This is a genomic window from Micromonospora sp. NPDC049359, assembly GCF_044466585.1.
Classification (GTDB): domain Bacteria; phylum Actinomycetota; class Actinomycetes; order Mycobacteriales; family Micromonosporaceae; genus Micromonospora.
Genome location: NZ_JBITMW010000004.1, coordinates 280,448 through 335,935, shown reverse-complemented (window position 1 = coordinate 335,935; position 55,488 = coordinate 280,448). Strand labels below are relative to the sequence as shown.

Below are 55,488 nucleotides of genomic sequence, written 5' to 3'. Positions count from 1 at the left end.
GTTCCGTAGTTGAGGATCGGGCTCACTCGTGGGTGGTGCCACCCTCGTTGCCCTCGTAGCCGCCCTCGCGCTCGATGATCGGCGAGGCGGGGGCCGCCGGGGTGAGCGGCACCGCGATCGGCGCGGGGCCGGTGACCGTGTTGCCGTTGCCGAAGTCGAAGGTCACGACGACGTTCTGGCCGGAGCGCAGCGCCTCGGTCAGACCGACCAGCCGCAGCTGCGAGGTGGACTCCGAGTTGAGCTGGAGGTAGCTCAGCGGGGCCAGTTCGATGCGGGCGGGCTGGCCCGGCGCGGCAGCGCTGGCCGAACCCGACGCCCGCGCCGACTCCGGTGCGGACGGGGTCGCCGACGACGAACCGGTCTCGGACGGGGTCGCGGACGGGCTGGCCGAGCCGGACTCGGTGGTCGACGGGCTGGCCGAGCCCGACGGGGTGGCCGAGCCCGACGGGGTGGCCGAGGCCGACTCCGAGGCGGACGGCGTCGGGCTGGCCGAGCCACCCGAGATCAGCACCTCGCGGGCGCTTTGCGTGGTGACGGTGACCGTCACGGTGCTCTTCGAGTCGTTGTAGATCACCGCGTTGAGCGGGGCGTCCTGGCCGGCCCGGTAACCCTCGGTGCCGGGGTAGGTGACCAGCAGGCCACGCACCGAGTAGGCGCCGTTGGGGGTCGTGAGGTTGACGCCCTGGACGGACGGCTCCTTCAAAGCCGTCTCGGCGATCTGGCCAGCGCCGCATCCGGACGCGAGCAGGCTGGTGGCCGCCGCGACTCCGGACAGCAGCAGGGCCGCCCGCCGGGATCGGTTGATCGAGCGCGTCACGTCGGTCCTCCTCGTTACGATCCCCACCCGGGCGCACGCCGGGGGAGGTGGCCATACCCGCGCAGACCGCGCTCCAGGGTAGTTGGAGCTGATCGAGGCCCGCACGGGGACCCGGCAATGCCACCCCGCCGGGTGCCGTCACACCACCCGACCGCTCGCCACCAGCAGCGCGACGTCGATGAGGGCCACCAGCATCACGGCCCGGAAGGCAGCCACCGGCCGCCGGCCCGCGCGGGCCGCCGAGCGCCCGGCGTACCAACTCAGTGGCGGCACGACGGCGGCCGTGCCGACCGCCGCGAGCCCGAGGACCGACGGCGGTCCGGGTGGTCCCAGGACCAGGACGGCGGTCGCGGCGAGGAGCAGTCCGGCCGCGGCCGCCCGACTGCCCGCCGCGCCGAGGCGGTGCGGCAGGCCGCGTACACCCGTGCGGGCGTCGTCGGCGAGGTCGGGCAGCACGTTGGCGAAGTGCGCGCCGGCGCCGAGGCAGGCCGCCGCCGTCAGCAGCCAGAGCGGTGGGGTCGGTTCGCCGGGCAGCGCCAGCACCACGAAGCCGGGCAGCGCGCCGAAGGAGACGGCGTACGGCAGGACCGAGAAGACGGTGGCCTTGAGCGGCCAGTCGTAGAGCAGCGCGGAGACCAGGGCGACCGTGAGCCAGAGCGCCGCCCGGGGGTTCGTGGTCAGCGCCAGCAGCGGGCAGGCCACCGCGGCCACCGCGGCGGCCCAGGCCGTGACGCGCCGGCCCACCGCGCCGGCGGCGACCGGCTTGTCGGTACGCCCCACCGTGGCATCCCGCTCGGCGTCCAACGCGTCGTTGGTCCAGCCGACCGCGAGTTGGCTGGCGAGTACGGCGAGCACCACGGAGACGATTCCCCAGGGCCGGTGGCCCACTCCCCAGGCCAGCAGACCGGACACTGTGGTCACCGCAGCGGCCGGTTCCGGATGGCTCGCCCTGACCAGCCCTAACACCCTCGACGACATAAGGGAAGTCTGGTCGTTACCGAGCAGTCGTGCCACGCTCGGAGCCATGCGAGACGTGGCGTCGACCGCCCAGCGGGTGCTGCCGCGCAACGATCCGCGCCAGTACGACGACCTGGCCGGTGAGTGGTGGCGGCCGGATGGCGCGTTCGCGATGCTGCACTGGCTGGCCGAGGCCCGTGCGGCGCTCGTACCGCCGACGAGGAGTCCGGGCGCGGTCCTGGTCGATCTGGGCTGCGGCGCCGGTCTGCTCGCGCCGCACCTGGCCGGCAAGGGCTACCGGCACGTCGGGGTGGACCTGACCCGTTCGGCGCTGGTCCAGGCCGCCGGGCACGGCGTACGGGTGGTGCAGGGTGACGCCACGGCGGTGCCGCTGCCCGACGGGTGCGCCGACGTGGTCTCCGCCGGCGAGCTGCTGGAACACGTGCCGGACTGGCCGCGGGCGGTGGCCGAGGCGTGCCGCCTGCTGCGCCCGGGCGGCCTGCTCGTGCTGGACACGCTCAACGACACGGCGCTGGCCCGGCTGGTCGCGGTGCGGATCGCCGAGCGGCTGCCGACGGTGCCGCGTGGCATCCACGATCCACGGTTGTTCGTGGACGCGCGGGCGCTCGTGGCCGAGTGCGCCCGGCACGGCGTCGAGCTGCGCCTACGTGGGATCCGACCGCAGGTCGGGGGGCTGCTCGCCTGGCTGGTGCGGCGGGCCCGCGCGGCACGGACGCCGGGTGTGCCGTTGACCGGTCGTGCCCCGCGCATCGTGCCGACCCGGTCCACCGCCGTGCTCTACCAGGGCCAGGGGGTCCGCAGAGGATAGTCGGCTCGTGGCGGGGTATGGGACGCCGAGGAGGGAGCGATATGACGGTGCACGCGCTTGAGGCGGCCCGCCGATTGACGCCGCGGTTCGCCGCGCGGGCGGCGGAGCACGACCGGGACGGCTCCTTCCCGGCCGAGGACTTCCGTGACCTGCGGGAGGCCGGCCTCTTCGGGTTGATGGTGCCGCGCGCTCTCGGTGGCCTGGGCGCGAGCTTCGCGGAGTACACCGCGGTCGCCACCGAGCTGGCCCGGGGCAACGGCGCGACGGCGCTGGTGTTCAACATGCACGCGTCGGTGACCGGCGCGCTGGGCGCGGTCACCGAGGAGTTGGCCGAGGCTCTGGGCGTGTCGGACGAGGCGCTGGCCGCCCGGGACCGGCTGCTCACCGCCGCTGCCCAGGGCGCCTGGTACGGCGTCGCGATGAGCGAGCGGGGCACCGGCGCGCGCCTCTCGCAGTTGAGCACGGTCTACGAGCCGACCGACGGCGGTTGGCACCTCAAGGGCAGCAAGACCTTCTGTTCCGGGGCCGGGCACGCCGACGGCTACCTGGTGGCCGCGCGCAGCGCCACCGACCAGTCGACGGTGTCGCAGTTCCTGGTGCCGGCCGGCGACGGTTTGAGCGTCGAGCCGACCTGGGACGCCCTCGGCATGCGGGCCACCTCGTCGCACGACCTGCATCTGGACGTCACCGTGCCGGGCGACCGGCTGCTCGGTGGGGTGGAGGGGTTGGCCCTCGTGATCGCCCAGCTCATGCCGCACTGGCTGGTGGCCAGCTACGCGGCCGTCTACGTGGGCGTGGCGCGGGCCGCCATCGACGCGGCGGCCGAGCACCTCAACGCCCGCAACCTGGCCGGTCTGCCGGCGGTGCGCTCGCGGCTGGGCCGGGCGGACGCGGCGACGGCTGCCGCCGAGCTGGCGGTGGCCGAGGCGGCCCGCCGGGTGGACGACGCGCCGGGTGACGCGGAGACCAACCGCTGGGTGTGGCGGGCGAAGCTGCTGGCCGGGACGACGGCCGCCGAGGTGGCGGCGTCGATGCTGGAGGCGGCCGGCACGTCGGCGACCCGACGCGGCCACCCGTTGGAACGGCTCTACCGGGATGCCCGTTGCGGCTCACTGCACCCGGCCACGTCGGACGTCTGCGCCGACTGGCTGGGCATCGCCGCGCTGGGCGGGGACCCGGACCGCGACGGATCGGCACCGCGTTGGTGAGCGGGTGTCGCGGGAAACGTACGAGGGTGCGGCCGGCCGAGGTGGCCGGAGGGACGGCCAGGGGGAGGACAGCGTTTGACGAGAGGTGGGGATCGTGTCCGTACCAGTGATCGCGGGGCTCGGGACAGCGCAGCCGCCGTCCGCTTCGCAGGACGAGCTGTGGGAGGGCTTCTTCTCCCGGCACTTCTCCGGCAGCACCCGGGCGTTGGCCGAACGGATCTTCGCGAACTCGGGGGTGACCCGACGGCAGGCCGCGGTCAACCCGTTGCTCGAGGACGTCTCGGACTGGCCGACCGAGCGCCGGATGCGTCGCTACCAGGTGGAGGCGCTGCCGCTGGGCAAGGAGGCGGTGGGGCGCGCGTTGACCGCCGCCGGTCTGGACGCCGGCGACGTCGGGATGTTCATCGTCTGCTCCTGCACCGGGTACGCCACCCCGGGGCTGGACATCCTGCTCGCCCGTGACCTGGGCATGGCGGCGGACACCCAGCGCATGTTCGTCGGCCACATGGGCTGCTACGCGGCGCTTCCGGGGTTGGGCGCGGCGAGTGACTTCGTCACCGCCCGGGGCCGGCCGGCGTTGCTGCTCTGCGCGGAGCTAACCAGCCTGCACATCCAGCCGTCCACGGCCCGGGTCGACACCCAGCAGATCATCTCGCACGCGCTCTTCTCGGACGCCGCCGTCGCCGCCGTGGTGGTGCCCGGCGGCCGGGGGTACGCGTTGCGCGAGGTCGCCTCGGTCACCGACACCTCGACGGCCGACCACATGACCTGGGACGTCACGGACGCGGGCTTTCGGATGGGGCTGTCGTCGAAGGTGCCGCAGGTCCTCTCCCGGCACGTGCGCGGCCTGGTCGACGACCTGCTGGCCCGGCACGGCGGCACCATCTCCGACGTGGACGGTTGGGCCGTGCACCCGGGCGGGCCGCGGATCCTCAACGTGGTCGAGCGGGAGTTGGCCCTGCCGCCGGAGGCGTTGGCGGCGTCCCGGGCGACGCTGGACGAGCACGGCAACTGCTCCTCGCCGACGGTGCTGCTGATCCTGGACCGGTTGGGTCGGTCCACGCCGCCGCCTCGGCAGGTGGTCATGCTGGCGTTCGGTCCGGGCCTCACCCTGTACGCCGTCCTGCTCGATCGACAGGAGTGAACGCCAGCGACCCGACCGGTACGCTCGTTCCATGGATGCGGGGGCGGACGACCGGTTGCGGTCGGCGGTGCTGGTCGGTGCGGCCCTGGCCGCGCTCGCGGTGGGCGGCTGGTGGTGGCATGCCGCCGCGCCCGCCCCGGTGGCCGGGCCGGTGAGCTCACCGGTGGTCGCGCCCAGCGTCAGCACCGAACTGGAGCGCATCCTGACCCGCATCGAACCCGGGGAACGGGGCGTGACGGTTCGGATCGACCCGGAGACCGGCGAGGCCGTCCGGGTGGGCGGCAACTCGCGAATCGCGATCGACGCGGAGGCGGGCGCGATCGCCGACGTCGACGGCGATGTGGGGATTCTCGTCCCCGGGAGTGACCTGCCCTCGTTCCGCAGCACGATCTGGCGGGAGCAGCGGGAGTTGGCGCCCGGCGAGGAGCGGACCCGGCAGGCGTCCGACGACGGTTCCCGCTTCCTGCTCCAGTACCGGTGCACCCGACCGGGCACGCTGGCGGTGACGAGCACCGGGGCCGAGATCGCCGGCCCGCCGCGCATCGACTGCGACGGCACGCTCGCGTCCGCCCGGCTGCTGCCCGGCGGCGGGCCGTTCCGGGTGTCGCTGTCGGCCGTCGGCGACCAGCCCATCGACGTCGAGGCGCAGCTCGTCGCGCTGCCCCCGTCGTAGGCCGTTCAGCGGGCCAGGGCGGTCAGGTCGTCCTGGTACGCGTCGACGGGCCCGACGCCGGGCAGCACCCGGGTCACCACGCCGGTGCGGCCGACCAGCAGCGCGTTGGCGGCACCGGGGCCCAGGAATGAGCGCAGACCGCCGGCGGGGTCGGCCAGCGCGCGGACGCCGTCGACGGGTGGTGCGGTGGCGACAGCCCGGCCCTCGGTCACGGTGACCACCGTGACGCCGGTGGGCGCCGCCGCCACGGCCTCGGTGACGACGTCGGGGCAGCCACAGTCGTCCACGAGGATGATCATGGCGGGTAACAGGCCGCGGAGCGGAACGGGCGCCTGCCCGGCGTCGACCAGGTCCAGCGCGGGCAGCGCCTGACCGGTGAGCGAAACGGGTGGTGGGGAGGGCGCCGGAGTGGGCCGGTCGGTGCTCCGGCCGGCGCGGGGCCAGGTCACGGCGAGCAGGCCGGTCAGAGTGGTGAGCACCGCCACCACCAGGACGAGCAGCGGCAGGGCGAGTGCCCGGCGTCCGGCGTACCGGCCGGTGGCCCGGCGCAGCTCACGACGTACCTGGGCGGCCTCGCTGGCGAGGGCGGAGGCGTCGTCGGGGACGACGATGCGGCCCCACTCGGGTGGTAGGTCGGGCAGGCCGTCGGATGGCCCGTGGCCCTCTGCGTCCGGCTTGCCCATCGGACCCCCCAGGAAGCGTCTCGAGAGCGGAGTGTGGCTCGGACTCCAGGGTCCCGCACCGGGGGCACGTCCCGCTACATCTGGGCGCGGTCCCGCACGCCGGGATACCATGGGAGGAGCGCATAGCCCTTGATCTCGACGTTCTGTTCACTCGTATCGGGAAGTCATCCGATCGTCACGGAGCGTGTTTGAACCATCGGTTTGACCGCCTGTCAAGCTGAAGAAAGACCTCTCACAGGGCCCCTGAGCTGCGCCAACGGTCAGGACATCGGTGAGACATCGTTGCCTGAGCGTGTTACCCTAGACACAGCGAAAGGGGTTTCGAACCTATGGTTTTCAGTGTCGGCGAGACCGTTGTTTACCCCCACCACGGGGCCGCACTCATCGAGGCAATCGAGACTCGGGTCATCAAGGGCGAGCCCAAGCAATATCTCGTCCTGAGGGTCGCGCAGGGTGACCTGACGGTCCGGGTGCCGGCTGAGAACGCCGAGATCGTGGGCGTTCGCGAGGTGGTCGGCGAAGAGGGCCTCGGTAAGGTCTTCGACGTTCTCCGGGCTCCGCACACCGAGGAGCCGACCAACTGGTCGCGGCGTTACAAGGCCAACCTGGAAAAGCTGGCCTCCGGCAACCCGCTGAAGGTCGCCGAGGTCGTGCGTGACCTGTGGCGTCGGGAGCGGGAGCGGGGCCTCTCCGCAGGCGAGAAGCGGATGCTGGCCAAGGCCCGCGACATTCTCGTCGGCGAGGTCGCGCTGGCTGAGAAGAGCACCAAGGACGAGGCGGAGACGCTGCTCGACAAGGTCCTCACCGAGGCCTAGTCCGCACAGCATCGTCGTACCCACTTCGTAGCGAAGAAACCACCGAGGACCGCGACGTGACCGCGCAGCTCAACCCGCGCGGTGACGTCGCGGTCCTCGTGCCTGCGGCCGGTGCCGGCGTACGCCTCGGTCCCGGTCGACCCAAGGCGTTGCGCCTGCTCGCCGGAGAACCGCTGCTGGTGCACGCCGTGCGCCGGCTCGCCGCCGCACCGTCGGTCCACACGATCGTGGTGGCCGCACCGGCGGCCGAGGTGGCGGGTGTCCGTGAGTTGCTGGCCTCGGTGGCGCCGGTGACCGTGGTGGCCGGTGGCGCCGAACGACAGGCCTCCGTCGCCGCCGCGCTCGCGGCCGTGCCGGCCGGCCCGACAATCGTCCTGGTGCACGACGCCGCCCGCGCGTTGACCCCACCCGAGCTGGTCGAATCGGTCGCCGCCGCGGTCCGGGGCGGCCAGCCGGCGGTGATCCCGGTCCTGCCGGTCGTCGACACCATCAAGGAGGTCGGCCCCGACGAGGTGGTGCTGGGCACCGTCGACCGGTCCGCCCTGCGCGCCGTGCAGACCCCGCAGGGCTTCCGCCGGTCCGTGCTGGCCGCCGCGCACGCCGCCGCGGGTGATCCGCTCACCGACGACGCCGGCCTGGTCGAGAAGCAGGGTGTGGCGGTGGCCTGCGTGCCCGGCTCGGAGTACGCGCTGAAGATCACCCGTCCGTTCGACCTGGCACTGGCGGAGCACCTGCTCGCCGCCAGCGACTGACGCCTCGCGACCGCACGGCGGGACCGCACCTTCGTTCTACGCGTAGTCTCGGATCATGATCGTTCCTCGGGTGGCCATCGGCACCGATGTGCACGCGTTCGAGCCCGGCCGACCCTGCTGGGTTGCCGGCCTGCTCTGGCCCGACCAGGACGGTCTCGCCGGGCACTCGGACGCGGACGTCGCCGCCCACGCCGCCTGCAACGCGCTGCTCTCCGCCGCCGGGCTCGGTGATCTCGGCTCGGCCTTCGGGGTGGACCAGCCCGAGTGGGCGGGGGCGTCCGGCGTGGCGCTGCTGGCCGAGACGGCCCGCCGGGTGCGGTCCGCCGGCCTGGCGATCGGCAACGTGTCCGTGCAGGTCATCGGCAACCGGCCCAAGATCGGCCGTCGGCGGGATGAGGCTCAGCGGGTGCTCTCCGAGGCCGTCGGCGCACCCGTGACCGTCTCCGCCGCGACCACCGACGGGCTCGGCTTCGCCGGCCGTGAGGAAGGTCTGGCGGGCGTCGCCGTCGCGCTGGTGTACGACGCCCCGGCCGCCTAGGCTCGCCGCGATGTCCACCGATCCCGCCCCCGACCGGTTCGCCGCCGACGGCTACCTCGAACGCGCCCAGCTCCTCGCCGAGTTGGGCCGGCACGACGAGGCGGCCGGCGAGTTGACCGAGGGGCTCGCGCTGAAGCCCGCCGACCCGGACGCCCTCACCATGCTGGCCCGGGTGCATCTCGCCGCCGACCGGCCGGCCGACGCGCTCGCCGCCGCCGACTCGGCCGTTGCCGCCGCACCGGACGCCCCGCCGACGCTCGTCGTGCGGGCGATGGCGCTGGCCGATCTGGGGCGGTACGCCGACGCGGCCGCCACCGCCGACCGGCTGCTGGCGCTCGGGCCGGCCGACGCGTACGCCCAGCGCAGCGCCGCGGCGATCCTGGCCGACGCGCGCAACGGCCAGCCGGCGCTGAACGCGGCCTGGCGTGGGGTCGAGCTGGCCCCCCAGGAGCCGCCGGCGCACCTGGTGCTCAGCCTGGTCGCGGCCCGGCTGGAGCTGTTCGACCTGGCCGAGCGGGCCTACCGGGAGGCGCTGCGGCTCGACCCCCGCCTCGCCGAGGTCGGGCACGACGTCGGCGTCCTGCGTCTGGAGCAGCGCCGCTGGTCGGCGGCGCTGGAGCAGATGGCCGAGATGGTGACGTTCGGCCCGAGCCGGATCGACTCCCCACGGACCCTCGCGTACGGCCTGCACCGCCTGGTGTTCTACGGCGCGGGCTGGTCACTGGTCGCCGCGGTGGTGGTCGCGTTCGCGGCGTCGGCGAACGACGGGTTCTCCCGGGTCCTGGCGGTGCTCGCCGCCCTGACCGGCGGCGTCGTGGTGTGGCAGCTCGCGGCCCGGCTTCCGGGGTTCACCCGGAGCGTCCTGCCGGCCATGCTGCACGCCGACCGGACGATGGCCCTGGCGATCTACGCGGTGGCGGCCGCGCCGCTGCTGCTACTCGTGTACGCCATGGTCGGCTCGCCGTGGCCGCTGGTGCTCGCCATCGTCGCCACGGTGATAGCCGAGTTCGCCGCCTTCACCAGAACAACCGTCCGCTAGGGGCGGCGCGCCCACGTCCAGGCGTATCCCTCGTCTTCGCAGGCGCGTGCCGCGTCGCAGAGGTCGAGGGGGCGGAAGGTGTCGACCATGACGGCCAGCTCGTCGAAGTAGTCCGCGCCGATGGAGCGTTCGGCGGCGCCCGGCTGGGGCCCGTGGGTGAACCCGGAGGGGTGCAGCGAGATCGAGCCCTGCTCGATGCCGGAGCCGCGCCGGGCCTCGTAGTTGCCGCCGGTGTAGAAGAGCATCTCGTCGGAGTCGACGTTGTGGTGGTTGTACGGCACCGGGATCGACTGCGGGTGGTAGTCGACCTTGCGGGGCACGAAGGAGCAGATGACGAAGTTCGGGCCCTGGAAGGTCTGGTGCACCGGCGGGGGCTGGTGGATGCGGCCGGTGATCGGCTCGAAGTCGTGGATGGAGAACGCCCACGGGTAGAGGTGCCCGTCCCAGCCGACCACGTCGAACGGGTGGTTGGCGTAGACGTGGCGGGTCCAGCCGCGACGGTGCCGGACCAGAACCTCGACCTCCTCGCCGTCCACGAGTAGGGGCATGTCGGGGCCGCGGACGTCTCGTTCGCAGTACGGCGAGTGCTCCAGGAACTGCCCGCGTACGGAGAGGTAGCGCTTGGGCGGACCGATGTGCCCGGACGCCTCGACGGCGAGCAGCCGGACGGGCACGTCACCGGTGGGGACCAGCCGGTGGATGGTCGAGGTGGGGATGACGACGTAGTCGCCGGCGACCGCGTCCAGGGCCCCGAACGGCGACTCGACCCGCATCGTGCCGGCCTCGACGTACAGGCAGTGGTCGCCGGTGGCGTCGCGGAACAGCGGGGAGGGCCGGTCGGCGAGGACGTACCCGATGCGGACGTCGTCGTTGGCGAGCAGGTACTGCCGGCCGAGGATCGGGTCGGCATCACCGGCGTCGAGCTTGTGGGTGCGCAGGTGGCGGGGCTTGAGCGGCAGGTTCGCCGTCCGGGTGAACGCGGGCGGGGTGAACACGTCGGCGGCCAGGATCGCGGTGGGCGCGTGCCGGTGGTAGAGCAGGGACGAGTCGGAGGAGAAGCCCTCCTGCCCCATCAGCTCTTCGGCGTAGAGGCTGCCGTCGGGCTGGCGGAACTGGGTGTGGCGCTTGCGCGGCACCTCGCCGACGCTGCGGTAGTACGGCATCTCGCCTCCCGATATATCCCGTTCACCGGCCGAAGGCGTCCGATAATCGGACGCTGTTGTCCGTTCCTTGTAGCGTCCCGTAGATTCTTGTTCCGTGTCAACGCAGGTGCCCGCGCTCCTCGACGGCCTGGTGGACGACGCCGCCGTCTTCCCTCCGGGCAGCGCCACGCTGCCCGACGCTCTGAAGGCGCACCGCCAGCACCGCGCCGCCTGGTACGCGGATCTGGTCGGCCCGCTGCTCGTCCCCGCCTCGACCGTCGTGACCGGCGACCTGAGCGGTCTCGTCGATCAGCGTGAGGGCCTGGTGATCGGGCTGATCGGTGACACCGGGATCGCCCGCCTGCCCTTCGCGCTCTCGTTCCTGCCACCCGACGGCGTCACGGCCCGCCAGGTGGAGGTGGCCGTCGCCAAGCGGGGCGAGGACCCGCTGCCCGGCGTCGCCGAACTGCTGCGGCTGACCGAGACCCTGCCGGGCGTCGAGGCCGTCTACGCCGAGCTGCCGCTGACCTTCGGCCTGATGGGCGCCCTGGATGCCCTCGCCACCGCCCGCGCCGACGGCGTGCCGATCGCCGCCAAGTTCCGCACCGGCGGCCTCGCCGCCGAACTGTTCCCCACCCCGGCCGAGCTGGCGGCGGTGCTCTGCGCCTGCCGCGACCGCGCGCTGCCGTTCAAGCTCACCGCCGGACTGCACCAGGCGGTGCGGCACCTCGACCCGGAGACCGGGTTCACCCACCACGGCTACGCCAACGTGCTGGCCGCGACGCTCGCCGCCGCCGACGGGGAGAGCGTGCGCGTGATCGCCGAGCTGCTGGCCGCCCTCGATCCACGTCCGCTGCTCGAACGCGTCAACGGACGGCTGGACGCGCCGCGCCCGCTCTGGGTCGGCTTCGGCTCGTGCAGCATCCTGGAACCACTTACCGATCTGATCCGGCTGGCGCTGGTGAACGGGGGCTACGACGCATGACCTGGGTGAGCGGCGTTGACGGTTCGCCGTACGGCGTGACGAACCTGCCGTACGGGGTGTTCTCCTCCGGCGGGGACGGGCCGCGGATCGGCGTACGCATCTCCTCGTGGGTGTTCGACCTGACCGGGGCGGAGGCCGCCGGGCTGGTGCTGGCCGCCGGCGCGCTGGGCCGGCCCACCCTCAACGACTTCATGGCGCTCGGGCGTCCGCAGTGGACGGTGGTCCGCCAGCGGATCGTGGAGCTGCTCACCGACCCGGCGCACCGCCCGGCGGTCGAGCCGCTGCTGGTGCCCCTGGCCGACGTGGAGATGCTGCTCCCCTTCGAGGTGGCCGACTACGTCGACTTCTACTCCTCGGAGCACCACGCGTCGAACGTCGGGCAGATCTTCCGCCCGGGTCAGCCGCCGCTGCTGCCCAACTGGAAGCACCTGCCGATCGGCTACCACGGCCGCGCCGGGACCGTCGTGGTCTCCGGCACGCCGGTGGTCCGGCCCACCGGGCAGCGGGCGTCCGCCGAGGGTCCGGTGACCGGCCCGTCGGTACGCCTCGACATCGAGGCCGAGGTCGGCTTCGTGGTGGGTGTGCCCAGCGCGTTGGGCGACCGGGTCCCGGTGGCGGACTTCGCCGATCACGTCTTCGGGGTGGTGCTGGTCAACGACTGGTCGGCCCGCGATATCCAGGCCTGGGAGTATCAGCCGCTCGGCCCGTTCCTCGGCAAGTCCTTCGCCACCTCGGTCTCGGCCTGGGTGACGCCGTTGGAAGCGTTGGCCGACGCCTTCGTGCCGGCTCCGGATCAGGACCCGCCGGTCGTCGACTACCTGCGCGACGTCCCGCACCTGGGGCTCGACCTGCGGCTGTCGGTCGAGTGGAACGGCGAACGGGTCAGCGAACCGCCGTTCGCCGGCATGTACTGGACGCCGGCCCAGCAGTTGGCGCACCTGACCGTCAACGGCGCGTCCCTGCGCACCGGCGACCTGTACGCCTCGGGCACCGTCTCCGGCCCCGAGCGCTCCCAGGTCGGCTCGTTCCTGGAACTGACCTGGGGCGGGGCCGAGCCGGCCAAGGTCGGCGCCGAGAGCCGTACCTTCCTCGCCGACGGCGACACCGTCACCATCACCGCCACCGCGCCCGGGTTGGACGGCACCACCATCGCCCTGGGCGAGGTCACCGGAACGGTCCAGCCGGCCCGCTGAGGCACCCGCCGCCGGGCCGTCTCATCGACGAGACTCATGGTCGCACCGTCTGTGCGATAACCACACCCCGGTTACCCCGTTGATCACGCGGATCAGTCGCCCCGCCACCCCCTGTCCAGTGGTGGGGCGTCCCGACGCACACGGAGGTAACAACGATGCACGATCTCACCGGAGCGCTCTGGCGCACCAGCAGCCGGTCCAACGACCAGGGACTCTGCGTGGAGGTGGCGGACAACCTGGTCGACGTGATCGGCCTGGTCGCGGTCCGCGACTCCAAGGACCAGAGCGGCCCCACACTGGCCGTCAGCCCGCCGGGATGGACAGCGTTCGTCGGGGCGATCAGGTCCGGTCGCTTCGAACGCTGAGCGGTGTCGCACCGGCGGAACGGACAACGTGGCCTCCGGGTGGTGGAAATTCCGTCCGGGGGCCTCGTCCGGCCCGCACCGCGCGTACCGTCGGTGGCACGGGAGGGTGGCATGTCGACGGTCGCGGTTACCGGTTTCATCGAGGCGGACGCCGTCGATGTCTGGTGCCTGCTGACCGACCTGTCCGACCGGGCCGCCCGACTGACCGGGGCCGGCCCGGTCGAGGTGCTGACCCCGGGCCCGTTCGGGCCGGGCACCGCCTGGCGTGCCGAGCGCGCCCAGCCGGGCGGCGGCACCCTCACCGAGGAGTTCCTGGTGGTGGAGGCGCTCGCACCCCAGCGGCTGGTGCTCTGCTCCTCCGGCGCCGGTGCGGACTACCGGATCACCTGGCGTCTGCGTCCGGCCCGGCGACGTCGCGGCCCGCGCACCGCGGTCACCGTCACCCAGGAGGCGGTGCCGACCGATCCGTACGGGCGGGTGGTGGCCCTGCTGCTCGGTGGCCTCGCCGCCCGTGCGGTCGAGGTGGCGCTCCGGCGTGACCTCGCCGACCTGGCCGTCGCTGCTCGCGCCGCCGGCTCGCTCGAAGCGGCCTGAGCGCACGTGCCCGGAGCTTGACCCGTACAACCTGACCGGGCTCTGACCCAGTGCGCTGGGTAGGGTGCCGGGCGGAGGTGCGGCATGGGGTTCCCGAGGGGCCGGCGACGGCTCGTGCTGGCGGTGGCGGTGCTACTCGCCGTGGCGGCCGTCGCGGTCGTCGTCCACCGGGTGCTCGCGCCGGCCGAGGTGAGTACGCCCGCCCGAGCGGACTATCCGGCGACGCCCCAACCCGCGGCCGGTGTGATCGGCCGTCTCCCGGTCGCCCCGTTGATCGTGGACGGGCGGCTGCGGGTGTACGCCGCCCACCGCCAGGTCTACGCCGACCGGCCGGTCGACTGGCGGCACCGCACCACCCCCTACTGGTCGTACCGGCGGTGGCCGGCGGAGCTGACCGGGGTGGTGGCGAGCGGCACCATCGTGGTCAGCCGCTGGTCGGACGGCCGGCTGGTCGCGCTCGACGCGTCCACCGGGCGGGTCCGCTGGCGGGCCGACGGGCCGGTGCCCGTTGCGAGCACGGCGGTGGTCCGGCGCACCGGTGCCGCCATCGTCTGGAACCCCAGCGGGCTCCTTTTCACCGACCTCCCGGACGGCCGGACCGTGCTGACGGTCACCGGGAACGGGCGGGCGAGCGGTGTGGAGGTGTCCAGCGGTCGGGAGCTGTGGCGGACCGACCTGCCCGGCGACTGCCGCAGCGACGTCGGCACCACGGCGACCGGGCAGTTGATCGGACTGGACACCTGCTCCGGCCCGGCCACGATCGAGTTCCGGGACGCCGCGACGGGCCTGGTGGGCGAGCGCTGGCGACCCCCGGGCGACCCGGATCACCTGGTGGTCACCCCGCTCGGATGTCGTACCGGCCGGTCGGGGTGTCTGGCCCTACGCACGGCGGGTCCGGGTGACGCCGGTGGCCGGGGTTGGGCGTTGGGCGGTGGCGAGCCGGTGGCCGCGCCCGCGTTGGACCCGGCCGGCGTCGTCGTGGTCGGCGAACAGGCTGTCGGTGTCGTCGACGGGGTAGCGGTGGGTCGGTCGGCGCGTACGGGTGCCGAGCTGTGGCGTTCTGCGGGCCTGGGCCCGGCGCGGGTGCTCGCCGCCCAGCCCGGCCGGGTGCATCTGCTGACCGAGGGGAACGACCTGGTGACGCTCGACCCGGCGACCGGGCGTCTGCTGTCCCGCAGCACGCTCAACGTCGGCTCGGACGGCACGGGCTGGACGCCCGGGGCGGTCTGGGCCGAGGCCGGCTACGTCGCGATGGAGCGGCTGCGCGAGCCGGTCGATCCGGACGGCGACGACCAGCGCTACTACCTGACCTCGGAGGCGGTGATCCTGGCCGCCACCTGATCGGGGCACCGGGTTCCGAATCTTTCACCACATCTGTCCGGAAAAGGTACTTTTCTCACGGTTCAGGTTTCGGGGTGGGAGGGGTCGACATGGCCAGCAGGGCAACCAGGTGGTTGGTCGGTGGTGTGCTCGCCGCTGCCACCGGACTCGTGAGCACGGTGCCATCGGCGCTCCTGCCGGGCGGGCCGCCGGCAGGCGCGGTTGCCGCGGTGCGGGTGGCGCCGTCGGACGACACCGGTGTCACCTTCGAGGTGGTGCCGGCATCGCCGACCATCACCCCGACCACGCCCCCGCCGACCCGGCAGCCCACCCCGACGCCCAGCCACGGTGGGAACCTGCCGGTCACCGGCCCGAACGGGTCGATTCTGCTCCTCGTCGCCGTGGGGATGACGCTGGTGGTCATCGGTTGGCTGGCCGCCCGTCGCCGCCGACCGAGCTGACGTGGCCCGCCTGCCGGTCGGCCGGAACGTGTTCGCGGTGCGCGGCGGCAGGGGTCCGGCGGGAGCGGCGGCGCACGAGCACGGCGAGACCGGTCGTCAGCAGCAGCGCCGCGACGACAACTCCCACCGCCCAGGGAGAGCGCAGGCGGGACACGACGCTGCCCTTGCGGCCGGCCGCAGCGGGGTCGGGGAACTCGATCTGCGCGGTCAGGCTCCGCTTCACCAGCCCGCTCTCCAGGTTCACCTCGGCCTTCCAGCGGCCGTTGGGCAGCTCGGTGGGGAACTGGGCGACGACCAGTCCCGAGCCGCCCGGGGGCAGCGTGACGCCCTTCCCGACCGGGAACGGCCCGGCTCGACTGCCGGCCGGCCCGTCGCTCAGGCTGACCGTGCCGGTCAGGTCGATGGCCCGGCCGCCGGTGTTGGTGACCTGGACCGTCACCGTGGGCACGCCCTCAGGACCGCGGGCCGGGCGCACGTCGCCGATCGTGAAGTCCGAGGCCGGTTCGCCACCCGGGCCGATGTCGAGGTACATCCGAACACCGACCCGGTGGATCTGGGTGACTTGGCCGCTCGCCCGGGGCTTTGAGGTGGTGGACGCCCAGATGACGCCGTACCGCTCGCCCCGGGGGGCGGCCGTCGGCACGGTGACGGTCGCCCGGACCCGTGCCTCGCCCCACGGCTCCAACTCCACGGTGTCGCGGTCGACCGTGGTCCAGGACGTCAGCTCGCTGGCCGCCCTGCCCTCCCCGAATGTGAAGGCCGAACCCTCCAGAGTCGCTGCCGCGGGGTACACGTCGACGCGGCGCGGCTCGCCGGTCCGGTTCACGATCAGCAGTTGCCGGTTGATGGTGGTGCCCGGCGGTAGGTGGTCGACGATGTAGCGCAGTGCCCGCGGGTCGTCGCGGCGGTCGGTCGGGGCCTCCAGCAACCGGATCCCGATGCTGCCCTCGTCCGACCCCGCGTCCGGCTCGGCCGCGCCGGCCCGGGTCGACAGACCCGGACCGGCGAGGCAGAACAGGGCGAGCGCGACCGCGATGGTCGACCGCCCCCGGCGGTCACGCCACCGAATGTGTCACCGTGCCGGTGTAGACGCCCGCGATGCTGTCCAGCGGGACGTTGACCACCAGGGTGGGGTTCCAGGCGGCGGTGTTGCCGCCCGTGCCACCCGTGTGGGTGAAGGCCGTGAGTGGGGTGGTGCTGTCCAGTGGCGCGGCGTCCCCGGCGGTGACCTGCCCCGGGGTGAAGGTGCCGTCGCCGGTGGTCGCGGTCGCCGGACCGGACCAGTAGTCGATCTCGGACGGCAGAACCGTCTCGGGCGGCGAGCCGCCGCCGGTCTGGAAGACCGTCGCCGTCACCGAGGCGACCCAGGAGGCGTCGGCGGAGCCCCGGGAGTCGGTGACGGTCACCGTGCCGAGCTGGCCGGTGATGGTGCCACCGGGTGCGCCGGTGCCCAGGTCGGCGGTGGCCGGCGCGTCGATGTCGAGGGTGCCGGCGAGCACCTCGAAGGTGGTGGTCGTGGTGTCGGTGGGTGCCGCGGCGGCGGGTGCCGCGAGGAAGCCGACCGCCGCCACCGCGGCTGCTCCGGCGAGGCAGATCTTGGCAGTACGCACTGTTCGTTACCCCGTTTTCTCGAAGTGAGCCGGCACGGGTCCGCGCCGCGCCGGCTACTTCGGAAGATAGGGCAAATACCGTGCAAAACCAGACAAACAGCTCTTATGTCACCGGTTGGTCATACCGCGTTCGCTCAGGTCAGCGCCGCCTCCGCGGCGGCCAGGAACGCGTCGTTCTCGGTCGGGGTGCCGATGGTGACCCGGACGCCGTCCCCGGCGAACGGCCGCACGATCACCCCGCGCGACTCGCACGCCTTGCCGAACGCCACGGCCCGGTCGCCCAGCGGCAGCCAGACGAAGTTCGCCTGGCTGGTCGGAACGTCGGGCACGAACTTGCGCAGCGCCTCGGTGACCCGGTCCCGCTCGGCGACGACCAGCGCGCACCGGCGCTCCATCTCGTCGGCCTGCGCCAGCGCCGCGAGCGCGCCGGCCTGGGCCGCAGTGCTCGTGGAGAACGGCGTCACCACCTTGCGGACCGCCGCCGCCACCGCCGGCTGCGCGACCAGCCAGCCGATCCGCAGCCCGGCGAGGCCCCACGCCTTGGACAGGGTGCGCAGCACCGCCACGTTCGGCCGACCGAGGTAGTCCAGGCCGTCCGGCACCTCGGGGTCCGTGACGAACTCCCGGTACGCCTCGTCGATGACCACCAGCACGTCGTCCGGCACCGAGTCGAGGAACCGGTCCAGCTCGGCCCGGCGGACGGCCGTGCCGGTCGGGTTGTTCGGGTTGCAGACCAGGATCATCCGGGTCCGGTCGGTCACGGCCGCCGCCATGGCCGCCAGGTCGTGCCCGTGCCCGGCGTCGTTGGCGACCCGCACGCTGGTCGCGCCGCTGGTCGCCGCGATGATCGGGTACGCCTCGAACGACCGCCACGCGTACAGCACCTCGTCACCCGGCAGGCAGGTGGCCCGCACCAGGTGCTCGGCGAGCGCTACCGACCCGCAGCCCGTGGCGATCCGGTCGGCGTCCACGCCGTACCGCTGGGCCAACGCGTCGCGCAGCGCGACAACGCCCATGTCCGGGTACCGGTGCGAGCCGCTGACCGCCTCGGTGACCGCCTCGACCACGCCCGGCAGCGGCCCGTACGGCACCTCGTTGCTGGCGAGCTTGATGGCCTCCGGCAGACCCAGTTCGCGGGCCAGGTCGGCGGGGCTGCGCCCGGGGACGTAGCTGGGCAGCGCGTCCAGGTCGGCGCGGGTCAGTCGCACCGCCGGCTGGTGACGTCCGGAGTCGGTCATGGGGTGTCTCCCGAGGGCTGAGGGTGATCGTCGGAGGCGGGGGGACCGGTGGTGGCGGGAACCTCGACGACCACCGTCAGCGCGCCCCGGTCGTGCAACGCGCGGCGCAGCGGGTGGTCGACGAGCGGCGACACGGAGTCGATGAGCTGGACCAGCAGACCGATCCCGAAGCAGGGCCAGAGCAGGGTGGACATGCCCAGCGTCGTCCATCGGCGCAGCGCCCGGCCGAAGCCCAACGGCTGGTCGGCCTCGATGGGGACGGCGCGGATACGCATCACCCGCTTGCCGATGGTCTGCCCGTTGCCGGCCATGGCGGGCACCTCGTACGCCAGCCACAGCGCGGTGGCGATCACCACGATCGCCACCTGGAGGAGCCCGGCCTGTTCGCTGATCGGCGGCAGTCCCTCGCGGGAGGTGTTGCCCTCCATCCCACGCCGGAACGCCTCCCGCCAGTACGGCGTCAGCTCTTCCAGCCACCGCCAGACGAACCAGCCGTTGACGAGCACGTTCAGCGCGAAGACGACAGCGAAGTCGATCAAACGGGCGACCAGCCGCCGGCCGTAACCGGCCAACCTGAGCCCGTGCGGGCGCGGCTCCGGTGGACGGCCGGGCCAGCCGGGACCCCAGCCGGGCAGCACGCTCTGCGGGCTCCAACCGGGCGGGGTGCCCTGCGGGCTCCAACCGGCGGGACCGCCCTGTGGGCCCCAGCCGGGAGGCGGACCGCCCTGCGGACCCCAGCCGGGAGGCGGACCGCCCTGCGGACCCCAACCCGGAGGCGGGACGGACTGCGGGCCGGGTCCCGGGTGCGCTGGCTGGCCGGATTGCGGCGGCCAGCCCGGCGGGGTCTCCGCCGAGGGAGAGCCGGCCGGGGTGACCGGTACGGGCGGCGGCTCGGGTGGGGGCGGTCCGTCGGGCGGGGTCGCGTCGACAGGGATGGCCGCGCCGAGCCAACCCTCGCCGTCCCAGTAACGACGGGTCTCGCGGTCGGCGGGGTCGACGTACCAGCCGGGCTCCACACTCACGCCGACGCTCCGCTGCCGTACCTGCTGGTTCGCTCGCTCACGAGGCAACCTTAACGACGACCGTCGCGGCGAACTTGTCGTGGAGGCACTGCTGCCAGGGCTTGTCCCAGAGCTGCCAGAAGCCGTCGACGTAGCTCAGGCCGGGGACCAGCGAGCAGGCCAGGTACTGCACGAGCCACCGGCGGCCGGCCATCCGCCGGTCCAGCGTGCGGTTCGGATCGAGCGGCACCACGCGCAGCTTCATGATCTTCTTGCCGAGCGTCTGGCCGCCACGCTTGAGGTACTCCACGTGGTAGAGCCAGTAGAGCCCGAGCAGCACGACGAAGACGCCGAGCTCCGCCAGCAGCAGCGGCAGGAAGAAGTCGGTGAAGACGGTGGCCGGGTCGGGCTCCACGAGAGTGCCGTCCGGGTTGGTCCGGGTCATCTCGCTGAACATCTGCCACCAGAGGACCAGGAAGACCGGCAGGAACAGCACCATCGACACGACACTCGCCAGTGCCCCGTCGATGAGCCAGGCCAGCAGCCGGTCACCGAAGCTCGCCAGCGGCTGGCCGGCCGGGCTGAGCGCGGGCTGGGCGACCGGCCAGTGCGGCACGCCGTACCCGGGTGGGGGCTGGTGCGGCGGCACGCCGTACCCGGGTGGGGGCTGGTGCGGCGGCACGCCGTATCCCTGGGGGTGTGGGCCGGGCGATGGCGCGACGCCGCCGGCGGCGGGCGGAGGCCCACCGGCCGGCGGCGTCGGGTACGACGGAGGCTGCGTCACGTTCGACAGTGTTACAGGTTGCCGCGCGCTTCCTGCTCCCGCTCGATGGCCTGGAAGAGCGCCTTGAAGTTGCCCTTGCCGAAGCCCAGCGAGCCGTGCCGCTCGATCAGCTCGAAGAAGACGGTCGGGCGGTCCTGCACCGGCTTGGTGAAGATCTGGAGCAGGTAGCCGTCCTCGTCCCGGTCGACCAGGATCTTGCGCTCCTTGAGCTGCTCGATCGGCACCCGCACGTTGCCGATCCGCTCCCGCAGCTCCGGGTCGTCGTAGTACGAGTCGGGGGTGTCCAGGAACTCCACGCCGGCGGCGCGCATCGCGTCGACGCTGGCCACGATGTCGTTGGTGGCGACGGCGATGTGCTGGGCGCCGGGGCCCTGGTAGAACTCCAGGTACTCGTCGATCTGCGACTTCTTGCGGGCGATGGCCGGCTCGTTGAGCGGGAACTTCACCTTGCGGGTGCCGTTCGCGACGACCTTGCTCATCAGCGCCGAGTAGTCGGTGGCGATGTCGTCGCCGACGAACTCCGCCATGTTGGAGAAGCCCATCACCCGCTTGTAGAACTCCACCCACTCGTCCATCCGGCCCAGCTCCACGTTGCCGACCACGTGGTCGACGGCCTGGAAGAACCGCTTCGGCTGGATGCCGGCGTCGATCATGGGCTGCCGGTCGACGATCGGGCCGCGCGCCACGAAGCCGGGCAGGAACGGGCCGCGGTAGCGGGACCGGTCGACGAGCGTGTGCCGGGTGTCGCCGTACGCGGCGATGGAGGCCATCCGGACGGTGCCGTTCTCGTCGGTCACGTCGTGCGGCTCGACGACGCCGGTGGCGCCCTGGCCGACGGCGTGCGCGTACGCGGCGTCGACGTTCGGCACCTCGAGCGCGATGTCGCTGATGCCGTCGCTGTGCTTCGCCACGTGCTCCGCGCCGTCGGCGTCCGGGCGCACCGCGCCGGTCAGCACGAACCGGGCCGAGCCGCTGGTCAGCACGTACTGGGCGTGGTCGCGGTAACCCTGCTCCGGGCCCCGGTACGCGACGCAGGTCATCCCGAACGCGGTGGAGTAGTAGTGCGCGGCCTGCTTGGCGTTGCCGACCAGGAAGTGCACGTGGTCGAGCCCACGGACGGGGAACGGGTCGTGGCTGATGTCGTGGTCGACAGCGCCGACGAGCCGGTCGATGTCGACGTCCTCGGTCGACTGGGGTCGGTCGATCGCCTGGGTCATGGTGGCCTCCCTCGCGTACCGGCCGGCCTCGTGGGCCGGTTCTTGACCGAAGGATCGCGGGACGGGCATCGAGTGGGCAACTGTCAACGTAAAGGCTGGTCAGGTTGCGCATTCGGTATGGTCTGAACCCATGAATGGTGGGCAGGCTGTACAGCTCGACGCGCTCGATGTCCGGTTGGTCGAACTGCTCGCCGAGGAGCCGCGGATCGGGGTGCTGGAGTGCTCGCGGCGGCTCGGCGTGGCCCGGGGCACCGTGCAGGCCCGGCTGGACAAGCTCGTCGAGCGGGGTGTCATCCGGGGCTTCGGTCCGGAGATCTCGCCGGCCGCGATCGGCTTCGGCGTGACCAGCTTCGTCACGTTGGAGATCAGCCAACGGCAGGGCCACGACCCGGTCACCGCCCACCTGGCGGCGATCCCCGAGGTGTTGGAGGCGCACACCATCACCGGCTCCAGCGACCTGCTCTGCCGGATCGTGGCCCGCTCCAACACGGACCTGCAACGGGTGATCGACCAGATCGTCTCGTTCGCCGGCATCACCCGCGCGTCGACGATCATCGCGTTGGCGGAGCAGATCCCCTACCGCACGCTGCCGTTGATCCGCAGCGCCGTCCGAGCTGAAGGAAGGGCACCTTCCTAACGCTTGCGGTAGAGGAAGGGCACCCCGTTAACACCTTCCGGCGCAGAAAGCGCGGCGACACGGCGGCGCGGGCGTACGGAAGATCCGTGATCGTGGCTACGGTGTGCGGGTGGCGAAGGGGAGCGTGCGCGTCGGGCTGCTGGCGGGCCTCGCCGTGGTCGTCGCCCTCGCCGCCACCGGCGTCTGGAACCCGTTCCCCGGTATCTGGGACTGGGTGGACCGCAGCGAGCCCATCTCCGAGCCGGACGTGGTCTGGCAGCAGCGGGTCGGCGGCACCCCGCGCAGCGTGACCATCGCCGGCGACACCGTCGTGGTCGAGCAGCGTACCCGGGTGGAGGCCCGCAGCCTGGCCACCGGCGCCCAGCTCTGGGAACGCAAAGCGGACTGGTCGGCGGTCGCGGGTGGCGACCGCGATCCGGTCGTCGCCGTGGGCAAGCTCCTGGTCAAGGGGTACGAACTGCTCGACCCGACCACCGGGGCGGTCCGACGGCGCGACGACGACGCGGTGGCCGTCTGGACGTACCGGAACCTGCTGCTGGACGCCCGCTGCACGGACGCCACCGACTGCACGCTGAGCGCGTGGGACCCGCGCGGCACCAAGCCACTGTGGACGGCCTTCCTGCCCGGGGTGCACAGCGGCCTGCTCGCCGACAACCCCGGCCTGCGCGGCACACGCCGGCTCGCCGCCACCCGCATCGACGACGGAGTGGCCGGGGCCGAGGCGGCACCTCCGCTGCTCGGCTTCCCGGTCGACGGCCGGGTGCACGTCGTCGACACCGCCACCGGTCGCGTGCTGCAGAACGTCGAGCCCGGCCGGGACGAGCGGCTGTCGGTGGTGGGCGGCCGGATGCTGCGGATCGCCGCCCGCTCCCAGGACGGCACCTGCTACTTCGCCATCTCCGCGCGGGACCCGGCGACCGGGCAGGAGGCGTGGCAGCGGGCCGGGGTCAACCTGCGCACCGCCGACACCGCCGGCTGCGTCCAGCGCGAGGACCCGCAGGGCGCGCGGAACGTGCTGATCGGCGTCGGCCCGGACGGCCGCGAGGCGGTCATCGACGGGTACGACGGACGGCTGCTCTGGGTCGGCGAGGCCAGCACCAAGCTCGTCGCCGTCGACGACCGCTACGCGGTGTTCCGCTCCGCCGACAAGCGCTCGGTGGTGTCCCGGGAACTCGGCGCCGACAAGGTGCGGTGGACCAGGCCGGCCAGCGCCAAGGCGGGCGCGGCGCTCACCCCGTACGCGGCGGTGCTCGCGGACGAGAAGCCGTCGCGGCTGGTCGCCCTCGACCCGCGCACCGGGCGGGAGCTGGCCGTCCTGCGTACCTCGGCGAACGCACTCGCCGTCGGCTCGCAGGGCATGATCATCGGCGAGGGTCGGGAGATCGGGTACGTCCGCTTCGGCGCCACGCCCGGCGCCCCCGTCCCGCAGCCCGGCGACGGCGGCAACCCCGGCCCGGGCGGCACCCGCCCGGGGCCGGGTGACGGCAACGGCGACTGCGGTCCCAAGGGTGAGTTGTGCACCGAACCGGACGGCGGCAAGGACGGCTGAGCGGGTGGGATTTCGGGGCGCTGAGCGCTGCCGACCTCGGCGGATGAGAGCGGCGTCCCAGACCCAGCCCGGCGGGTGGGAATGATCGACCGGTCTGCCCTAGGCTTGCCGCTCATGAGCAGTGCCGCCGCATTCTCGTACGCCCCCCTGCTGCCGACCGGCCCCGACCAGACGGAATATCGCCTGGTCACCGACGAGGGCGTGGACGTCGTGCACGGCCCGGGGGGTCGTCGTTTCCTCACCGTGGAGCCGGCCGCGCTGACCGCGCTGACCGCCGAGGCGATGCACGACATCGCGCACTTCCTGCGCCCCGGGCACCTGGCGCAGCTCCGGGCGATCATCGACGACCCGGCCGCGTCGTCGAACGACCGGTTCGTCGCGCTGGACCTGCTGCGCAACGCCAACATCGCCGCCGGCGGGGTGCTGCCGATGTGCCAGGACACCGGCACGGCGATCGTGATGGGCAAGCGTGGCCGGCACGTGCTGACCGATGGCGCGGACGCCGAGGCCATCTCCCGGGGCGTCTACCAGGCGTACACGAGGCTCAACCTGCGCTACTCCCAGCTCGCCCCGCTGACCATGTGGGACGAGCGGAACACCGGCAGCAACCTGCCGGCCCAGGTGGAGCTGTACGCCGAGGACCCGGACGGGCACCCGGACGCGTACAAGTTCCTCTTCATGGCCAAGGGCGGCGGCTCGGCCAACAAGTCGTACCTCTACCAGGAGACGAAGGCGCTGCTCAATCCGACGCGGATGATGCAGTTCCTGGAGGAGAAGCTGCGGCTGATCGGCACCGCCGCCTGCCCGCCGTACCACCTGGCCATCGTCATCGGCGGCACCTCCGCCGAGTACGCGTTGAAGACCGCGAAGTACGCCTCCGCGAAGTACCTGGACGCCCTGCCGACGCAGGGCTCGATGAGCGCCCACGGCTTCCGCGACCTGGAGCTGGAGGCCCAGGTGCTGGAGCTGACCCGCAACTTCGGCATCGGCGCGCAGTTCGGTGGGCGCTACTTCTGCCACGACGTACGGGTGGTGCGGCTGCCCCGGCACGGCGCGTCGTGCCCGGTGGCGATCGCGGTCTCCTGCTCGGCGGACCGACAGGCGGTCGCCAAGATCACCCCGTCGGGCGTGTGGCTGGAGCGCCTCGAAACCGACCCGGCGCGGTTCCTGCCCGAGGTCACCGACGATGCGCTCGACGCCGAGATGGTCGTCCGGGTCGACCTCAACCGGCCGATGGACGAGATCCGCGCCGAGCTGTCCAAGTACCCGGTGAAGACCCGCCTGTCGTTGTCCGGCCCGCTCGTCGTGGCCCGGGACATCGCCCACGCCAAGATCGCCGAGCGGCTGGACGCCGGTGAACCGATGCCGCAGTACCTGCGCGACCACGCCGTCTACTACGCCGGCCCGGCGAAGACGCCCGAGGGGTACGCGTCGGGCTCGTTCGGCCCGACCACGGCCGGCCGGATGGACGCGTACGTGGAGAAGTTCCAGGCCGCCGGCGGCTCGCAGGTGATGCTGGCCAAGGGCAACCGGTCGGGTCAGGTGACCCGCGCCTGCCAGCAGTACGGCGGCTTCTACCTCGGCTCGATCGGCGGTCCGGCGGCCCGCCTCGCCCAGGACTGCATCAAGCACGTCGAGGTGCTCGAATACCCCGAGCTGGGCATGGAGGCCGTCTGGAAGATCGAGGTGGAGGACTTCCCCGCCTTCATCGTGGTCGACGACAAGGGCAACGACTTCTTCGCCGAGGTCACCAAGCCGGTGCTCACCATCGGCCGCCGCTGACCGCTCCGTCCCGCGAGGAGGCGCCTCTCACGTCGGCGGTCGGCCTGCGTCGAGCTGTGATCGTCGGACTACTCTGCTGGTTGGTTGTGTGATCGACGCGGGGGAGTAGATGCGGTTCGGGATCCTGGGGTCTCTGCGTGTCGGTGGTGGGTCCACCGTCACGGCAGGTCGGGACCGGGTCGTGCTCGCGATGCTGCTGCTGCGTGCGGGCCGGCTGGTGCCGGTCGACGAGCTGGTCGACGCGGTCTGGGAGGAAAATCCTCCGGCTACCGCCCGTGCCCAGTTGCAGACGTGTGTGTCGCGGCTGCGGCGTCGCCTCACCGAGCTGGGATTCACCCCGGGGACCATCGTCACCGATCCCGCCGGTTACGGCGTGCGTATCGAGCCCGCCGACCTGGACGCGAACCTGTTCACCCGGGGGGTGGAGGTGGCTCGGGCGGCGGGCGCGGCCGGTCGTCTGGTCGACGCCCGTACGCACTACCGGGCGGCGCTGGCGCTGTGGCGGGGCCCGGCGCTGGCTGGCATCGCCAGCCGTAGTGTCCGTCGCCGGGCGCAGACGCTGGACGAGCAGCGCCTCACGGTGCTGGAGGAGTGCGTCGACGTCGAGCTGCGCCTCGGGGGGGCCGCCGAGCTGATTGAGGAGTTGACCGAGAGCGTCGAGGTGTATCCGTCGCGGGATCGGCTGCGGGGGCAACTGATGCTCGCGCTCTCGTCGGTGGGTCGGCAGGCCGACGCGCTGGCGGTCTACCGGGAGGGCCGTCGGTTCTACGCCGACGAGTTGGGCCTCGAACCGGGTGTCGCTCTGCAGGAGTTGCACCAGCGGGTGCTGGCCGGTGACCTCGCGCTGGCCGGCCGGGAGGTCCGGTCGGTGGCGCCGGTGCGCTCGCTGCCCCGGGCGATCGGCGACTTCACCGGCCGGCAGCAGACGCTGGCGCGTCTGCTGAAGGATGTGGAGGCCGGTGCGCGGATCCAGCTCATCGACGGCATGGCGGGCAGCGGCAAGACCACGCTGGCGGTGCACGTCGCGACTGTCCTCGCGGAGAGCTATCCGGACGCTCAGCTCTACATCGACCTGCACGGGCACAGCGAGCGCACCCCGTTGACGCCGTCGGCGGCGGTGGCAACCCTGCTACGGCAGCTCGGTGTTCCCGCCGACCGGGTGCCGACGAGCCAGGACGACCGGTTGGCGCTGTGGCGCACCGAGCTGGCCGGTCGGCGGGCCCTGCTGGTGCTGGACAACGCCGCCACCGCTGGCCAGGTGACACCGCTGCTGCCCAACGGCTCGCACTGCCTGGTCCTGGTCACCAGCCGTCGCCGGCTGGTCGGCGTGGACGAGGGACGGCCCTTGTCGTTGCCGGTGCTCGACCGGGACGAGGCGGTCGAACTGCTCGGGCATGTGGTCGGCTCCGACCGGGTTGCCGCCGAGCCGGAGGCGGCAGCCGAGATGGTGCGGCGCTGCGGTCACCTGCCACTGGCGATCCGGCTGGCCGGCGCTCGCCTGGCGCATCGGCCCCGCTGGCGCATCGCCGACCTCGCGGAGCGGCTGTCGAGTCGACCCGACCCGCTGGCCGAGCTCGAGGCGGGCGAACGGTCCGTGGGCCGGGCCTTCGCTCTGTCGTACGCCCAGGTGTCGCCGTCGGCGCAGCGTGCGTTCCGGCTGCTGGGCCTGCACCCGGGGGTACGGTTCGACACCTCGGTCGCCGCCGTCCTCGCCGAGTTGTCCCTTCCCGGCGCGCAGGATCTGCTGGACGAGCTGGTCGACGCGCACCTGGTGGAGGAGGTGCAGCCGGGTCGGTACCGGTTGCACGACCTCGTCCGCGAGTACGCCCGGACCTTGATGGCCGATCCGGACCGGGCGGTGGAGCGCCGGGATGGCGTCGAGCGACTCCTCGATCACCATCTGCAGGTCGCCCTCGCGATCGCCCGCAAGCGGGAACTCTCCGCCTCTCGTCCGCAGCTCGTGGTGGCCGAGCCGCTCCGCGCCGACCTGGCCGCGATCGTCGCCGAGCAGGGCGGAGCCTGGGTCGACGAGAACGTGTCCCTGTGGCCGGCCCTGGTCCGCCTGGCCGAGACGGAGGGGTTCCCGCACTACTGCTGGCAGTTGACCAGGGCGTGCTGGTACGCCCAGTTCGAGAGCGGCCGTCTCGACGAGCTGATCGAGACGCACTCCGTCGGACTGCGCGCCGCGGAGGAGTTGGGGGACGAGCGGGCGGAGGCGACGCTGCTCAACTATCTCGCCTCGGCCCACTACCGGCTGGGTGACTTTCCCGAGTCGATCCGGGTGATGGAGATGTCGCTCGACATCTTCCGCCGGCTCGGCCTGCGTCGCGAAGTCCGCAACACCCTGGTCAATCTGGGCACCTCGTACGCCGCCAACTTCGAGTTCCAGCGGGCCCGGGATGCCTACGAGGCTTCCCGGGCGATGGCGACGCGGATGCCCGACAACGACGCGCTGGCGAACGAACTCAACAACCTGTCGATGAGCCTGCTGCTGTGGGGTCGGCTCGACGAGGCGGTGTTCACGGCCCGCAAGCACCTGATCGTCGCCCGTGAGATCGGCGAGCCGCGCCGCATCGCCAACGCCGTCGGGCACCTCGGGATGGCCCGGCACCGGATGGGCGACGTGGGGCCGGCCGGCCGGCTGCTGCGGGCGGCGCTGCGCCTGAAGCGGCAGGTGGGTGCCCGGTTCGGTGAGGGTGAGGTGTTGAACGAGATCGGGATGATAGAGCGCGAGGCCGGCCGTCCGGAGCGGGCCGCCGACCTGCACCGTTCGGCGCTCGTCGCGATGACCGAGGTGGGTGACCGCGTCGCCCAGTGCGGCTCGCGCAACCTGTTGGCCCGGGCCATCCTGGCTCAGGGGGACGTGACCAGTGCCCTCGATCTGTACCGCCGGGTGCTCGCCGACGCGACCGGGTTGGGCGCCCGCTACGAGCAGGGCCGGGCGCTGGAGGGCATCGGCCGGTGCCTGCTGACGACCGATCCGGCGGCGGCCCGCGCACACCTGACCCGGGCGCTGTCCCTGTACCAGCAGATCGACGTGCCGGACCGGCACGAGGTGGAGCGACTGCTCGCCATCGACCCACACTGATCGGTGGGTGACGCGACGAGGCGCCAGGCTTCCGCCTGGCGCCTCGCCCGTCGGTAGCACCTCCACCGACATCGGTACGCCCGCCCGCTGGGGGGTGGGACGGTCGCACCGCCCCCGTCGGATGTCGTCACCGCCAACCTGGAACAAGTCTGCGGTGCACCACACTCGATCCGCTCTCAGATCACTATCACCGGACCGCGTCGTGCTCCCGATGCTGCTGCTGCGTGCCGGTCGGCTGGTGCCGGTCGCCGAGTTGGGCTGACGGATCATCTGCGGTTCGGCCACGGGCGCGGCAGGATGGTACGCGTGACGACTCCAGAGGCGACCGGTTACCGGATCGAACGCGACTCGATGGGCGAGGTGGAGGTGCCCGCCGAGGCGCTGTGGCGGGCGCAGACCCAGCGCGCGGTGCGGAACTTTCCGATCTCCGGCCGGGGCATCGAACCCGCCCAGATCAAGGCCCTGGCCCAGATCAAGGGCGCGGCGGCCGAGGTCAACGGCGAGCTGGGCGTGATCGACGCCAACGTGGCCGCCGCGATCGCCGCCGCCGCCGCGCACGTGGCCGACGGTGGGTACGACGACCAGTTCCCGGTCGACGTCTTCCAGACCGGCTCCGGAACGTCGTCCAACATGAACGCCAACGAGGTGATCGCGACCCTGGCGAGCCGGGAGCTGGGCTCACCGGTGCACCCGAACGACCACGTCAACGCGTCCCAGTCCAGCAACGACGTGTTCCCGTCGTCGATCCACCTGGCGGCCACCCAGTTCATCGCCGAGGACCTGCTGCCGTCGCTGACCCACCTCGCCGAGGCGTTGGAGGGCAAGGCGGCGGAGTTCGAGACGGTGGTGAAGGCGGGGCGTACGCACCTGATGGACGCCACGCCGGTCACCCTCGGGCAGGAGTTCGGCGGTTACGCCGCCCAGGTCCGCTACGGCATCGAGCGGTTGCAGGGCTCGCTGCCCCGGCTGGCCGAACTGCCGTTGGGCGGTACCGCCGTGGGCACCGGGATCAACACGCCGCTCGGCTTCGCCGCCGCCGTGATCGGCAAGCTGCGCGAGTCGACCGGGCTGCCACTGTCGGAGGCCCGTAACCACTTCGAGGCGCAGGGCGCCCGCGACGCCCTGGTGGAGACCTCCGGGCAGCTCCGCACCATCGCGGTGGGCCTCTACAAGGTCGCGAACGACATCCGCTGGATGGGCTCCGGCCCCCGGGCCGGCCTGCGGGAGCTGCGCATCCCCGACCTTCAGCCCGGCTCGTCGATCATGCCGGGCAAGGTCAACCCGGTGGTCGCCGAGGCGATGCGGCAGGTCTGCGCCCAGGTCATCGGCAACGACGCGACAGTCGGGTTCGCCGGCTCGCAGGGCGACTTCGAGCTGAACGTCATGCTCCCGGTGATGGGCCGCAACCTGCTGGAGTCGATCCGGCTGCTGGCCGCCGCGAGTCGGCTGTTCGCCGACCGTCTGGTGGCCGGCCTGGTCGCGGACGCCGAGGTCTGTCTGGCGTACGCCGAGGGCTCGCCGTCGATCGTCACCCCGCTGAACCGCTACCTCGGGTACGACGAGGCCGCCTCGATCGCCAAGGAGGCGCTGGCCAAGCAGGCGTCCATCCGGGAGGTCGTGATCGCCCGAGGCCACGTCGACTCGGGCAAGCTCACCGAGACCCAGCTCGACGAGGTGCTCGACCTGCTCCGGATGACCCACCCCTGACCAGCGCCGCCCTCTGCTCACGCCCGGCGAAGCGCGGCGCGATCGCTCACGCCCGGAGCAGTGCGGCGCGGCCCGCGAAGCGCGCCGAGTCGCCCAGCTCCTCTTCGATCCGGATCAGCTGGTTGTACTTCGCCGTCCGGTCGGAGCGGGAGAGCGAGCCGGTCTTGAGCTGACCGCAGCCGGTGGCGACCGCCAGATCCGCGATGGTGGTGTCCTCCGTCTCGCCGGAGCGGTGCGACATGACGACGGTCCAGCCCGCCCGCTGGGCCGTGGCCACCGTGGCCAGCGCCTCGGTCAGGGTGCCGATCTGGTTGACCTTGACCAGGACCGAGTTGCCGACGCCGGTGCGGATGCCCTCGCTCAGCAGCGTCTCGTTGGTGCAGAACACGTCGTCACCGGTGAGCTGGCAGCGGTCACCGACACGGGCGGTCAGCTCGCGCCAGCCGTCCAGGTCGTTCTCGGCCATCGGGTCCTCGATGGAGACGACCGGGTAGGCGTCGATGAGCCTGGCGAGGTAGTCGGCGTGCTCGGCGGGCGTGCGGCGTACTCCCTCGCCCGTGTAGTCGTACACGCCGTCGCGGAAGAACTCGGATGACGCCGGGTCCATGACGAGGCCGATGTCCGTGCCGGGGCGGTAGCCCGCGCCCTCGACGGCAGTCAGCACGAAGTCGAGCGCTTCCTCGGCGGTACGCAGCTCGGGCGCGAAGCCACCCTCGTCGCCCACGCCCGTGGAGTGCCCGGCGGCCAGCAGATCGCGGCGCAGGGTGTGGAAGACCTCGCTGCCCATGCGGACGGCTTCGGCGAAGGTGTCCGCGCCCACGGGCACGATCATGAACTCCTGGAAATCGAGTGGGTTGTCGGCGTGGGCGCCGCCGTTGACGATGTTCATCATCGGCAGCGGCAGGAGGTGGGCGTCGGCGCCGCCCAGGTAGCGGTAGAGGGGCTGGCGGTGGGCCGCCGCGGCGGCCTTGGCGACGGCGAGGGAGACGCCGAGAATCGCGTTGGCGCCGAGCCGGGACTTCGTGGCGGTGCCGTCGAGGGCGATCAGTGCGGCGTCCAGACCCGCCTGGTCTGCCGCGTCGCTGCCGCGCACGGCCGCCGCGATCTCCCCGTTGACGTTGGCCACCGCGCGGTCGACGCCCTTGCCGTGCCAGCGCGTCGGGTCTCCGTCGCGCAGCTCCACGGCCTCCCGGGCCCCGGTGGAGGCGCCGGAGGGGACGGCGGCCCGGCCGAACGAGCCGTCCGCCAGCGTGACGTCGACCTCGACCGTGGGGTTGCCCCGGCTGTCGATGATGCGGCGGGCGGTGACGGTCTCGATGGTGGTGGTGACGGTTCCGGCTGCCGGTGCGGACATGGGAGGTCCCTTTCGTTGTCGCCTGCCGTGGCCCCAGCTGCGACAACGCTGGCGCTGGGCCCGACAGCGGCAAACCCTACAGCAATGCTGACCAGTTATGCTGAACAGCCCCGCTGAACAGTATTGCTGTGCAGGTCAGCTGCCCAACAGCGCTGACGAGCGGGGTAAAGTGCCCTGTGCCCACCTCGGAAGCCGCCGCCATCGCCGCCGAACTGCGTACCGCGATGGGCAAGCTCACCCGGCGCGTCAAGCACGAGGACCGCATTCCGCTGGGTCAGATCGCCGTGCTGGGCGCGTTGGACCGCGACGGTGCCATGACCACCAGCGACCTCGCCGCCGACCAGCGCGTACGCCCCCAGTCGATGGCGCGGGCGGTGGGGCTGCTCATGGAACAGAAGCTGATCACGCGACGGGCGCACCCCACGGACGGCCGCAAGTCGCTCGTCGAGCTGTCGGACGCGGGTCGGGCCGCCCTGGAGGCGGAGCGCAGCCGCAGAGCCGGTTGGCTCGCCCAGGCCATCGAGGCGGAACTCACGGATGAGGAGCGGGCACTGCTGGCACGCAGCGCCGCCCTGCTGGAACGGCTCGCCATGCGTTAGACGCTCCCGTCGACGGCAGGGCCGCCGTCGACGAACGTCAGGGTTCGGGCAGTGCCGCCCAGCCGAGGAACCGGACGTAGAGCGCCGCCGGAGCCGGGCCGTCGTGCGGGTTGAGCCGGTACAGGTCGGCCGCCGCGTCGTGCAGGACGGTGCACAGGTAGATGCTCAGCGCGATCCGGTCGTGCGCGTACTCCTGGCGGAGGGTGAGTCGGGCCAGCGCGCACGGCCACGGCGCGGCGCAGACCCGGCAGAGCCACAACGGCCGCAACGGCAGGTGCGGTCGACGGGGTACGGCCGCGCGGTCGTCCGAGACGGTCCGGGTCATGGTGTGGGAGTCCTTTCGAGCTGAATCGCTGGCGACATCACCCCCGCACCCGATCAAGATCGTGCTCGATCCTGGATGTAGTGGCCTCGGCACGTGCGGAGGCCACTGTTTCCACGATCGAGCACGATCTTGCGGGGTGGGACCGCCCGGCACGGGGGTTCGGGCGGTCCCGGGCGATGTCGCTGGCCCGGGGGACGGGGAGCGGCGTCGCACTTCACAGTCTGGTGATCGGACGACTACGGTCGGAAGGGTTCGGCCGACCTGTCGTGGCTGCCCTGTTTCCGGGCGGTGCCGGCTCTGTTGGCCGGCTGGAATTGATCGCCGGCGGGTTGGAGAGTGGTCGGGCATGGCCGATGGGCAGATGACGGCGGCGGCGTTCCTGGTCGCGGAGCTGCGCCGGGCGCGGGCTCGCCGAGGCTGGAGCCAGGACGAGTTGGCCAAGGCGGTCAACTACTCGCCGTCGATGGTCAGCGCGGTCGAGTTGGGCCAGCAGCCGCCCACCGCGAAGTACCTGGAACTCCTCGACCGCGCCCTGGACACCGGCGGCCTCTTCAGCCGCATGTCCACCGAGTTGGTCAGCCTGGACCGGACCCAGCCCTGGCTACGCGGCTGGCAGGCAATCCTGGAGCAGGCGCGCACGGTCCGCTGGTACGAGCCGCGCTACGTGCCGGGGCTCTTCCAGACCGAGGCCTATGCCCGAGCGGTCTTCGAGGCGGGCAACCTGCTCGACTCCGACGAGGTCGACCGGCGCGTCACTGAGCGGATGGACCGCCAGGACGTGCTGCATAGCGAACGAACCCCGCAGATTGTGGCCGTGTTGGACGAAGCGGTGCTGCGGCGACGGGTCGGCGAGCGGAAGGTGATGCGCGATCAGGCGCTGCACCTGGCCAGCATCGCCACCGGGCACCCTCGGGTTCGGCTGCATGTCGTGCCGCGATCCGCCGAGGAGTACCCGGGACTCGGCGGGCCGTTCGCGCTTGCCGCCCTGCCAGATGGCACGAAATTGGCCTATCTGGACAGTCAGGTTCGTGGCCAGGAGTTGGACCAAGAGCATGATCTGGCGCGGCTCCAACGGGTCTGGGAGGCTACGTTGGGCGAAGCCCTGCCGCCGCAGGCTTCCATCGAGTTGGTGAGCGAGGTGGCCGAATCGTGGAGTTGACTGGCGCCCGATGGCGCAAGAGCAGCCGCAGCAACCAGGACGGCAACTGCGTCGAGGTGGCTACGGATCTGGGGGGCGTGGTCGGGGTGCGGGACAGTAAGGACCCGGACGGACCCGTGTTGGTGGTCGACGCGTACTCCTGGCGGCTCTTCGTGGTCGCGCCCCCGCGCTGACCCGACCGCCCGGTCCGCGACGGTGGTCGCGGGGTTTCCCGCGCAACTTCAGGGATACTGCTGCTTCCGCGCGGCGTGAGGCAGCAGTATCCCCGAAGTTGCGTGGATCTTGCGGCGGCCGGCGTCGGGCTGCGGGTAATCGGCTCGACGGTGTCCGCGAGTGGCGGGATGATGCGGGCATGTGGGACGGCGATGGCGAGAGCGTGTCGACCGAGCGGCTGCGGATGCGCCGGTTGACGATGGCCGACGTGGACGCGTTCGTCGAGCTTGACGGCGATCCCGAGGTGATGCGGTTCCTCACCGGCGGCGTCGCGACCCCGATGGAGACGATCCGGGACGAGGAGTTGCCGAGGCTGATCGCCCAGTACGAGCGGCATCCCGGCCTGGGGCGTTGGGCGGCGCTCGACCGGGCGTCCGGTGAGTTCCTGGGGTGGTTCGCGCTCGACCCGTCGGCGGACGGCACGGAGGCCGAGTTGGGCTACCGGCTGCGCCGCGCGGCGTGGGGGCGTGGCCTGGCGACGGAGGGGTCCCGGGCGCTGGTCCGGTACGCGCTCGACGTCGTGGGCGTGCGCCGGGTGTGGGCGCAGACGATGGCGGTGAACGAGCGGTCCCGCCGGGTGATGGAGAAGGCCGGGCTGCGTTACGTGCGGACGTTCCACCTGGACTTCGACGACCCGATCCCGGGGACCGAGCAGGGTGAGGTGGAGTACGAGCTGCTGGCCGCCGACATTGCTCAGGACCGGCCGGCGGCCTTGCGCGCCCGGTAGGCGGTTACGGCGGCGCGGTTGCCGCAGCCGGCCTCGCAGAACCGCCGCGACCGGTTGCGGGACAGGTCGACGACGACGTTGTCGCAGTCCGGGTGCTCGCAGATGCGCAGCCGGCTCAGCTCGCTCGACCGGACCAGGTCGGCGATCGCCATGGCCGCCTCCACCGCCATGCGGGTGGCCAGCGGCGCGTCGCGGGGCACGGCGTGCAGGTGGTACGGCTCGTCGTCGTGCTCGATGAGCTGCGGCAACGCCCGGTGTTCGCGGAGCAGGCCGTTGATGATGTCGACGACCTCGGGCGGTTCGGCGTCCCAGATGCGGCGCAGGCGGGGGCGCAACTGTCGTACGGCGCGTAGTTCCGCGTCGGTGTGCTCGTGCCGTCCGCTGTAGGTGTGCCGGACGAAGAAGGCGTCCAGCGCGGCGACGTCGGGTAGCAGCTCGCCGTCGCGGCCTCCGGTGTTGACCAGGGCGGTGGCGGCGATCAGCGAGCATTCGGTGTCATGAGCGAACAGCAACTTGACTCCTGTCACGATGGCCGCCTAGCGTCATGGGCACAAGGATAGTTTGCCCATGACACACGTGTCGCAGCGAGGAGCGCGAGATGCCGCAACGACCCGCCGTCGGCGCCGCCTTGGCGCTGCTCTCCGCCGTCACGTTCGCCACCTCGGGCACCTTCGCGCGCTCGCTCATCGAGGCCGGGTGGTCGGCCGAGGCCGCTGTCGTCGCCCGGGTCGGGGTGGCCGCCCTGGTGCTCGCGATCCCCGCCCTGCTGGCGCTGCGCGGCAGGTGGCACGTGCTGCGCGACAACAGCTCCGCAGTCGTGATGTTCGGGCTGCTCGGGGTCGCCCTGGCGCAGGTGTGCTTCTTCAACGCCGTGCGCTACCTGCCGGTTGGCATCGCGCTCCTGCTGGAATACCTGGGCATCATCCTCGTCGTGGGCTGGATGTGGCTGCGGCACGGCCAGCGCCCCCGGCGGCTCACCGTGGCCGGCTCCGCCGCCGCGCTGTGCGGGTTGGTGTTCGTCCTGGACCTCACCGGCAACGCCGCCTTCGACCCGGTCGGCGTGCTCTGGGGGCTGGGCGCCGCGTTCGGCCTGGCCGGCTACTTCGTACTCGCCGGCCGGGTCGACCCCCGACTGCCCTCGGTCGCCATGGCCAGCGGCGGGATGGCCGTCGGCGCGGCCGTGCTGCTGCTCATCGGGGTGACCGGGCTGCTGCCGCTGCGTGCCACGTTCGGTGAGGTCACCTTCGCCGGGCAGCGCACCACCTGGCTGCTGCCCATCGTCGGGCTCACCCTCGTCGCCGCGGTGATCGCGTACCTGGCCGGCATCGCCGGCAACCGGATCCTCGGCCCCCGGCTGTCGTCGTTCGTCGGGCTGACCGAGGTGCTGTTCGCCGTACTCATCGCCTGGCTGTTCCTTGACGAACTGCCCACCGCCTGGCAACTCCTCGGTGGCCTGCTGATCGTCGCCGGGGTCGCCCTGGTACGCCTCGACGAGCTGCGCGGCGTGCCCGCGCCCGCCGCGCCCGAGCCCGCGCTGGCGGCCGGCACCCGGTGAGGTCGCTGTCGCGGTGCGGTCGTCGTGCGGTGTGGTCGTCGTGCGGTGTGGTCGTCGTGCGGTGTGGTCGTCGTGCGGTGGGAGAGTGGGTGCCGTGCTGACCACTGTCGTGTTCGACGCTGACGAGACCCTGCTCGACCTGCGGCCCGCGGTGACCGGCGGGCTGGCGGCCGTCCTCGACGAGATGCGGCGTCGCGCACCCGACGCGGCCGGCGTGACGCTCGCCGAGCTGGAATCCGACTGGGGAGCGGTCTTTGGTGAGCTGAGCGCCGCCCCGGTCATGGAGATCCGCCGCGCCGCGCTGGCCCGGTCGCTGGCCCGCGCCGGCCTCGGCGACCACCTCGACGAGATCGCCGACCTCTTCTTTGCCCGCCGGTTCGCCCTCACCCGGCCGTTCCCGGACGTCCCACCGGCGCTGGTGGCGCTGCGCCGCCGGTACACCCTGGGCTTCGCCACGAACGGCAACAGCCGCGCCGAACGCTGCGGGCTCGCCGGCGAGTTCGCCTTCGAGCTGTACGCGCACGAGAACGGCCTGCCCAAGAAGCCCGCCCCGGAGTTCTACGCGGCGGTGGTCGAGGCTGCCGGGGTGCCCGCCGAGCAGATCGTGTACGTCGGCGACTCGTGGGAGCACGACGTGGTGGCGCCCCGACGGGCCGGCCTGCGGTCGGTGTGGCTGAACCGGCACGGGCTACCCCGCCCGGCGGGTCTCATCCCCGACACGGAGGTGTCCACCCTGGCCGAACTGCCCACGGTCCTGCCGAATCTGCCGGCGGCATCGTCCGACCGGGTGGATCTGGGCGTCGGCCAGGGCGGATGAAGAACAGATTCACCGGCATAACGGACGTTCATCTGGCGGGAACCCGCCAGGTGTTGTGTGATGACGCCACGTCCCTCAACGAGAGGATTCGATGTGGTGAGCAAGCGCTTCACCGTCGGTGCCGTCGCGACCGCGGCGGTACTGGCACTTACGGCAGCGGGCCTGGGTGTACCGGCCAGCGCCGCGCCGAGCACGTCCCGCACCTTCACGGTGGTCGCCGAGGACGGGGTCGCCGTCGACACGGCGGTCGCCGCCATCCGGGCCGCCGGCGGCACGGTGGTGTCCTCGTCCGACGAGGTCGGCATGTTCCAGGTCACCAGTGACCGGGCCGACTTCGCGTCCCGGGCCGCCGCCGCGCCGACCCTGGTCGGCGCCGCCGAGCAGAAGGCCATCGGCCGCAAGCCGAAGCTGGACCGGGTCGAGCAGGAGCACCTGACGGCCGCCACCAAGGCCGCCGCCGGCGCTGCCGCCCGGCGCGGGGCCAAAATGGACCCGCTCGACAACAAGCTCTGGGGCCTGGAGATGATCCAGGCCGACAAGGCCCGCAAGATCGAGCCCGGTGACCGTCGGGTGACCGTCGGCGTACTGGACACCGGCGTCGACGCCAGCAACCCGGACATCGCGCCCAACTTCAACTGGGCGTTGTCGCGCAACTTCGCACCCGACCGGATCGACGTGGACGGCCCCTGCGAGGTGCCGAGCTGCCTCGACGCGGTGGGCACCGACGACGGCGGGCACGGCACCCACGTGGCCGGCACCATCGGCGCCGCCGCCAACGGCTTCGGCCTCTCCGGTGTCGCCCCGAACGTGTCGCTGGTCGAGCTCAAGGGTGGCCAGGACTCCGGCTACTTCTTCCTCGACCCGGTCGTCAACGCCCTGGTCTACGCCGGCCGCAACGGGATCGACGTGGTCAACATGTCGTTCTACGTCGACCCGTGGCTCTACAACTGCACCGCCAACCCGGCCGACTCCCCCGAGGCGCAGGCCGAGCAGCGGGCCATCATCAAGGCCATGAAGCGGGCGCTGGAATTCGCCCACAACAAGGGCGTCACCCTGGTCGGCGCGCTCGGCAACAACAACGAGGACCTGGGCGCGCCGCGTACCGACACGTCCAGCCCGGACTACGGCGCCGACCCGTACCCGCGCCCGATCGACAACAACAGCTGCTGGGACCTGCCCACCGAGGGCCCGCACGTCATCGGTGTGTCGTCGGTCGGCCCGTCCGGCAAGAAGTCGGACTTCTCCAACTACGGCACCGAGCAGATCTCGGTCGCCGCGCCGGGCGGCTGGTTCCGCGACGGCTTCGGCACGGACACGTACCGCACCGACGCCAACATGATCCTGTCGTCCTACCCGAAGCACGTGCTCCAGGAGGAGGGCTCGGTCGACGCCGACGGCAACATCGTCGCCGGTTTCGAGGAGTCCGTCTTCAAGCAGTGCAAGGCCAACGGTGAGTGCGGCTACTACACCTACCTGCAGGGCACCTCGATGGCGTCCCCGCACGCCGCCGGGGTGGCCGCGCTGATCGTCAGCCGGTACGGCAAGCCGCAGGCCCGGGGTGGCTTCGGCATGTCCCCGGACCAGGTGGAGCAGCACCTCTACCGCACGGCGGCCGAGCACGCCTGCCCGGAGCCGCGCCTGCAGCAGTACCGCAACGAGGGCCGTGACGAGACCTACGACGCGTACTGCGCCGGTGGGCTCAACTTCAACGGCTTCTACGGGTACGGGATCGTCGACGCGTACGCGGCGGTGAAGACCCCGCTCAAGCTCAACGCCCGCCCGTAACGCACCGCCCGCGGGGCCCGGTCGACACTGGTCGGCCGGGCCCTGCCGCGTGCGGCGGTCGAGCGCGATGATCGACCCCGGTTTCTTGGAAGGCGGGGTGTCGCGGTGCCCCGGACAGCCCGGTCTCCAAGAAGCCGAGTGGATCACGGCCGCTCACCGCCGCGGCGCGGGCGTTCATCGCCGCCAGCCGCGGGCGTTCAGGGCGGCGCGCACTTCGCGCAGCACCGCCGGGAACTCGGACCCCATCCGTCGACTGGTCACATGGAGCACCAACCAACCCGCGCCGACGAGCAGATTGAGCCGTCGGCGATCACGGTGCAACTGGTCGATGTCGGAGTGCCACTGCCCGTCGTACTCCACCGCCACCCGGTAGGTGGGCCACGCCAGGTCGGGGTGCAGGACCACGCCGTTGGGCAGGCGCACCGGATGTTGGACGACGGGGCGTGGCAGGCCGCCCAACACCAACCGCGCCCGTAGCTGGGACTCCGGCGGGGACTGGGCCCGCCCGTCGGCCAGGTCGAAGAGCCAATCCGCCCGACGAGCCCCGGGTCGGTCCGTGTTGAGGGCGGCCTCCTTGGCCAGCGCGGCGCTGTCGGTCAGTCCCCGCCCGAGCAACGTGTCGATGATGGGGAGCGCGCGGACCGGGTCGAGCCAGACCGCCGTCTCCCAGGCGGACCGCGCCGGACCCGAGCAGGGGAGCGGGCTGCGCGCCAGGCGATCCGGTCCCGGTGGGCGGGTCGCGCCGGTTGGGCGTCTCGCTTTCGAGGGACCGCTCGCCGGTGGATAGGGGACCGCCCGTTCAGGCCTCGGACCGCTTACGCGCGGGCCGGTGGCGGCGTGTTCGGACGCGGTGTGGACATGCACCCGAAGGCCGCGTTGAGCGCCGACCCGCAACGGTCGGGGCGCGAGGATGTGCACGTCGTCGGTGAAGGCGGCGGCGTGCTCGACGCCGTGCAGGAAGGCGGCCGACGGACCACCCACGACCACCCCGGGCGGCAGCCGCAGGAGCGCGGCGCGGCAGGCCAGGGCGTGGTCCCGGTCCAGTCGGGCGTCGGCGTAGATGTCGTGGCGAAGTCGTACCCAGGCGCTGCTGCGTAGCTGGTGCTCGCTGAGCAGGCCATCCCGGACGACCTCGGAGCCGCGGAAAACCTGCCAGGTCAGGGCGTCGGGTCGGTACGGACGTGGTGGCATGCCGAGCAGCGTGCCGCCCGCCGTTCGCCGCCCGGTACCCCTGTGGACAACCCCGCGGAGGGCCCCGCCACCGCCTGTGGAAAACCACGAAGCGCCTTGGAGATCTTGCTATGGGTTGATCGACTCGGCTTTCCAGAAATCGGGGCGTCGCGGGCTCAAGGAGAGCCCGACTTCCAGGAAGCCGAGTCGACCAAGCGTCGCCGAGTGGATCAAGGGGTCAGCGGAGGGTTGCCGCCACGGCCGTCGCGGCGGCCTGCACCTGGGGGCCGACCAGGGCGACGTCCAGCGGGGCGAGCGCGACCACGCCGACGCTGGCCTCCAGGCCCGGTACGCCGAGCACCGGCGCGGCCACCCCGTACGCCCCGGACTCCAACTCGCCGCTGCTGCTCACCGGGTCGGCCGTGCCGCTGCGGCCGGCCAGGATGGCCCGACCCGCCGCGCCCCGGTCCAGGGGGTGTCGCGCCCCCGTCCGGTACGCGACGTGGAACGACGTCCAACTCGGCTCGACCACCGCCAGGGCGACACCCTCGCCGCCGTCCACCACGGTCAGGTGGGCGGTCGCGCCGGCCTGTTCGGCGAGTCGGCGCAGCGCCGGCAACGCGCCCTCGGCGAGCAGCGGCTGGGCGCGTCGGGCCAGGTGCAGCACGCCCGCGCCGATCCGGAGTCGGCCGTCGCTGCCCCGGCGCAGCATGCCGTGCCCGGTCAGCGGGCCGACCAGCCGGTAGACGGCCGCCCGGCCGACGCCGAGCCGGTTCGCCGCCTCGCTGACGGTCAGCCCGGTCGGCGTATCGGCCACCAGGTGCAGAAGCCGTAGACCCCGGTCGAGCGTCTGGGACGTCTCCCCGGTCCGGCTGGACCCTGCCGTCGCATCCACAGCACGCAGCGTACGACCCGGCACCGGCGGACCCGGACAGGCGCGGACGGCTACCCTTGTACGGTGACGCTACGCCTGTATGACACCGCCACCCGATCGGTGCGGGACTTCGTCCCGCGGGAAGCCGGCAAGGTGGGGGTCTACCTGTGTGGTCTCACCCTCCAGGCGCCGCCGCACATCGGTCACCTTCGCTCCGGCGTCAACTACGACGTGCTGCGCCGCTGGTTGCTCGCGGCCGGCTACGAGGTCACGTTCATCCGCAACCTGACCGACATCGACGACAAGATCCTCGTCAAGGCGGGTGAGCAGGGTCTGCCGTTCTGGTCGATCGCGTACGCCAACGAGTTGATCCTCGCCGAGTCGTACCGGGCGTTGAACGTGCTGTCGCCCACCTACGAGCCGCGCGCCACCGGGCACATCCCGGAGATGCACGAGCTGATCACCAAGCTGATCACGGACGGGCACGCGTACCCGGCCACCGACGGCTCCGGCGACGTCTACTTCGATGTGGCGTCCTGGCCGGCGTACGGGTCGCTGTCGGGTCAGTCGCCGGACGCGATGCAGTCGGCCGGCGACGCGCCGGACCGGGGTAAGCGGGACCCGCGCGACTTCGCCCTCTGGAAAGGCGCCAAGCCGAACGAGCCGGCGGACGCGTACTGGCCGTCCCCGTGGGGGCTGGGCCGTCCGGGCTGGCACATCGAGTGCTCGGCGATGTGCTGGCGCTACCTGGGCCCGGAGTTCGACATCCACGGCGGTGGTCTGGACCTGACGTTCCCGCACCACGAGAACGAGATCGCCCAGTCCCAGGCGGCCGGGCTGCCGTTCGCCCGCTACTGGGTGCACCACGGCCTGCTCAACATCGGCGGGGCGAAAATGGGCAAGTCGGCGGGTAACGCCCTGGGCCTCGCGTACGTCGACTCGCTCGGTGTGCGGCCGGTGGAGCTGCGTTACTACTACGCCGCCGCGCACTACCGCTCGGTGATCGACTACTCGGAGGACTCGCTTCGCGAGGCGGCCACCGCGTACCGCCGGATCGAGGGTTTCGTCCAGCGGGCCGTCGAGCGGGTGGGCGCCGGGCAGCTCGGCGAGCTGCCGGCCGGTTTCGTCGCGGCGATGGACGACGACCTCAACACGTCCGCCGCGCTGGCGGTGCTGCAACAGCACCTCCGGGACGGCAACACCGCGCTGAGCGCGGGCGACGATGTGACTGTCCGCACCACCCTGGCCGTGGTACGCGCGATGCTGGATATCCTCGGGATCGACCCCCTCGACGAGGCGTGGACCGGCGGCGGTCGTTCGGACGATCTGCGCGCCGTGGTGGACTCCCTGATCGCGCTGGCCCTGGAGCAGCGCGCGCAGGCCCGGGGCCGCAAGGACTGGGCTGCCGCCGACGCGGTACGTGACCAGCTCAAGCTGGCCGGCGTGGTGGTCGAGGACACCCCCCAGGGCCCCCGTTGGACTATTGGAGAGCAGGACTGATGGCCGGCAACTCGCAGCGCCGTGGCCGGCGACTGACGTCGAAGGCGGGTGCCCCCAAGGGCTCCGGCGGCAAGAACAAGGACTCCCTCGCCGGGCGGGGTCGCACCCTGCCCGCTGACGAGCGGCCGTGGCACAAGGGCTACTCGGGCACCGAGAAGCTGCCGCAGCGCACCGCCTGGAAGCAGGACAAGGAGCGCCGGGTGGCGGCCGAGGAGGGGCGCGCCCCGAAGATCGGTCAGCCGGGCAGCAAGGACACCACCTGGGGCAAGGGTGGCGGTCGGGGCGTACCGGTCGGTCGTGGCGCGACCGGCGGTCGGGGTGGCAAGCCCACCTCGCGCTCCGGTCCCCGGGTCTCCCCGGGGCGCAAGTCCAACCCGTCGAAGGACTCCCCGGAGCTGTTGGTCGGACGCAACCCGGTGCTGGAGGCGCTGCGCGCCCAGGTGCCCGCGACGGCGCTCTACACGGCCCAGGGCATCGACGTGGACGAGCGGACCAAGGAGATCATCCGGACCGCCGCCGACCGGGGCATCGCCAACCTGGAGATCAGCCGGGCCGAACTGGACCGGATGACCGGTGGGGTGCTGCACCAGGGCGTCGGCTTGCAGGTGCCGCCGTTCGCGTACGAGCCCTTCGAGGACCTGGTGGCCGCGTCGCTGGAGCAGCAGGCTCCGCTGCTGGTCGCGCTGGACGGGGTCACCGACCCGCGCAACCTGGGCGCCGTGATCCGGTCGGCCGCCGCATTCGGCGCGCAGGGTGTCTTCGTACCCGAGCGTCGTGCCGCCGGGATCACCGCGACCGCCTGGCGGACCAGTGCCGGCGCGGCGGCGCGGGTGCCGGTGGCCCAGGTCACCAACCTGACCCGGTCGCTGAAGGCGTGCCGGGACGCCGGCTTCATGGTGGTCGGCCTGGACGCCGACGGCGACACCGACCTGTACGACCTGGAGGCCGCCGTCGGCCCGCTGGTGGTGGTCGTCGGCTCCGAGGGGCGCGGGTTGTCCCGGCTGGTCGGGGAGACCTGCGACCTGACCGTCAGCATCCCGATGATCTCCGAGGTGGAGTCGCTCAACGCGAGCGTGGCCGCCGCGGTCACCCTGGCCGAGGTCGCCCGCCGCCGCTCGGTCGAGCTGTAACGACGTCGACGAGGCCCCCTACCGCCCGAAAGCGGTAGGGGGCCTCGCCGTCAGATCTGGTGGAGCCAGGCGACGAAGAAGATCGCACCGGCCACCGCCGTCAGCAGCGTGGCCGGCAGCAGCCAGGCCGGACCCCGCTCCCCGTCGAGGCGTCGGGTCAGTCGTTGGTGCACGGCGGCGATGCCGATCAGCGCGGCCAGCCCGCCGGCCGCCAGTGGCAGGCCGACGAGGAAGTGCGCCAGCCACGCGCCGGCCCGGCTCGGACCGCCCCAGGAGTGGTCGTACGGGCCGGGATCGACCACCCCGTACAGGACGCCGCGCAGCACCATCAACAGCTCGACGCCGATCGGCAACAGGGCCACGAGGCCGAGCAGCAGGCTGAGCAGCGCGTGACCGAGCACCGCGAGCGTTCCGGGTCGCCGGCCGGGCACGGCCGTCGGGGGTGCGCCGAGCAGGCCGGTCCGCAGGCCCCGCCACCGCGCGACGGCGGCGTCGGCCCCGCCCACCGGAGTGGTAGCCAAGGTGAACAGGGCGACCGGTACCAGCGTCGCGCAGTAGGCGAGGCTACGGCCGGCCCGGCGGATGATCTGGTTCCGGTGGGCGGTGGCGGTGGCGGTGGCGGACACGGCGTCTCCTCCGGCTCGGTGTGCCGCGAACGCTAGGGATACGGCACACCCCGCCGCGTCACCCCGGGGAGCCACGCTCGCGCTGGCTCCCGGGGATGACGACCCCTCCCGGGTACGACGAAAGGGGCGGCCCGCCGCAGCGGACCGCCCCTTTTCGGTACGGCGTTACGTCAGATCCGGCTGCCCGTGGTGGCGTGGAAGACGTGGCTGCGGCCGGCGCGCGGCTTGACGAACACGGTGTCGCCCATGTTCGGCATGCTGCGGCGGTCGGTACGGACGACGAAGCGCTCCGAGTTGCCACCCAGGGCGGCGTGGCCGTAGACGTTCGCGTCCGAGCCCAGGTCCTCGACCAGCTCGACGACGACCGGCATACCGCCCTCGGTCGGGCTGACCAGGTCGCAGTCCTCCGGACGGAAGCCGACGGTGACCTTGCCGTCGCCACCCTCGGCGCGGGCCGCCTCGACCTGCTCGCGGGTCAGCGGGATACGCAGCTCGGCGAACTCGGCGCCCTGCTCGTGCAGCGGGACGGTCTTGATGTTCATGGCGGGAGAGCCCATGAAACCGGCGACGAACACGTTCGCCGGGGTGTCGTAGAGCGCCCGCGGGGTGTCCACCTGCTGGAGCACACCGTCGAGCAGCACGGCCACCCGGTGACCCATGGTCATGGCCTCGACCTGGTCGTGCGTCACGTAGACGGTGGTGACGCCCAGCTTGGCCTGGAGCGACGCGATCTGCGTACGGGTCTGCACACGCAGCTTGGCGTCGAGGTTCGACAGCGGCTCGTCCATGAGGAAGACCTGCGGCTCGCGGACGATCGCCCGGCCCATGGCCACCCGCTGACGCTGACCACCGGAGAGCGCCTTCGGCTTGCGGCTCAGGTACTCCTCGAGCTGGAGCAGCCCGGCCGCCTCCTTGACCCGCCGGTCGATCTCCGACTTGGAGGTCTTGCGCAGCTTCAGGGCGAACGCCATGTTCTCGTACACCGTCATGTGCGGGTAGAGGGCGTAGTTCTGGAAGACCATCGCGATGTCGCGGGCCTTCGGGGGAAGGTGGGTGACGTCCCGCTGGTCGATGTAGATCGAGCCGGCGTCGACGTCCTCCAGACCGGCGAGCATCCGCAGGCTGGTGGACTTGCCGCAACCCGACGGGCCGACGAGAACGAGGAACTCGCCGTCGCCGATCTCGAGGTTCAGCTCGTTGACGGCGGGACGCTCGGTGCCCGGGTAGATCCGGGACGCCTTGGAATAGGTGACCGTAGCCATGGTGGTGCGCTTCCTTTCACCGGCAGGAACGTGCCGGACGATCCGAGTGAAGGAGCAACCGGCACGAGCCCGTGCCGGTCAGCGGACGGCGGTCGGTCGCGGGGGCGGCCGGGTCGTCGTCCGTGTCACTGCACCGTAATTGGCTTTGCCCGCGCTGCCAAGGCGAGGGACCCTCGGAAGTGACCCAATGCCTACGCATTCCGGGCAGTCGGGCACGGCAAGGCATCAATCGACGTCGCGGTGCGGCGTCGGGCGTCGGGTTGTTGACGTTTCCCGTGCTCGGGAGCACTCGCGAGCGGGATATCCGGACGTCAGTCGCTATGCTGGCGTCGACACATGCGCCCCTGTAGCTCAGCTGGCCAGAGCACTCGCCTTGTAAGCGAGATGTCGCCGGTTCGATCCCGGCCGGGGGCTCCATATCCACAAAGCTTTTCCCGACGGGCACTGCCCCGAGTCGACCGGTTGACAGCAACGGCACTCACGAGAGAGCTTCCCGTCGAGCGTGACCAGCGCCCGAGGCGTCGTGTCAGGGCTGGCATGGGCGGCGGGACACTCATCCCTCATCAAGCGGCGGGTCAGCTGCCGGCACCGGGGCTAGATCGGGTAGCACCTGAAGCCATGCCTGGACGTCAGCGACGAGGTGGGCGTCGGTCATGTGGTCGACGAGGGGTGCGAGGTCGGTCAAGATCCGCTCGATGTTGAGGAGTCGGTGGTAGTCCTGGTAGTCGTCGGTGACGGTGAGCGCCTGCCATCTCGCCAGCCAGTCTTCACCCGGCTGGACGAAATCATCCTCGGTGAGCGGGATGGCGCGCAGGCTCGCTGCTCGGGCGGCAGCTTGTTTCCGTGTCATGCCAAAGCTCTCGACAGCCCGCCGGGCGACCGTGTCCGGCCGAGCGCTGGCTGGTAGCTCCTGGACTCGCTGACCCGCATCGAGGGCGATCGTGATGAGCGCGCTGAGGTGTGCGACCGCCAGCTCCATCGGGAAATCGTGCTCGGATGCCAGGTCGATCAGAAAGAACGCTAGCGGCACGTCGCCAAGGGGCCGGTGGCCGGGCAATCCGCGGTGCTGGCGGCGCACATCCGAGGTCGCCATATCGATCAGTGCGAACCACCAGTGCACGGGACTTACCGAGTCAGGCTTGCGGTCGAGTAGCCACTGCCTGCGTAGGGGCAGCTCAATCAGGAGAAGCCCGCGGTAGGTGCCCTCAAGCTCTCTCACCCCACGCCTCCCCGGCATCAGGTATTGCTGCGCTGACGACGCTAGCTCGCGAGGAGTGGGAAGCGTCGGCCCCGGATCACCACGTGCGGTGGCGTCGAGCTCCCCGGCCGCGCCGATCGCACGGCCGGCGCGAACGATCGATGGTCGGCCGCTCCTATAGTTCGGGTATCACCCGACCGTCGAGGAGTCGCATGAGCCCGCTCGTCGCGATCGCCGGCAGCGCCCAGGTCAACCGCTCCTACTCGCCGGCCGTACGCGATCCGGAGGCTGCCCCCGCCGCGGCGGCCGAGTTGGGCGCGGAGCTCGCGAGGCAGGGTTGCGGCATCGTCGTGTACTCCAGCGATCCCGACTACCTGGAACGCGATGTCGTACGCGGTTACGTGGGCTCCGGCCGGGCGACGCCCGGGTCGATCCTGGTCCGTGGCCGGTATCAGCAGGACGTGGACTTCGAGGAGGCCCAGCGGTATCCGGAGTTGTTCGCCGTGGTGCCCGAGTCGACGGACGACTGGGAGGTCAGTTTCTACCGGTCGCTGCTGACGGCCGACGCGCTGCTGCTGGTGGGCGGCGGACGCTCCACGTTCATCGCCGGGCTCATCGGCCTGTCCCGTCGTATCCCGGTCGCTGCGGTCGCGGCGTTCGGCGGTGGCGCGGAGAAGACGTGGCAGCGGCTCAACAACGAGCGGGGCGTCGCCAGCGAGGAGGAGGTGGCGTTGCTGGCCCGACCCTGGCAGTTGGCGGCGGCCGGCCAGATCGTCACCGCGCTCCGCGCCCAGGTGCGGCGCCGCGCGGAGGAGGAACGCGCTGCGGGCGCCGCTGGTCGGCGTACGGTGGTGGGCCTGGTGACCGCGCTGGTCCTGCTGCTGCTCGCCCTGGCGACGATCCCGTTGGCGTACGCCGCGCCGGCCGGTGGGTGGCAGAACGTGGCGGTCCTGGTGGCCGCGCCGATGATCGCGTCGGTGTGGGGCGCGATCGTGCGCAACGCGTACGACGGCAACGGCAACTGGCTGCGGGCGGCGGCGTTGGGGTCGGCGGCCGGTGTCATCGCCTTCCTGCTGTTCGTGGCGGCGCAGCTCTCCACCAACCCGGGCCTGCTCGACGGTGACGCGGCGCGGAGGTTGGTCTTCTTCGTGCTGGCCATCGGGTTCATCGGCGGGTTCACCTCCGAGGTCGTCTACGCCAAGCTGCGCGATCAGGACGTGACGCAGACACCGGTCCTGCCGCCCGGCGGCCCGCGGTGAGTCGGGCGGTGGAGGAGTCCAACCGGGCGATGCTGCGCGCCCGCGACGCGATGGACCGGTCGTACGCGGAACCGCTGGACATCCCGGCGCTGGCCCGGATCGCGTACGTCTCCGAGGCGCACTTCATCCGGACGTTCCGGGCGACCTTCGGCGAGACGCCGCACCGCTACCTGCAACGTCGCCGGGTGGAGCGGGCCATGACGCTGTTGGTGGAGACCGACCGGGACGTGACGGACATCTGCTACGCGGTCGGCTTCGGCAGTCTGGGCACGTTCAGTCGGACGTTCCGGCAGATCGTCGGTGAGTCGCCCTCGGAGTTCCGGCGTCGCCGCGTCGCCGCCGGCAACGTGCCGTCCTGCTTCACGAAGGCCTGGACGCGTCCCAGCAGTTTTGGATAAGCAGCAGGTCAGGGGCATCCTCTACGGTCGTTGGTATGACGATGAACGCGATCAGCCGCTCTCAGATCTACGTCCTCGACCAGGACGAGGCGCTTGACTTTTACGTCAACAAGCTCGGCATGGAGGTCAACACCGACCAGGATCTCGGCTTCATGCGCTGGCTGACGGTGAACCTGCCCGGCGACCCGGAGCGCGAGATCCTGCTGGAGAAGCCGGGCCCGCCGGCGCTGGACCCGGCGACCGCCGAGCAGGTACGGGAGCTGCTCAGCAAGGGTGCCCTGGGTGGGTACCTCTTCATGACCACCGACGACGCCCACAAGACCCACGACGATCTCGTGGCGAAGGGCGTCGAGATCATCGACGAGCCGACCGAGCGCCCGTACGGGATCGACTTCGGCATCCGGGACCCGTTCGGCAACAAGATCCGTATCGGCCAGATGTTCCCCCGGGCCTAGTCAGAAGATCAAGAAACCGGAGGGCGCGGGCCGGCACCGCGCCTTCCGGTGTGTTGGGGTGTACGCATGCGAACGCGGCTGCTGTACCTGACCCGACACGGCGAGCAGGACCTCACCGGGCACGCCGACACGGGCTCGACCGAGCCGGACACCGGCCTGTCCGAGCGCGGCCGGCGGCAGGCGGCGCTGCTCGGCGAGCGCCTGCGGGGCCGGCCGTTCGCCGCCGTCCACCACGGGCCGCTGCGCCGGGCCGCGCAGACCGCCGAGGTGGTCGCCGCGGCACTGCCCGGGGTTCCGGTGTACGCCACCGAGTTGGCCGGTGACCACCTCCCGCACGACACGGACCCGACCGGCCTGCCGTCGGCGTACGCCGAGTTCCTGGCCGGATTCTCGGCGGCCGAGCGGGCCGACGGGCCGCGCGTGACGGCGGAGGCCGTGCGGCGCTTCACGGGGCCGGCCGAGGTCGACGAGGCGGCGGCCGTGGGAGAGCCGGTCCGCGAGCTGGTGGTGACGCACACCTTCCTGATCGCCTGGCTGGTCCGGCACGCCCTCGAGGCACCTGAGCGGCGGTGGCTGGGCTTGAACCACCACAACGCCGGGTTGACCGTCATCCGGTACGGCCCGGCCGGGCCACCGAACCTGATCGCCGTCAACGACGTGGCGCACCTGCCGGCCGAGCTGCGCGGCACCGGTCTTCCCCCGGACTACCTCGTGTGACCCGCCGTCAGGCGGTGACCCGCAGCAGCAACTCGACAAGTGCCCGGGTGGCGGGCGGCGGCGCGGGATCCGCGGGGCAGTCGACGTACCCGGTCTCGACGGTCCCGACGGTGACGCGGTAGCTGAACGCGTCGGCGCAGCTCGACGTGGTGGCCGTGCGACGGGCCTCGGCGCTCAGCCGTGGGTCGGCGGCCAGTCCGTGCAGCTGGCCCAGGTCGGCGGTGCCGAGCTTGCCGGTACGACGGCCGCCGGCCCGGTCGACCACGGTCCACCGCCCGTCCGGCTCGACGGTGATGTTGTCGCCGCGCCCGGCGAAACCACCGGAGCGGAACAGCGCGACCCGAGCCCGGTCGTCCGCTCTCGGGCCGCTCGGGGCGGGGCCGCTCGGGACGGCCCCGCTCGGGGCGGGGCCGCTCGGGACGGCCCCGCTCGGGACGGCCCCGCTCGGGACGAGGCCGCTCGGCGCGGGGATGTTCGTGAGGTCCGGGCCTGCGGTCGCGCCGGTCACCGGGGGCAGGTCGGTGGGGTCGGCGGCCCGGTCGGTGCCGGTGCAGCCGGCCAGCAGGGCGGCCAGGAGCGCGATCGTGACGCCGGTCGTGGAGGCGGGTCTCATGTCCGTCGGACGCGCCGATGCCCGCGTTGGTTCCCTTGTCAAGGCCCTCATCCGTTCGGCCAATCTCAATGTCTGGGAGCGGTCCAAGGCTTCTCTTTTCTTCTACACATAGCTATATCTACATGCGTGACTACCCCCGTCACACCCTTTCTCCTTCCAGGAGGGCACGTGAAACGACCCCTCGCGGCCGTCAGCGCAGCGCTGCTCACCAGCGGCCTGTTGACCTGCGTCGCCACCGCGGCGCACGCTGCCGCACCTCCCGCTCCCGCGCCGGACGCCTCCGCCGCGGCCCGAGCGGCGACCGTCCTGCAAACGAACCCCGGCGCGGTCCAGGGTTCCAGCGCCGAGTCCTACCAGGTGCAGAGCACCCGGGTGGACGCCTCCGGCGCGGCGCACACCCGCTACACCCGCACCTACCAGGGACTGCGGGTGTACGGCGGTGACTTCGTCATCCACACCGCGCCGAACGGCACCTACGCCGGCAGTTCGGTCGGACTCGCCGCACCGCTGACCCTCCTCACCACGGCCAAGGTCAGCGCCGACACGGCGAAGAAGACGGCCCGCGCCGGGTTCACCGGCAAGGCCGAGAACGTGGGCGCACCGGAACTGTTCGTCGACGCCAGCTCGGGCGTGGGCCGGCTGGCCTGGGAGACGGTGGTCAGTGGCTGGCAGCCGGACGGGCAGACGCCGTCGCGGCTGCACGTCGTCACCGACGCGACCTCCGGCGCGACCGTCGGATCGTACGACGAGATCGAATCGGTCACCGGCAGCGGCCAGGGCATCTACACCGGCACGGTCAGCATCGACACGACGCTCTCCGGCAGCACGTACCAGATGATCGACCCGGTGCGCGGCAACGGCCGTACCTGCGACATGAACAACGGCACGTCGTCCTGCACCACGTTCACCGACGCCGACAACGCGTGGGGCACCGGCGCCAACTCGAATCGGCAGTCGGCCGGAGTGGACGCGCACTTCGGCGCCGCCAAGACGTTCGACTACTTCAAGAACGTGCACGGCCGTAACGGCATCTTCGGCAACGGCAGTGGTGTGCCGAGCCGGGTCCACTACGGCAACAACTACGTCAACGCCTTCTGGGACGGCGCCCAGATGACCTACGGCGACGGCTCGGGCAACTCCCGCCCGCTGGTCGCGCTGGACGTGGCCGGGCACGAGATGAGCCACGGCGTCACCGAGGCGCTGGCCGGGCTGGTCTACTCCGGCGAGTCCGGTGGCCTGAACGAGTCCACCAGCGACATCTTCGGCAATATGGTGGAGTTCTACGCCGCCGCGCCGAGCGACCCGGGTGACTACCAGGTCGGTGAGAAGATCAACATCAACGGCAACAACACGCCGCTGCGCTACATGTACAACCCGTCGCTGGACGGCGCGTCCGACTCCTGCTGGTCCACCAGCACGAAGAACAAGGACGTGCACTACTCCTCCGGCGTCGGCAACCACTTCTACTTCAACCTCGCCGAGGGCACCGGCTCCACCTCGTACGGCACCTCGCCGGTCTGCGGCTCCGCCCCGGCGGTGACCGGCATCGGCCGTACCAAGGCGGAGAAGATCTGGTACCGGGCGCTGGACGTCTACTTCACCTCCAACACGTCGTACGTCAACACCAGCAACCCGGCGAACACCGCCCGCGCCTACAGCCTGCGGGCGGCCACCGACCTGTACGGCAGCTGCTCGACCGAGTACAAGGCCGTGCAGGCCGCCTGGACGGCGGTCAACGTCGCCGGCAACGACGCCACCTGCTCCACCGGCAACGACTTCTCCGTGTCGCTGTCGCCGACCGCCGGCTCGGTGAACCCGGGCAGCGCGGTCTCCACCACCGTCTCGACCGCCACCACGAGCGGCTCGGCGCAGACCGTGACGTTCTCCGCGTCCGGCCTGCCCAGTGGCGCGAGCGCCGCGTTCAGCCCCGCCTCGGTGACCTCGGGCGGCTCGTCCACCCTCACCATCAGCACCTCGTCCGGCACCTCGCCGGGCACCTACTCGGTCACCGTGAACGGGGCGGGGTCGGTCACCCGCAGCGCCACCTACACGTTGACCGTGAACGGCTCCGGCGGCGGCTGCACCTCGCCCGGCCAGAAGCTGGCCAACCCGGGCTTCGAGTCCGGCTCGACCGGCTGGACGGCCAGCTCCGGGGTGATCACCAGCTCCAGCGGCCAGGCGGCCCACGGTGGGTCGTACAAGGCCTGGCTGGACGGGTACGGCAGCACCCACACCGACACGCTCGCCCAGTCGGTGGCCCTCCCGGCGGGTTGCTCGTCGTACACGCTGAGCTTCTGGCTGCACATCGACTCGGCCGAGACCACCACCAGCACCGCGTACGACAAGCTCAACGTGCAGGTGCTCAACTCGGGCGGGACGGTGCTGGCCACGCTGGCGACCTACTCCAACCTGAACAAGGCCTCCGGCTACAGCCAGAAGTCCTTCTCCCTGGCCGGGTACGCCGGCCAGACCGTCACCCTGAAGTTCACCGGCACCGAGGACTCCTCGCTCCAGACGTCCTTCGTGGTCGACGACACGGCGGTCAACGTCTCCTGACCTGACCGACACCCGGACCCGGCGGCCACCGCAACGGTGGTCGCCGGGTTCGCGTCCGGGCCGTTCTGGCAATCTTGGGTCGGCTCGGATGGCGTGGGAAGAGGGGGTTTGCGTGTCGGACGCGGAGTTGACTGTCGCGGTGGCCGGACCGGTGGCAACCGTCGTGATCCACAACCCGGCTCGCCGGAACGCGATGACGGCGGCCATGTGGCGGCAGCTCCCCGAACTGCTCGACCGGCTGGAACCCGACCCCGAGGTGCGGGCCCTGGTGCTCACCGGCGCGGGCGACGCCTTCTGCGCGGGCGCGGACCTCGGTGACCTGGCCGAGTTGCTGGACGCCGGTGACACCAGTATCGCGGTCGCCGCCGAGGAGCGGCTGGCAAGCTTCGCCAAGCCGACGATCGCGGCGATCCGGGGCGCCTGCGTCGGGGGTGGCGCGCAGCTCGCGGTCGCCTGTGACCTGCGGATCGCCTCGGACGACGCCCGATTCGGCGTACCTCCGGCCCGCCTCGGGCTGGTCTACCCGGCCCCGACGACACGCCGGCTGGCGCGGCTGGTCGGCCCGTCGGCGGCGAAGCACCTGCTCTTCACCGCCGAGTTGATCGACGCCGAGCGGGCCCTGCGGATCGGCCTGGTCGACGAGGTGCTGCCGGGCGACCGCCTCGCCGAGCGGCTGGACGACCTCACCACGACGATCGCCCAACGGTCACCGCTGAGCGTCACCGCCGCCAAGGAGATCGTCGACGACCGCGCCGGGCCGGCCCGGATCGCCTGGTGGCACCGGAAGGTCGCGGACAGCGGCGTGGCCCGCGAGGGCGTGGCGGCCATGGCCGAGCGCCGGGCTCCCCGCTTCGCCTGGCGAGCGCCGACCGAGCGCTGAAGCTCGCGGCCTGATCCACTCGGTTTCCAGGAAGGCGGGGTGTCCCGTGCGCTGGGACACGCCGATGTCATGCAACCCGAGTCGATCTCCCACCCATTGCGAAACCTCGATCCCGGGTGGTGCCGAACGTGAGTCGTACGGCAGTCTGTCGGTCGTGCAGCGTGATCAGTTGCTTGCGGGCCGCTACCGGCTCCTGGAGCGTCTCGGCAGCGGCGGCATGTCGGCGGTCTACCGGGCGTACGACGAGGTGCTCGAACGGGACGTGGCGGTGAAGGTGCTCGTCGCCTCGGACCCCAACGCCCGGCAGCGGATCCGGGCCGAGGCCAAGGCGGCGGCCCGGTTGTCGCACCCGCACGTCACCAACGTCTACGACTTCGGCGAGTCGCGTCTCGACGGGGTTCAGGTGCCGTTCGTGGTGCTGGAACTGCTCAACGGCGACACCCTCGAAAGCCGGCTGGTCGCCGGGCCGTTGCCACCCCGCGCCGCGCTGCGGGTCTGCGCCGAGGTGGCGTCGGCCATCTCGGCGGCGCACGGCCAGGGGTTGGTGCACCGGGACGTGAAGCCGGGCAACGTGATGCTCACCCCCACCGGCGCGAAGGTGCTCGACTTCGGTATCGCGGCGGCCGCCGGTGATTCCGAGATCGACTTCGACGGCCGGCTGCTCGGTACGCCCGCGTACCTCGCGCCGGAGCGGCTGGCGGCCGGCGAGGTCCTGCCGGCCTCCGACGTGTACGCGCTCGGCCTGCTCCTGCACCGGACGCTCACCGGCCGGCTGCCGTGGGCGGCCGAGACGCAGACCGGGATGCTCCGCGCCCACGTGCACGTCGATCCGGACCCGCTACCCGAGATCGACCGGGTGCCCGCCGAGATCCACCGGCTCTACCACTGGTGTCTCGCCCGCAACCCCGACGACCGTCCCCCGGCAGCCGAGGTGGCCCGCATCCTGCTCACCGTCGTCTCCGGGCTGGCCGGCGGAAACGCCGCCTCCGGGCTGGCCGCCGCCTCCGGGCTGGCCGCCGCCTCCGGGTCGAGCGCCGCTTCCGGGCTGGCCGCCGCTTCCGGATCGGCCGCTGATTCCGGGTCGAGCGCCGCGAACAGGTCGAGCGCCGCGAACAGGTCGAGCGCCGCGAACAGGTCGAGCGCCGCGAACAGGTCGAGCGCCGCGAACAGGTCGAGCGCCGCGGACCGGTCGAGCGCCGCGGACCGGTCGAGCGCCGCGAACAGATCGGCCGCCGCGGACCGGGCGGTCGCCGCTGGCTCGCCCGCTGCCCACCCGGCCAAGGATGGTGACGCCGGGCCGAACGAGGCGCGCAAGGCCGCAGCGGGTGGGGACGCGGAGGCGGCCGATGGCGTGAACCGGGCTGCTTCCGAAGCGCCCCGGCGACAGGCCTGGCGTCGCCGACGGGTGGCGCTGGTGGTCGGCGGCGCGGTGATCGCAGCGGTGGCGGTGGCCGGGTCGCTCGGCGACTACGGCGCGCGACGGCACGACGGAACCACCCCACGAACCGGGATCGGCACGGGTGGCACCACCACGGTCGGCCTGCCGGAGACCGTCGCGCAGCCCGAACCGTCCACTGTGCGTGCGCCCGCCGAACCGTCGGCCGGCCCCACGTCGGCCGCTCCCCGCCCCGGCCCCGCAGTGGGGCCAGGCCGGCCGTCGGCCCCGGGTCAGCCGCCGCCGACCGTCGCACCGACGGTCACGCCCACGGGCGCGTCTCCGCCCGCCGAATCCCCGGGGCTCCCGGTGCGCGCCCAGGGCGGGACGGTCACCGTCCGCTGTGTCGGGGGATTGGCCGAACTGCTCACGGTCACCCCCGCGTCGGGTTACCAGGTGCCGCCGTACGACGCGGGGCCGGCGAAGCAGGTCACGGTCGAGCTGACCGCACCCGAGCACAGCAGCGAGATCCGGGTGCACTGCGCCGCCGGGCGGCCGAAGGCGAAGGTCACCGAGCGCGCCGCGTGACCGGGGCCGACGGGTGCCGCGCCGGAGGCGTACTCCCGGGCGCGGCCCCCCGTTCCCGCCGGCCGGTCGGTCACCGCCGGGCCAGCGATGCCCAGCCGGGGTTCACCGGCTCGCGGCGTAGCGGCATGCCCGCCTCCGCCGGGGCCCGGTCACCCTTGCGCTGGTTGCAGCCGTAGCAGGCGGCGGTGGTGTTTCGCCACGTGTTCCGGCCACCCCGGGAACGCG

Annotated in this window: 55 protein-coding genes and 1 tRNA gene (1 of these 56 running past the window's edge); 36 read left to right on the top strand and 20 right to left on the bottom strand. The window is 72.3% G+C overall.

The window, feature by feature from the left end; genetic code table 11:
• Positions 1–22: 22 nt before the first annotated feature.
• Both ACIBTX_RS12740 and ACIBTX_RS12735 read right to left on the bottom strand, forming a co-directional pair.
• Complete coding sequence (locus tag ACIBTX_RS12740; protein WP_396832468.1) at positions 23–817, bottom strand: hypothetical protein; 795 nt, start codon at positions 815–817, stop codon at positions 23–25.
• Positions 818–955: 138 nt separating this feature from the next.
• Positions 956–1,795, bottom strand: coding sequence for a UbiA family prenyltransferase (locus ACIBTX_RS12735; RefSeq protein ID WP_396832467.1), 840 nt, complete (start codon positions 1,793–1,795; stop codon positions 956–958).
• A 46-nt stretch (positions 1,796–1,841) separates the two neighbouring features.
• Here ACIBTX_RS12735 and ACIBTX_RS12730 point away from each other — a divergent pair, with 46 nt between their 5' ends.
• The 4 genes from ACIBTX_RS12730 (at position 1,842) to ACIBTX_RS12715 (ending at position 5,628) form a co-directional block, all read left to right on the top strand.
• On the top strand, positions 1,842–2,603 hold the full coding sequence (locus tag ACIBTX_RS12730; protein WP_357128676.1) for a methyltransferase domain-containing protein: 762 nt from the start codon (positions 1,842–1,844) through the stop codon (positions 2,601–2,603).
• Between the two features lie 41 nt (positions 2,604–2,644).
• The gene (locus ACIBTX_RS12725) at positions 2,645–3,811 is read left to right on the top strand and encodes an acyl-CoA dehydrogenase family protein (RefSeq protein WP_396832466.1); all 1,167 of its coding nucleotides are present in this window, start codon (positions 2,645–2,647) and stop codon (positions 3,809–3,811) included.
• 85 nt (positions 3,812–3,896) lie between these two features.
• Positions 3,897–4,955 (top strand): type III polyketide synthase, encoded by a 1,059-nt coding sequence (locus tag ACIBTX_RS12720; protein ID WP_357128682.1) that lies wholly within the window; start codon positions 3,897–3,899, stop codon positions 4,953–4,955.
• 31 nt (positions 4,956–4,986) lie between these two features.
• Positions 4,987–5,628 (top strand): hypothetical protein, encoded by a 642-nt coding sequence (locus ACIBTX_RS12715; protein WP_357392299.1) that lies wholly within the window; start codon positions 4,987–4,989, stop codon positions 5,626–5,628.
• 5 nt (positions 5,629–5,633) lie between these two features.
• Here the strand turns inward: ACIBTX_RS12715 and ACIBTX_RS12710 are convergent, their stop codons facing one another.
• Positions 5,634–6,311, bottom strand: a complete 678-nt coding sequence (locus ACIBTX_RS12710) for a hypothetical protein (protein ID WP_357128688.1) — start codon at positions 6,309–6,311, stop codon at positions 5,634–5,636.
• A gap of 329 nt (positions 6,312–6,640) precedes the next feature.
• Between ACIBTX_RS12710 and ACIBTX_RS12705 the strand changes: the two genes are divergently transcribed.
• From ACIBTX_RS12705 to ACIBTX_RS12690, 4 genes are read left to right on the top strand one after another with little or no spacing between them, the layout of a single operon-like run.
• Positions 6,641–7,126, top strand: coding sequence for a CarD family transcriptional regulator (locus tag ACIBTX_RS12705; protein ID WP_007073334.1), 486 nt, complete (start codon positions 6,641–6,643; stop codon positions 7,124–7,126).
• Positions 7,127–7,182: 56 nt separating this feature from the next.
• Positions 7,183–7,878, top strand: coding sequence for a 2-C-methyl-D-erythritol 4-phosphate cytidylyltransferase (ispD, locus tag ACIBTX_RS12700; protein WP_357128691.1), 696 nt, complete (start codon positions 7,183–7,185; stop codon positions 7,876–7,878).
• Between the two features lie 52 nt (positions 7,879–7,930).
• Entirely contained in the window at positions 7,931–8,416 is a 486-nt protein-coding gene (ispF, locus tag ACIBTX_RS12695; RefSeq protein WP_357129236.1) for a 2-C-methyl-D-erythritol 2,4-cyclodiphosphate synthase, read from the top strand.
• A 10-nt stretch (positions 8,417–8,426) separates the two neighbouring features.
• Complete coding sequence (locus ACIBTX_RS12690) at positions 8,427–9,455, top strand: tetratricopeptide repeat protein (RefSeq protein ID WP_357128694.1); 1,029 nt, start codon at positions 8,427–8,429, stop codon at positions 9,453–9,455.
• On the opposite strand, the gene ACIBTX_RS12685 is transcribed toward ACIBTX_RS12690, so the two are convergent.
• Positions 9,452–10,618: a homogentisate 1,2-dioxygenase domain-containing protein gene (locus ACIBTX_RS12685; RefSeq protein ID WP_357172550.1), complete on the bottom strand. Its 1,167-nt coding sequence runs from the start codon at positions 10,616–10,618 to the stop codon at positions 9,452–9,454. The two genes, ACIBTX_RS12690 and ACIBTX_RS12685, sit on opposite strands and share 4 nt — an antisense overlap.
• A gap of 94 nt (positions 10,619–10,712) precedes the next feature.
• Between ACIBTX_RS12685 and ACIBTX_RS12680 the strand changes: the two genes are divergently transcribed.
• From ACIBTX_RS12680 to ACIBTX_RS12655, 6 genes are all read left to right on the top strand, one after another.
• Entirely contained in the window at positions 10,713–11,582 is an 870-nt protein-coding gene (locus ACIBTX_RS12680; RefSeq protein WP_396832465.1) for a hypothetical protein, read from the top strand.
• The gene (fahA, locus tag ACIBTX_RS12675) at positions 11,579–12,775 is read left to right on the top strand and encodes a fumarylacetoacetase (protein WP_396832464.1); all 1,197 of its coding nucleotides are present in this window, start codon (positions 11,579–11,581) and stop codon (positions 12,773–12,775) included. The genes ACIBTX_RS12680 and fahA overlap by 4 nt, the downstream gene beginning before the upstream one ends.
• Positions 12,776–12,930: 155 nt before the next feature.
• Entirely contained in the window at positions 12,931–13,140 is a 210-nt protein-coding gene (locus ACIBTX_RS12670; RefSeq protein ID WP_355050986.1) for a DUF397 domain-containing protein, read from the top strand.
• 111 nt (positions 13,141–13,251) lie between these two features.
• Entirely contained in the window at positions 13,252–13,734 is a 483-nt protein-coding gene (locus ACIBTX_RS12665; RefSeq protein WP_357392304.1) for an SRPBCC family protein, read from the top strand.
• Between the two features lie 84 nt (positions 13,735–13,818).
• The gene (locus ACIBTX_RS12660) at positions 13,819–15,075 is read left to right on the top strand and encodes a PQQ-binding-like beta-propeller repeat protein (protein ID WP_357392305.1); all 1,257 of its coding nucleotides are present in this window, start codon (positions 13,819–13,821) and stop codon (positions 15,073–15,075) included.
• 89 nt (positions 15,076–15,164) lie between these two features.
• Positions 15,165–15,515 carry an LPXTG cell wall anchor domain-containing protein gene (locus ACIBTX_RS12655; RefSeq protein ID WP_357128713.1) on the top strand — a complete coding sequence of 117 codons (351 nt, stop codon included), beginning with the start codon at positions 15,165–15,167 and terminating at the stop codon, positions 15,513–15,515.
• Here ACIBTX_RS12655 and ACIBTX_RS12650 read toward each other — a convergent pair.
• The 6 genes from ACIBTX_RS12650 to hppD form a co-directional block, all read right to left on the bottom strand.
• The gene (locus ACIBTX_RS12650; protein ID WP_357392306.1) at positions 15,475–16,443 is read right to left on the bottom strand and encodes a hypothetical protein; all 969 of its coding nucleotides are present in this window, start codon (positions 16,441–16,443) and stop codon (positions 15,475–15,477) included. The two genes, ACIBTX_RS12655 and ACIBTX_RS12650, sit on opposite strands and share 41 nt — an antisense overlap.
• Before the next feature lie 127 nt (positions 16,444–16,570).
• Entirely contained in the window at positions 16,571–17,125 is a 555-nt protein-coding gene (locus tag ACIBTX_RS12645) for a hypothetical protein (RefSeq protein WP_357392307.1), read from the bottom strand.
• Between the two features lie 134 nt (positions 17,126–17,259).
• Positions 17,260–18,363, bottom strand: a complete 1,104-nt coding sequence (gene hisC / locus ACIBTX_RS12640) for a histidinol-phosphate transaminase (protein WP_357128723.1) — start codon at positions 18,361–18,363, stop codon at positions 17,260–17,262.
• Positions 18,360–19,385 (bottom strand): RDD family protein, encoded by a 1,026-nt coding sequence (locus ACIBTX_RS12635; protein ID WP_396832463.1) that lies wholly within the window; start codon positions 19,383–19,385, stop codon positions 18,360–18,362. The genes hisC and ACIBTX_RS12635 overlap by 4 nt, the downstream gene beginning before the upstream one ends.
• Positions 19,386–19,422: 37 nt before the next feature.
• The gene (locus ACIBTX_RS12630; protein WP_396832462.1) at positions 19,423–20,148 is read right to left on the bottom strand and encodes an RDD family protein; all 726 of its coding nucleotides are present in this window, start codon (positions 20,146–20,148) and stop codon (positions 19,423–19,425) included.
• An 11-nt stretch (positions 20,149–20,159) separates the two neighbouring features.
• The gene (gene hppD, locus ACIBTX_RS12625; RefSeq protein WP_355050977.1) at positions 20,160–21,365 is read right to left on the bottom strand and encodes a 4-hydroxyphenylpyruvate dioxygenase; all 1,206 of its coding nucleotides are present in this window, start codon (positions 21,363–21,365) and stop codon (positions 20,160–20,162) included.
• Between the two features lie 130 nt (positions 21,366–21,495).
• Between hppD and ACIBTX_RS12620 the strand changes: the two genes are divergently transcribed.
• The 5 genes from ACIBTX_RS12620 to ACIBTX_RS12600 all read left to right on the top strand — a co-directional run bounded on the left by ACIBTX_RS12620 (position 21,496) and on the right by ACIBTX_RS12600 (position 30,128).
• Complete coding sequence (locus tag ACIBTX_RS12620) at positions 21,496–22,002, top strand: Lrp/AsnC family transcriptional regulator (protein ID WP_357392309.1); 507 nt, start codon at positions 21,496–21,498, stop codon at positions 22,000–22,002.
• A gap of 103 nt (positions 22,003–22,105) precedes the next feature.
• A complete protein-coding gene (locus ACIBTX_RS12615) occupies positions 22,106–23,551 on the top strand; it encodes a PQQ-binding-like beta-propeller repeat protein (RefSeq protein WP_396832461.1) in 1,446 nt (481 codons plus the stop codon).
• Between the two features lie 114 nt (positions 23,552–23,665).
• Entirely contained in the window at positions 23,666–25,333 is a 1,668-nt protein-coding gene (locus tag ACIBTX_RS12610; RefSeq protein WP_357128735.1) for a fumarate hydratase, read from the top strand.
• Positions 25,334–25,442: 109 nt separating this feature from the next.
• Positions 25,443–28,421 (top strand): BTAD domain-containing putative transcriptional regulator, encoded by a 2,979-nt coding sequence (locus ACIBTX_RS12605; RefSeq protein ID WP_396832460.1) that lies wholly within the window; start codon positions 25,443–25,445, stop codon positions 28,419–28,421.
• 297 nt (positions 28,422–28,718) lie between these two features.
• The gene (locus ACIBTX_RS12600; RefSeq protein WP_396832459.1) at positions 28,719–30,128 is read left to right on the top strand and encodes a class II fumarate hydratase; all 1,410 of its coding nucleotides are present in this window, start codon (positions 28,719–28,721) and stop codon (positions 30,126–30,128) included.
• Positions 30,129–30,174: 46 nt separating this feature from the next.
• Here ACIBTX_RS12600 and eno read toward each other — a convergent pair whose 3' ends face one another.
• On the bottom strand, positions 30,175–31,482 hold the full coding sequence (gene eno / locus ACIBTX_RS12595; RefSeq protein ID WP_357128744.1) for a phosphopyruvate hydratase: 1,308 nt from the start codon (positions 31,480–31,482) through the stop codon (positions 30,175–30,177).
• Positions 31,483–31,658: 176 nt separating this feature from the next.
• On the opposite strand from eno, the gene ACIBTX_RS12590 reads away from it, so the two are divergent.
• Positions 31,659–32,081: a MarR family winged helix-turn-helix transcriptional regulator gene (locus tag ACIBTX_RS12590; RefSeq protein ID WP_234583379.1), complete on the top strand. Its 423-nt coding sequence runs from the start codon at positions 31,659–31,661 to the stop codon at positions 32,079–32,081.
• Between the two features lie 37 nt (positions 32,082–32,118).
• Here the strand turns inward: ACIBTX_RS12590 and ACIBTX_RS12585 are convergent, their stop codons facing one another.
• Positions 32,119–32,406, bottom strand: coding sequence for a hypothetical protein (locus ACIBTX_RS12585; protein ID WP_357392310.1), 288 nt, complete (start codon positions 32,404–32,406; stop codon positions 32,119–32,121).
• 346 nt (positions 32,407–32,752) lie between these two features.
• On the opposite strand from ACIBTX_RS12585, the gene ACIBTX_RS12580 reads away from it, so the two are divergent.
• The 3 genes from ACIBTX_RS12580 (at position 32,753) to ACIBTX_RS12570 (ending at position 34,505) form a co-directional block, all read left to right on the top strand.
• Positions 32,753–33,565: a helix-turn-helix transcriptional regulator gene (locus ACIBTX_RS12580; RefSeq protein WP_357172531.1), complete on the top strand. Its 813-nt coding sequence runs from the start codon at positions 32,753–32,755 to the stop codon at positions 33,563–33,565.
• Positions 33,556–33,738: a DUF397 domain-containing protein gene (locus ACIBTX_RS12575; protein WP_278142938.1), complete on the top strand. Its 183-nt coding sequence runs from the start codon at positions 33,556–33,558 to the stop codon at positions 33,736–33,738. The genes ACIBTX_RS12580 and ACIBTX_RS12575 overlap by 10 nt, the downstream gene beginning before the upstream one ends.
• A 179-nt stretch (positions 33,739–33,917) precedes the next feature.
• The gene (locus ACIBTX_RS12570; RefSeq protein ID WP_357172528.1) at positions 33,918–34,505 is read left to right on the top strand and encodes a GNAT family N-acetyltransferase; all 588 of its coding nucleotides are present in this window, start codon (positions 33,918–33,920) and stop codon (positions 34,503–34,505) included.
• On the opposite strand, the gene ACIBTX_RS12565 is transcribed toward ACIBTX_RS12570, so the two are convergent.
• The gene (locus ACIBTX_RS12565; RefSeq protein WP_357172777.1) at positions 34,472–35,017 is read right to left on the bottom strand and encodes a CGNR zinc finger domain-containing protein; all 546 of its coding nucleotides are present in this window, start codon (positions 35,015–35,017) and stop codon (positions 34,472–34,474) included. The genes ACIBTX_RS12570 and ACIBTX_RS12565 overlap by 34 nt on opposite strands.
• Before the next feature lie 86 nt (positions 35,018–35,103).
• Here ACIBTX_RS12565 and ACIBTX_RS12560 point away from each other — a divergent pair, with 86 nt between their 5' ends.
• The 3 genes from ACIBTX_RS12560 to ACIBTX_RS12550 all read left to right on the top strand — a co-directional run bounded on the left by ACIBTX_RS12560 (position 35,104) and on the right by ACIBTX_RS12550 (position 38,662).
• Positions 35,104–36,060 carry a DMT family transporter gene (locus ACIBTX_RS12560; protein ID WP_357128758.1) on the top strand — a complete coding sequence of 319 codons (957 nt, stop codon included), beginning with the start codon at positions 35,104–35,106 and terminating at the stop codon, positions 36,058–36,060.
• A 94-nt stretch (positions 36,061–36,154) separates the two neighbouring features.
• Positions 36,155–36,877, top strand: a complete 723-nt coding sequence (locus ACIBTX_RS12555; protein ID WP_357172525.1) for an HAD family hydrolase — start codon at positions 36,155–36,157, stop codon at positions 36,875–36,877.
• Positions 36,878–36,973: 96 nt separating this feature from the next.
• Positions 36,974–38,662 (top strand): S8 family serine peptidase, encoded by a 1,689-nt coding sequence (locus ACIBTX_RS12550; RefSeq protein ID WP_357172522.1) that lies wholly within the window; start codon positions 36,974–36,976, stop codon positions 38,660–38,662.
• A 174-nt stretch (positions 38,663–38,836) separates the two neighbouring features.
• On the opposite strand, the gene ACIBTX_RS12545 is transcribed toward ACIBTX_RS12550, so the two are convergent.
• Both ACIBTX_RS12545 and ACIBTX_RS12540 read right to left on the bottom strand, forming a co-directional pair.
• Positions 38,837–39,853, bottom strand: a complete 1,017-nt coding sequence (locus ACIBTX_RS12545; RefSeq protein WP_357172520.1) for a hypothetical protein — start codon at positions 39,851–39,853, stop codon at positions 38,837–38,839.
• A gap of 217 nt (positions 39,854–40,070) precedes the next feature.
• The gene (locus ACIBTX_RS12540) at positions 40,071–40,736 is read right to left on the bottom strand and encodes an IclR family transcriptional regulator (RefSeq protein ID WP_396832504.1); all 666 of its coding nucleotides are present in this window, start codon (positions 40,734–40,736) and stop codon (positions 40,071–40,073) included.
• Positions 40,737–40,790: 54 nt separating this feature from the next.
• Between ACIBTX_RS12540 and cysS the strand changes: the two genes are divergently transcribed.
• Positions 40,791–42,206: a cysteine--tRNA ligase gene (cysS, locus tag ACIBTX_RS12535; RefSeq protein WP_357128773.1), complete on the top strand. Its 1,416-nt coding sequence runs from the start codon at positions 40,791–40,793 to the stop codon at positions 42,204–42,206.
• The gene (gene rlmB / locus ACIBTX_RS12530; protein WP_357128776.1) at positions 42,206–43,336 is read left to right on the top strand and encodes a 23S rRNA (guanosine(2251)-2'-O)-methyltransferase RlmB; all 1,131 of its coding nucleotides are present in this window, start codon (positions 42,206–42,208) and stop codon (positions 43,334–43,336) included. The genes cysS and rlmB overlap by 1 nt, the downstream gene beginning before the upstream one ends.
• A gap of 50 nt (positions 43,337–43,386) precedes the next feature.
• On the opposite strand, the gene ACIBTX_RS12525 is transcribed toward rlmB, so the two are convergent.
• A complete protein-coding gene (locus ACIBTX_RS12525) occupies positions 43,387–43,962 on the bottom strand; it encodes a hypothetical protein (protein ID WP_357172517.1) in 576 nt (191 codons plus the stop codon).
• A gap of 170 nt (positions 43,963–44,132) precedes the next feature.
• Complete coding sequence (locus tag ACIBTX_RS12520) at positions 44,133–45,224, bottom strand: sn-glycerol-3-phosphate ABC transporter ATP-binding protein UgpC (protein WP_357128782.1); 1,092 nt, start codon at positions 45,222–45,224, stop codon at positions 44,133–44,135.
• A 340-nt stretch (positions 45,225–45,564) separates the two neighbouring features.
• Here ACIBTX_RS12520 and ACIBTX_RS12515 point away from each other — a divergent pair.
• Positions 45,565–45,641, top strand: a tRNA-Thr gene (locus tag ACIBTX_RS12515).
• Between the two features lie 136 nt (positions 45,642–45,777).
• Here the strand turns inward: ACIBTX_RS12515 and ACIBTX_RS12510 are convergent.
• Complete coding sequence (locus ACIBTX_RS12510) at positions 45,778–46,443, bottom strand: hypothetical protein (protein ID WP_357172514.1); 666 nt, start codon at positions 46,441–46,443, stop codon at positions 45,778–45,780.
• A gap of 191 nt (positions 46,444–46,634) precedes the next feature.
• Between ACIBTX_RS12510 and ACIBTX_RS12505 the strand changes: the two genes are divergently transcribed.
• The 4 genes from ACIBTX_RS12505 (at position 46,635) to ACIBTX_RS12490 (ending at position 49,251) form a co-directional block, all read left to right on the top strand.
• On the top strand, positions 46,635–47,681 hold the full coding sequence (locus tag ACIBTX_RS12505; protein ID WP_357172511.1) for a hypothetical protein: 1,047 nt from the start codon (positions 46,635–46,637) through the stop codon (positions 47,679–47,681).
• Complete coding sequence (locus tag ACIBTX_RS12500; protein WP_357128791.1) at positions 47,678–48,079, top strand: AraC family transcriptional regulator; 402 nt, start codon at positions 47,678–47,680, stop codon at positions 48,077–48,079. The genes ACIBTX_RS12505 and ACIBTX_RS12500 overlap by 4 nt, the downstream gene beginning before the upstream one ends.
• A gap of 35 nt (positions 48,080–48,114) precedes the next feature.
• Positions 48,115–48,534, top strand: a complete 420-nt coding sequence (locus ACIBTX_RS12495; RefSeq protein WP_357128794.1) for a VOC family protein — start codon at positions 48,115–48,117, stop codon at positions 48,532–48,534.
• Between the two features lie 66 nt (positions 48,535–48,600).
• The gene (locus tag ACIBTX_RS12490) at positions 48,601–49,251 is read left to right on the top strand and encodes a histidine phosphatase family protein (RefSeq protein ID WP_357128797.1); all 651 of its coding nucleotides are present in this window, start codon (positions 48,601–48,603) and stop codon (positions 49,249–49,251) included.
• Between the two features lie 7 nt (positions 49,252–49,258).
• Here the strand turns inward: ACIBTX_RS12490 and ACIBTX_RS12485 are convergent, their stop codons facing one another.
• Positions 49,259–49,864 carry a hypothetical protein gene (locus ACIBTX_RS12485; protein WP_357172508.1) on the bottom strand — a complete coding sequence of 202 codons (606 nt, stop codon included), beginning with the start codon at positions 49,862–49,864 and terminating at the stop codon, positions 49,259–49,261.
• Positions 49,865–50,032: 168 nt separating this feature from the next.
• Between ACIBTX_RS12485 and ACIBTX_RS12480 the strand changes: the two genes are divergently transcribed.
• The 3 genes from ACIBTX_RS12480 (at position 50,033) to ACIBTX_RS12470 (ending at position 55,263) form a co-directional block, all read left to right on the top strand.
• Complete coding sequence (locus tag ACIBTX_RS12480) at positions 50,033–52,420, top strand: M4 family metallopeptidase (RefSeq protein ID WP_357172506.1); 2,388 nt, start codon at positions 50,033–50,035, stop codon at positions 52,418–52,420.
• Positions 52,421–52,508: 88 nt separating this feature from the next.
• Positions 52,509–53,300, top strand: a complete 792-nt coding sequence (locus ACIBTX_RS12475; protein ID WP_396832458.1) for an enoyl-CoA hydratase/isomerase family protein — start codon at positions 52,509–52,511, stop codon at positions 53,298–53,300.
• Positions 53,301–53,454: 154 nt separating this feature from the next.
• Positions 53,455–55,263: a protein kinase gene (locus ACIBTX_RS12470; RefSeq protein ID WP_396832457.1), complete on the top strand. Its 1,809-nt coding sequence runs from the start codon at positions 53,455–53,457 to the stop codon at positions 55,261–55,263.
• Positions 55,264–55,333: 70 nt separating this feature from the next.
• Here ACIBTX_RS12470 and ACIBTX_RS12465 read toward each other — a convergent pair whose 3' ends face one another.
• Positions 55,334–55,488: the 3' portion of an HNH endonuclease gene (locus ACIBTX_RS12465; protein ID WP_396832456.1), read on the bottom strand. The gene runs 289 nt beyond the window's last position; the window shows 155 of its 444 coding nt (coding positions 290–444); the start codon falls outside the window, past its right edge — the gene reads right to left on this strand; it ends in the stop codon at positions 55,334–55,336.

Excerpts from the sequence above, each read along its gene's own strand:
- ACIBTX_RS12735 (WP_396832467.1), bottom strand. The coding sequence starts at position 1,795 with ATGTCGTCGAGGGTGTTAGGGCTGGTCAGGGCGAGCCATCCGGAACCG.
- ACIBTX_RS12730 (WP_357128676.1), top strand. The coding sequence starts at position 1,842 with ATGCGAGACGTGGCGTCGACCGCCCAGCGGGTGCTGCCGCGCAACGAT.
- ACIBTX_RS12725 (WP_396832466.1), top strand. The coding sequence starts at position 2,645 with ATGACGGTGCACGCGCTTGAGGCGGCCCGCCGATTGACGCCGCGGTTC.
- ACIBTX_RS12715 (WP_357392299.1), top strand. The coding sequence starts at position 4,987 with ATGGATGCGGGGGCGGACGACCGGTTGCGGTCGGCGGTGCTGGTCGGT.
- ACIBTX_RS12710 (WP_357128688.1), bottom strand. The coding sequence starts at position 6,311 with ATGGGCAAGCCGGACGCAGAGGGCCACGGGCCATCCGACGGCCTGCCC.
- ACIBTX_RS12705 (WP_007073334.1), top strand. The coding sequence starts at position 6,641 with ATGGTTTTCAGTGTCGGCGAGACCGTTGTTTACCCCCACCACGGGGCC.
- ACIBTX_RS12690 (WP_357128694.1), top strand. The coding sequence starts at position 8,427 with ATGTCCACCGATCCCGCCCCCGACCGGTTCGCCGCCGACGGCTACCTC.
- ACIBTX_RS12685 (WP_357172550.1), bottom strand. The coding sequence starts at position 10,618 with ATGCCGTACTACCGCAGCGTCGGCGAGGTGCCGCGCAAGCGCCACACC.
- fahA (WP_396832464.1), top strand. The coding sequence starts at position 11,579 with ATGACCTGGGTGAGCGGCGTTGACGGTTCGCCGTACGGCGTGACGAAC.
- ACIBTX_RS12670 (WP_355050986.1), top strand. The coding sequence starts at position 12,931 with ATGCACGATCTCACCGGAGCGCTCTGGCGCACCAGCAGCCGGTCCAAC.
- ACIBTX_RS12665 (WP_357392304.1), top strand. The coding sequence starts at position 13,252 with ATGTCGACGGTCGCGGTTACCGGTTTCATCGAGGCGGACGCCGTCGAT.
- ACIBTX_RS12660 (WP_357392305.1), top strand. The coding sequence starts at position 13,819 with ATGGGGTTCCCGAGGGGCCGGCGACGGCTCGTGCTGGCGGTGGCGGTG.
- ACIBTX_RS12655 (WP_357128713.1), top strand. The coding sequence starts at position 15,165 with ATGGCCAGCAGGGCAACCAGGTGGTTGGTCGGTGGTGTGCTCGCCGCT.
- hisC (WP_357128723.1), bottom strand. The coding sequence starts at position 18,363 with ATGACCGACTCCGGACGTCACCAGCCGGCGGTGCGACTGACCCGCGCC.
- hppD (WP_355050977.1), bottom strand. The coding sequence starts at position 21,365 with ATGACCCAGGCGATCGACCGACCCCAGTCGACCGAGGACGTCGACATC.
- ACIBTX_RS12620 (WP_357392309.1), top strand. The coding sequence starts at position 21,496 with ATGAATGGTGGGCAGGCTGTACAGCTCGACGCGCTCGATGTCCGGTTG.
- ACIBTX_RS12610 (WP_357128735.1), top strand. The coding sequence starts at position 23,666 with ATGAGCAGTGCCGCCGCATTCTCGTACGCCCCCCTGCTGCCGACCGGC.
- ACIBTX_RS12605 (WP_396832460.1), top strand. The coding sequence starts at position 25,443 with ATGCGGTTCGGGATCCTGGGGTCTCTGCGTGTCGGTGGTGGGTCCACC.
- ACIBTX_RS12600 (WP_396832459.1), top strand. The coding sequence starts at position 28,719 with ATGGTACGCGTGACGACTCCAGAGGCGACCGGTTACCGGATCGAACGC.
- eno (WP_357128744.1), bottom strand. The coding sequence starts at position 31,482 with ATGTCCGCACCGGCAGCCGGAACCGTCACCACCACCATCGAGACCGTC.
- ACIBTX_RS12585 (WP_357392310.1), bottom strand. The coding sequence starts at position 32,406 with ATGACCCGGACCGTCTCGGACGACCGCGCGGCCGTACCCCGTCGACCG.
- ACIBTX_RS12580 (WP_357172531.1), top strand. The coding sequence starts at position 32,753 with ATGGCCGATGGGCAGATGACGGCGGCGGCGTTCCTGGTCGCGGAGCTG.
- ACIBTX_RS12570 (WP_357172528.1), top strand. The coding sequence starts at position 33,918 with ATGTGGGACGGCGATGGCGAGAGCGTGTCGACCGAGCGGCTGCGGATG.
- ACIBTX_RS12560 (WP_357128758.1), top strand. The coding sequence starts at position 35,104 with ATGCCGCAACGACCCGCCGTCGGCGCCGCCTTGGCGCTGCTCTCCGCC.
- ACIBTX_RS12545 (WP_357172520.1), bottom strand. The coding sequence starts at position 39,853 with ATGCCACCACGTCCGTACCGACCCGACGCCCTGACCTGGCAGGTTTTC.
- rlmB (WP_357128776.1), top strand. The coding sequence starts at position 42,206 with ATGGCCGGCAACTCGCAGCGCCGTGGCCGGCGACTGACGTCGAAGGCG.
- ACIBTX_RS12520 (WP_357128782.1), bottom strand. The coding sequence starts at position 45,224 with ATGGCTACGGTCACCTATTCCAAGGCGTCCCGGATCTACCCGGGCACC.
- ACIBTX_RS12505 (WP_357172511.1), top strand. The coding sequence starts at position 46,635 with ATGAGCCCGCTCGTCGCGATCGCCGGCAGCGCCCAGGTCAACCGCTCC.
- ACIBTX_RS12495 (WP_357128794.1), top strand. The coding sequence starts at position 48,115 with ATGACGATGAACGCGATCAGCCGCTCTCAGATCTACGTCCTCGACCAG.
- ACIBTX_RS12490 (WP_357128797.1), top strand. The coding sequence starts at position 48,601 with ATGCGAACGCGGCTGCTGTACCTGACCCGACACGGCGAGCAGGACCTC.
- ACIBTX_RS12485 (WP_357172508.1), bottom strand. The coding sequence starts at position 49,864 with ATGAGACCCGCCTCCACGACCGGCGTCACGATCGCGCTCCTGGCCGCC.
- ACIBTX_RS12475 (WP_396832458.1), top strand. The coding sequence starts at position 52,509 with ATGGCGTGGGAAGAGGGGGTTTGCGTGTCGGACGCGGAGTTGACTGTC.